Raw genomic sequence first — 54991 nt, 5'->3', positions numbered from 1 at the left:
GGGCCGTCACGTAGGTCCGCTCGCGGAGGAAGTCGTTGACGCGGTCGTACTGCGCGCCGTCGACCTTCTTGAACCGGGCGTACTTCTGTACGTCCTCGGGAACCGCGTCGTCGGCGTCGGCTCCGGCGTCTGGACCGGCGTCGCCGGCCTCGGATTCAGTCGCAGTTTCGGCGTCGGCATCGGCTCCGGCGTCGTCTCTCGGTTCCGCGCCCGCAGTCTCCGAGTCGGTGGCCGGGTCTGCTGGCTCCGTGTCTCCCGCCGCTTCGTCCGCCGCCGCTCGCGGGTCCGCGTCGGGGCGAGCCGTCTCCTCGGCGTCGCTCGCGCCCGTCTCGAACTCGTCGGACTCGTCTGTCATACCGCGGGCTACCGCGGCACGGCCGAAAAGGGTTCCGCGACGCGCGGTCCCCCGCCGGCGGGGATGTCGCCCCCCGTTTCCGGGTAAGGGTTTTCTATCGCGCCCGCGAGATTGGGAATCATGAAGGTACTGCTCGGAATCGGTGGCAGCGACGATTCCATGCGGGCGCTCGAAACGACGGTCGAACGGACGGCCGAGGTCGGCGACGACCTCACGGTCGCCATCGTCGACAACCCGTCCGGCGAGCGCTCGCGCGAGGAGATGGAAACGCGGGTGACGGAACTGCTCGACGAGCGCGGCGTCGACGCGACCGTCCGCGCGCTCGACGGCGACCCGGGGAGCGCCCTCGTGGACCTCGCCGAGAACGAGGGGTTCGACCAACTGGTGCTCGGCGGCGGCGAGACGAGCCCGATGGGGAAGATACAGATCGGCAACATCGCGGAGTTCGTCCTGTTGAACTCCCACGTGACCGTCACCCTAGTACGATGAGCGACCGAACGTTCTCCGACGCCGTCGCCGACCCGTACGACGCGCCGCCGCTGTCGTTCACCGACGGGGAAGACCGCACCATCGAGGTGCGCGCGCACGACGGCTCCGACGAGGAGTTGGAGGCGCTCGTCGAGATGTACGACGCGTTCGACCCCTCGGACCGCGCGCAGGGCATCCCGCCGGGGCGCGAGGACCGCATCCGCGACTGGCTGGAGAACATCCTCGACGAGGACTGCCTGAACGTCATCGCGTGGGACGGCGACGAGGTGGCCGGCCACGCGACGCTCGTCCCCGACGGCGACGCCTACGAACTCGCCATCTTCGTCCACCAGACGTACCAGCGCGCCGGCATCGGGACGCGGCTCATCAAGGCGCTGCTCGGCCACGGCCGGGAGGCCGGCGTGGAGAAGGTGTGGCTCACGGTCGAGCGGTGGAACCGCGCGGCGGTCGGCCTCTACCAGACCGTCGGCTTCGAGACGAGCGACGCCGAGAGCTTCGAGTTGGAGATGACTATCCGACTCGCCGAACCGCCGGACGACGAGGGCGGCTGAGGGCGGCGGCGAGCCGCGACAACGACCAACGATTCAGGATTCAGACAGGATTCAGACCGAAAGCACGGGCTGGCTGGCGTACAGGAGGACGTACTCGGCGGCCTTGGCGAGCACCTCGCCGGGGTCGCCCGAGACGGGCTCTCGGGGCACGACGATGAAGTCCGCGTCGAGTTCTTCTGCGGTGTCGAGGACGACGCTGCCGGGGTGGCGGAGCTTGCTCGTCCGCGAGAAGCCGTAGGCGACCGACGTGGTGACGGGCACGTCGGCGGTCTCTGCGAGCGCCGACACCGTGTCGGTGACGGCCTTGCTGTCCTCGGCGACGGCGTCCTCGTCGACGACGCCCTGCTCTATGGCGCGGACGACGTCCTCGCCGAGGACGTGGACGGCGTGGACCGCGGCGTCGTACTCGGCCGCGACGGCGGCGGCGTACTCCGCCGCGCGCGTCGCCTCCTCGCTTTGGTCGACCGGCACGAGAACGAGGTCGATAGAGAGCGGGCGCGGTGACATGTCCCCACCTGCGTCGGGGGACGACAAAAAACTCACCCCACGGTCCCGCCGGCCGACCGCCCCAGACTGGTTTTATGCCGCCGCGCCGTGAACCCGAAGCCATGTTCGACACCATCGTCATCGCCACCGACGGCTCGGCGAGCGTCCGCCGGGCGGTCAGCGTCGCCGTCGACCTCGCAGAGCGGTTCGACGCGTCGGTCCACGCGCTGTACGTCATCGACGCCGGCGACGTGGAGACCGCGCCGGACCGACTCCGCGACGAGATGCGCGACGCGCTCACCGAACGCGGCGAGGAGGCGCTCGCCGAGGTCGAGGCCGCGACCGACCGCGAGGTGACCGTCGCGGTGCGAGAGGGCCGCCCCGCCGCCGAGATTTCGAACTACGCCCGCGAGGTCGACGCCGACGCCGTCGCCATGGGAACACGGGGGCGCCACGGCGAGAACCGCTTTCTCATCGGCAGCGTCGCCGAGCGCGTCGTCCGGACCTGTCCGGTGCCGGTGCTGACGGTCCGCCAGCTGGAGGAGGGGACGACGGACTCCCTGCTGAGCGACGAGGCGGCCTGAGCGGGCCGCGTGGCTCGGTTCGGTCTCGGCCCGCGGGACGTTCGGCGCGGTCTCCGCCGACGGAATCGGGAGGAGTTTTCCCCGTCGCGCCCGAGTTCGGCGTATGGAAGACGAGCTCATCGACAGTTCTCAGCTCTCGCTCCCCCGCAAGTCCGTGCTCCCCGGAGCCGGCTTCTTCTACCCCGAGTCGTTCGACGAGGAACGCGCCGAAGAGCGCGCCAAGGCGAAACTCGAAGACGCGTCGGTCGCGGTCGTCACCGACACCGACGCCGACGGCCTCGGCTGCGTCGCCCTCCTCCGGGAGGCGTACGACGCCGCACTCGACGTGGCCGACTTCGAGGAACGCATCGAGGAGAAACTCGCAGACGACGAAGGCGACGAGGACGAGGACGACGAGGACGAATCGCCCCTCAACGAGGAAGCGGAAGAAGAGCGCCCGAAATCGCCGGTCGCGCTGATGGGGTCGAGTCCGTACTCGTTGGAAGACGACCTCCAGCGCGTGGCCGACTACGCTCCCGAGGGCGTCGAGGTGTACGTCTGCGACCTCTGTCCGGACAAGTTCGAGTACGTCGAGGAGGAACTCGCCGCGCTCGTCGAGACGGCGGGCGAGATTCACTGGTACGACCACCACCAGTGGAAGCCCGAGGTGGCCGAGGCGGTCCGCGAGGCCGGCGTCGACCTCGTCGTCGGCGAGTCCGACGAGGAGTGTTCGACCGACGTGACGCTCCGCGAACTCGACTACGAGTTCGACGAGCGGTTTTCCGAACTCGCGGCCGTCACCCGCGACCACGACCTCTGGCTGAACGAAGACGAGCGGAGCCAGGACCTCGCGGACTACGCCTACTGGACCTCGAAAGAGGAGTACGTCGCCGTCGTCGGCGCGTACGGCGCGGACCTCCCGCCGGTCGTCGAAGAGTACATCGCCCACCGCCGCGTCGAAAAGGAGAACCTCATCCAAGCCGCCGTTGACCGCGCCGACCTGAAGACCGTCGGCGACTGGACGGTCGGCGTCACCTACGGCCGCTGCTCGCAGAACGAGGTCGCCGACGCCCTCCGCGAGGCGGGCGCGGACGCGGCGGTCGTCGTCAAGCCCGCCGGAAGCGCCTCCATTCGCGGCTCCGACGACTTCGAGCGCTGTCACGAGGTCGCGGACCTCGTCAACGGCGGCGGCCACCCGAAGGCCGCCGGCTGTAAGCCCGACATCTACGACGACATGCTCGACTACGCTCACCACTGGACGACGCAGGGCGCGACGACGAAGCGCGTCATCCTCCGGGCGTTCGAGCAGGTCGCAGACGCGGTCGCGGAGGCGGAAGCGGAAGCGGAAGCGGAAGCGGAAGCCGCGGCCGACGCGGAAGCCGACGATGACGCCGAAGACGACGAAGGCGTCGAAACCGAGCGCTAACGGCGAAACTAAACTCGAAACGCGGCGTCGAAAAACGGGGGTCGATTACGCGTCGTCGACGACCCAGCGGTCGGAGTACGTCGTGCCGCAGGTACACTTGGCGTAGGCGTGGACCACGTCGCCCTCCTCGTAGATGCCGCCGACCTCCTCGTTTTGCGCCTCGGCGAACGAGAAGATGAACTTCACCTCGTGGTTCTCCTCGGCGGCCGCCTCGGGGCAGGTGCCGCCGCTCAGGTCGTCGTCGATGTCGCCGTCGTTGCCCATGGCGGTCTGGGCGAACTCCATGGCGTCCATGCCCGTGCCGGCCGCGAAGGCGCGGCGGCCGTCGTCACCGGGGACGACGAGGACGTAGCCGTTGTCGACTTCGACGCCCATGTTCGGGAGTTTGCCCTGACTGTCGAGGTACTCGTGGGTGAGATAGAGCGCCACGTCGTCAAGGCGCTCGCCTGCGAGATACTCCGTTACCTTGCTCATACCCCGCCTAGGGCGGTCGGCGCGTAAAAGCGGCGTGTCTCGGAGTCCGACCGGTCACTCGTCGGACGGGCCGAACTGCTCCGCGATGCTCGAAAGCGAGTCGTTCGGCCGTTCGGTGATGCGGTACACCTGCCGGACACCCGGAACCCGGAGGCCGTACTGGTAGCCGTCGTCCAGTTCGTCAAGTTCGACGGCGTCGCCGTCGGCCCGGTCGTGTTCGCGGCACCACTCGACGAGTCGATTCTCGCCGTCGTTCGGGGTGCGAGCGAGGCGCTTGTTGTCGTACGCGCCGCGAATCACGAGTCCCGAGGCGTCGGCCGAGAGACGGGCGTGGTAGGCGGTGCCGCCGAGGTGGAGGCGGACGAAATCGCCGTCGGCGGCGAGCACGTCGTCGGGGACGCGCAGGCAGGGGCGGCGAGTGCCGCCGCTTCGGGCGATGTTCGCGCGGAACGTCTGGACCGACGGATGGTCGGAGGGCAGTTGCTCTGACACGGGGAAGAGAGGAGTGAGACGGCGTTATTCGTCGGCTTCTTCGTCGTCGCCCTCACCGAAGGCGGCGGCGACGTCGCCCTCGCCGGCGACGACCTTCGCGTTGATCTGGACGGTCTCGTCGGAGACCTCGCGGCCGCGGACGGTGATGCGCTTGCGCTCGCCGTCGCGGGACGGCTTGTAGCCGATGCCGTCTTCGGCGAGGATTTCCTTGAGCGCGCCGCCGGGCACGTCGGGGTGCATCGGTCGGCCGGCCTTGTCCGAACCGCCCGTCAGTTCGAGCGTGAAGCCGTCGAGACCGACGGCCGCGCCGTCGACCTCGTCACCGAGGTCGCGGCCGAGGAATCGGTTTGCGTCCTGTCCTTCGACGTCGACTTGGTAGGTCGCACCGGAGTCGGGGTCGGCGACGACGACCATGAATTCTGCCATGCGCGGATGAAAACGGTCGCGGATAAAAAGTACGTCGAAAGCGCGTCTCGGGACCGCACCCACCGAATCGGGGTGAAACGGCCGAATTCGGCGTCGTCAGGGAGAACGGAGAACCCAGGTAAGAGTTAACATTCAACATATCGTACACCGTAACATGAGCAAGGATATCGACACGCGTGGGGTCGTAGCCCTCGTCAAAGCCAAATCGAGGGCGCTGGTCGGCCCCGAGCCGACGGACCTCGTCGAACGACGCCCGGCGGAGTTGGTCGAGCGCCGGACGGAGGCGTTGGTCGAGGCGGAGCCGACGACGCTCGTCGAACCCCGGCCGACAACGCTCGTAAAACAGCGACGCCACGAATGTCCCACCTGCGGCTACAAGTCCGAAGAGGCCGTTCACGAACGAGTCTGCCCGGAGTGCGGCGGGACGCTTCGCAACGCCGGCACGGGTCGGGACTGAGTCGCAAGCGGCGGAGTCCAGGAGGAGGCACAGACACGACGTTCGCGGTGGTTCGTGCTCGCCGCACCGAGAAGACAGAGACGGCGCTGCGGCGGGTTAAAACCCGTCTTCCCACCGGAACGTGCCGTTCCGCTGGACGACCTCGCCGTCGACCTCGATGCGCGAGTCCTCGCTCATGTCGGTTATCATGTCCGTGTGGACCGCGGACTGGTTGCCGTCTTCGCCCTCCGGGAGACACGCGCCGTAGGCTCGACCGACCGCGAGGTGGACGGTGTCGCCCATCTTCTCGTCGAAGAGGATGCTGTCGGTGAAGCGGTCGATGCCGCGGTTCATGCCGATGCCGAGTTCACCGAGTCGGCGCGCGCCCTCGTCGGTGTCGAGGATGCCGGCCAGCGCGTCCTCGCCCGCGCCCGCGGAGAAGTCCACGACCTCGCCGCCCTCGAACGTCAGGTGGACGTTCTCGACGCGCTGACCCTCAAGCGTCATCGGCACGTCGAAGAACACCTCGCCCTCGACGGCGTCCTCGACGGGCGCGGTGAACACCTCGCCCGACGGGAGGTTGTGGGAGTCGTAGGCGACCGACGCCGCGGAGTTGACGGCGGTCCGCCCCTCGATGGACATCGTGAGGTCGGTGTCGGCCTTGACGATGCGGACCTCCGACCCGGCGTCGAGCACGTCTTTCATGTTCGCCATCTCCTCGGCGAGTTCCGACCAGTCGCGGAGAATCGCGTCGTAAACGAAGTCGGCGTACGCCTCGAAGGACATGCCCGCCTGCTGGGCCGCCGCGCGGGTGGGGTGGACCGTCGAGACCCAATCGGTGTCCATGCGCGCCTCTTTGACCTCGCTCGTGGCGCGGCCGTAGGCCTGCCGCGTCTCGGTCGGTACGTCGGCGGTCGCCGCCGTGTTGCGGGTGCCGCCGAGAAAGAGCACCGAGTCGGCGGCCTCGTAGAGGGCGAGTTCGTGTTCGGGAAGTTCGAAGTCGCCGTCGTGCGCGCGGAGGTACGCCCGCTGGACCTCCTCGGAGGCGTACGTCGTGACGACGTTCGCGCCGCGCTCGCCGAGTGCGTCGGCGACGGCGACCGCGAGGTCGTGAGCCCCCTCGCCGACGGAGACGACCACGTCGTCGCCGGCCTCGATTCGCGCGCTCCAGTCGACGAGCACCGCGGCGTGCTCGTGGATGCGTTCGTCCATACGCGACCCTCGCGCGCGGCGGTAAAAACGTCGGCGTCCGCGAACGCGCCAAACCACAACCACTACCACCCCCCGCGGACGATGCCGACGCATGCAACTAGGCGTCATCGGCCTCGGCCGGATGGGACGCATCGTAGTCGACCGAGTGCTCGATGCCGGGCACGAGGTCGTGGCCTTCGACCTCTCGGCGGAAGCCGTCGCGGCGGCCGCCGACGCGGGTGCCGAACCCGCGGACAGCGTCGCCGACCTCGTCGACCGACTCGGCGACGACAAGCGAATCTGGCTCATGGTCCCCGCGGGCGACGCGGTGGACGCGACCCTCGACGACCTCGACCCGCACCTCGACGGGGACGACGTGGTCGTCGACGGCGGCAACTCCCACTTCGAGGAGTCCGTGCGGCGCGCCGAGGCGTGCTCGGCGGCCTACCTCGACTGCGGGACCTCCGGCGGCCCCGCCGGTGCCGAACTCGGCTTTTCGCTCATGGTCGGCGGCCCGCAGTGGGCCTACGACGAGCTGACCCCCGTCTTCGACGCCGTGGCGACCGGCCCCGACGGCCACGGCCACATGGGCGACTCCGGCTCCGGCCACTACGTGAAGATGGTCCACAACGGCGTCGAGTACGCGCTGATGCAGGCGTACGGCGAGGGCTTCGAACTGCTCGCCGAGGGTCGCTACGACCTCGACCTCGAATCGGTCGCCAAGACGTGGAACAACGGCGCGGTCATCCGCTCGTGGCTCCTCGAACTCTGCGAGGAGGCGTTCCGCGAGGAGGGCAGCGACCTCGGTGACGTGGACGACCACGTCGCGGGCGGCTCGACCGGCACGTGGACGGTCCAAGAGGCGCTCGAACAGGAGGTCCCGGTCCCGCTCATCTACCAGTCGCTCGCCGAGCGGTTCGGCTCCCGCGCCGACGACCGCTTCTCCCGCCGCCTCGCCAACCGGCTCCGGTACGGCTTCGGCCGGCACGAGGTCGCTCGGAAAGACGACTGACGCGGCCGCGAACTACCGGCCGTGCCCGGCGACGCTCTCGGCGCGCCCGAGACGGACGCCGTTCTCGCCCCCGATATTGTGGGAACCCCGGTGAAACCCTCGTCTCGGCGGCGAAATCGACCGCCCGCGGGTGCCGCCACAATCACAATTTCCTTAACCCCTCCCTCCATATCCGCCGGTATGGCAGTCATCAGTCTGGTGGGTGTCGGGGCCGGATTGGTCCTGGTACTCCTCGCCGTCGCCCTGCACTACTCGAAGGGCACCGGCTGGGAGCCGACCGCCGACATCACACAGGAGGTCCTCGAACGCCGCGCGGCGACCGTCGCAGAGACCGACTTCCCCGAGCCGATGAACCGCTCTATCGGGGGCGGCGGCGGCGTCGCCGCGGTCGGTGGCGGCGAAGAGGGCGCCGAACTCGAAGGCGAGGAAGCGGAAGAAGAGCCGAGCCCCGCCGACATGCCCGAAGACGAAGTCGAGTACTTCGAAGTCGAGTTCGTCAAGCAGGGCGAGACCATCGAGCTGGCGAGCAACGAGACGGTGCTCGACCAGGGCGAAGACGCCGGGATGGACCTCCCCTACGCGTGCCGACAGGGTTCCTGTGTCTCCTGTGCCGCGAAGATTACCGACGGCCCGGCCGAAGAGTACATCACGCACCACACCCAGGAGACGCTCTCCGACGAGGAGATGGACAACGGCTACACGCTCACCTGCGTCGCCTACCCGAAAGCCGACTTCGCCATCGAGACCGGCGAAGCGCCGTAACGCGACGACCGCAGCCACCCACCTTTTCTCGCGACGCCACCCATCCCGGTGAGCCGCGGTCGCCGCTCGTGCGGCCGACCGCCCCGCCACGACTCGCCCAGTCGCACTCGTTCGGTGCCGGGACGTTCCAGCGTTCGAAGACGCCTATCGACGCTTTCAAACGGTCTCCGCGTGTCTCACCTGTTCAGTGTCCCTCCCCGAAGGAGGTTCCCTCACCGAAGGCGACCTCAAACGGCCGATGTTCGAACTGGCGTGGCCGATTATCGTCACCGAACTCCTCCAGGTGGCGTACAACCTCGCGGACACCGTCTGGCTCGGCCGGCTCTCGACCGACGCCGTCGCCGCCATCAGCCTCGCGTTTCCGCTCATCTTCCTTCTCATCTCCGTCGGCGGCGGCTTCACCGTCGCCGGCAGCACGCTCGTCGCGCAGTACACCGGCGCGAAAAGCGAGGGCTCCGCCGGGACCGTCGCCGGACAGACGCTCACGTTCATCACCGTCATCGCCGTCGTCGTCGGCGTCATCGGCTTTTTCGCCACCGACGCGATGCTCGGCGTCCTCCCGAGTTCGGAGGCGACCGCCGGGCAGGTCATCCCCCTCGCCGGCGACTACATGCGCGTGTTCTTCCTCGGCCTGCCGTTCCTCTTCGGCTTCTTCGTCTTCTCCGCGCTCATGCGCGGCTACGGCAACACCCGCGCCCCGATGGTCGTGATGTTCATCAGCGTCGTCATCAACATCGTCATCGACCCGGTGTTCATCTTCGGCTTCGACGCCAACCCGCTGTTTTCGATGCTCGGAGTAGAGGGCTTCCAGGCGAGCCTCTTCGCCGCCACGGGTTTCGACGGCTTCAAAGTCGCCGGCGCGGCGTACGCGACGGTCCTCTCGCGCGCCGTCGCCACCGTCATCGGCATCTACGTCATCTTCGGCACGAGCGCCGGCCCCGACGTGCAACTCGCCGACTTCCGCCCGCAGTTCGAGTACATCAAGCAAATCGTCGATATCGGCGTCCCGAGCGCTATCGAGCAGTCCGCCACGGCCCTCGGCTTTATCACCCTCACCGCGATGGTCGTCACCTTTAAGCCCGAAGTCGTCGCGGCGTTCGGCCTCGGCAACCGCCTCACGTCGCTCGTGTTCCTTCCGGCGCTCGGCCTCGGTCGGGCGACAAACACCATCGTCGGCCAGAACCTCGGCGCGGGGAAACCCGACCGTGCCGAAAGCGCCGTCTGGCTCGCCGCCAAAGTGGGCGCGAGCGTCATGCTCGCCACCGGCGTCCTCGCGTACGTCTTCGCCGAACCCGTCGTCGCGTTCTTCCTCCAAACCGGGACCACCTCGGCCGCCCAAACCATCGACCTCGGGGTCGAGTACATCCGTATCCGCGCGGTCGAGTTCGGCTTCATCGGCGTCCTCCAGGTCGTCCTCGGCGCGTACCGCGGCGCGGGGAATACGAAGACCGCCCTCGGTTTCTCGCTTTTCGCGCTCTGGTTGGGCCGAGTGCCCATCGTCTACCTGCTTTCGTTCCAGTTCGGCTTCGCCGAGACCGGCATCTGGCTCGGAATGGCCGTCGGACAGATTCTCGGCGCGATTGCGGCCACGGCGTGGTTCACCCGCGGGACGTGGAAACACAGCGTCGTCGACGCCGACGCGGCCGGAACGTAATCGGCCGCCGGCGCGGGTTCCACAACGGTTTTACGTCGGTGCCGTGTAGCTCTCTCCGCTGAGGGCCCGTAGCTCAGTGGACAGAGTGCTTGGTTCCGGACCAAGATGTCGCGGGTTCAAATCCCGTCGGGTCCGTTCTACCCTTAGACGCTCCGCATTGACCATACAGAGGCGTCCTTGGTCCTAAACCAACCACTCTGTCCACTGAGATTTGAACACTCTGCGTGACGCGCCTTACCGCCGTCGTGGATTCCACTAGATTCGAACACAGTATTCTACAAGTAGATTTCTCAGTAGAACCAGAACATACGTATCATATACAATTCCCAACCGCCCCAAGCGACGAGACCCAACACACCCACACCACAGAAGCCACTCAGAATTTGGGACTATACACGACAAAATGAGTTATCGGAGGGTGCTGGAGAGACTACCCGACTACTGGCCACCGTACCCCTTCGAGATTGCGAGAGTCACGAAGATCAGGAACAGCGCGAGCACGATGATCGTGTCAAGGATACCCCAGAGACTCGAAGCTCCCGAAGACCAATTGGTGGTACTCACACCCACAACCTCACTAATTGCGATGGGGAAAAGGAACGATGCGACCAACGCCCCGACGGTGAGACCTACGACTGTCGTGATGATCTTGTTCATTTGGGCTTGCCCACGATCCTCACCAGAGACGTATGCCTCAGCAAGAGACCGTGCAAGCCGAATCTTATCTGAAATCATTACATCTAAACCGCAGATATCGGAGTGTAAAAGGCTGTTTAGAGGCCCATTACTCCCCGATTATGGGACTTTAGACCCTACTCGATATGTCCCGTCGGCTTTCCCCGAATCCACCGCCTTTCTTTGCACAGGGAGAACCTAAGATAACCATAGGACTTTCGCACAGGACTGTGCGGGAACACTTGAAACTGCACATGGGGGATAGGCTACCACGGGGTACACAGAGGGGAGTATCCATACAGCGGGGGACGTACTGAGAGACACACTATACCTGAAAACACGTACACTACGTACAGATTTAGAGCCTCCACGGTAGAACGAGACCGATACCACTCTCGAAGGGACTACTTGCTTAGTTATTCATGCAGAGGCACATAACTAACTAACAGAATAGAATAGGAAATCTCAGGCTGGATTCACCAACGAGACCTATCGTGCGTATAGCGAGGCTGAAGGAGAGAATTTGCTACTATATCTGGAGAATTGAGAGTTATCTACGGGTTCTGAAGGAGTGGTAGGGGTGAAAAGTAGTCCCGGTACAGGACAACCGAGACTGAGACCCTACCTGAAAGAGAGAACAACCGAGATCACACGCAATGCGAACGCAATGCGAAGTCTCGTGGTAGTTCCTGTCTTCTGTGGAACCGTGATTTCTCACGGCAAGTGATACTCGGAGATTAGAACTAGTAAACCCTTCCCCCGATTCTATACGCGCTTCCGTCCACTCACTCCGTTCGTTGGGTCCGGGTCGCTACCGCAACCGCAACAGCTTCTCGAACAGGATCGTGGGGTGTTTCTGATCTCTCCAGCAAGAGGGAAGGACTAGGATGGGAGTTTAGATCTAAGACTCTAAAATTCTAAAACTCTAAATCTATATTCTATATTCTATATTCTATATCACCGCAGTATATTCACCGAGACCCTCTGGTTGGGGTTCCTCCGACACTTCGTGAATACGTCCATCCTTCGTGAACTCAGTCTTGGGTCCGTTTCTCTCTCAGTTCGTCTCGGGACTCCTTCGAGAGTCGGACCGGGAGAACGTCCCGTTAATGCCCTCTGTCTTGTCCACCTATCCCGAATCCCAACGAGGGTAGCCCAGAAGTACTGGGTTGGTGCATACGCAGTCGGACCCCAATCACGGTGATTCCTGATACGGGTTTAGCGGACGGGCAACGACGTTAAGCCAATAGAACGAGTAGAGCCAACTGGTCTCAGTTGGGGTTCTACCCATCCCATTTTCTTAGTTCGCTACTGGTTAGTCAGATAGTGGACTGTAAAAGGGTAACGTGACTCCCCCCGTCACACATTTACTTTAGGTTAGTGTGACCGAACCCATCACACACCCAATTCGATACGTATAGTACCAAAATAGAGTCTTCCTCCGGGGAGAGACCAATTACACTCGGGGAAGAAAGGAGTACCCAAAAGATAGACTATACTCACAGTAGTCCCAATTCAGATGTTACTCAGGTATCCCCTCCGTTGCTCAACTTTCTGTTCTTCAGATCGCTGATCGTAATGCTTCGAGAGAACCTGAGAACCCACATTCATCCGATCACTCACAACCTTCTCAGGAATATCCCGAGAGAGAAAATGCGTGATACTCCCCCGTCTCACATCGTGCGGAGAGACTGAGGAAGGGCACTTACTTGCACTTTTTCGGTGATCATCCGTCGCCTCACACGTTTCGATCTCCCGACCGTGTGGACACTCTCCTGTGTACTCACACGGCCTTGTGAGACGGTACACGTTCTCCCGTATAGCTGTTCGAGATACACGTCCCTGAGAAGTACTGAATAGTGGTTCACGACCGTAGTCGTCGCGCTTGTCGGGTCTCCTGTGTTCTATCCAGTCTGTAAGTACCTCACACGTATCTGGTCGGAGAGCAACCAATCTCTCCCCCTCAGATCCATTCTTGAGTGGAGTATCCTGTGTTGGTCTATGTCGTAGTCTAATCCGTGACTGTGATTCATCGTAGTCCTGTAAATCAAGCCCACGCGCGGCACCGAGACGGATTCCGGTTCTCCAGAGTAAGAGTACAAGCGTGTGTCGGAAAGAGGCGTACTCGAACCGATCTAAGTACTCTAAGATTGACGTAGCTTCCTCGTTCGTGAGGATCGTTTCCTTGTGGTCCTCGTTAGGCGAGAGAGACGGAGAGACAACAGACTCACTCAGGTTGTTCCTTACGGCGTCAATCCTCTCACAGAAGCGAATAAACACACGTATAGTATCCATCTGAGTCTTCAGACTCACGTTAGATAGATTTCCCACCTCACGTCTCCAGAGTCGGTACTGATGCATCATACGTCCACTCAGGACATTCAGATTCTCTATGTCTTCTTGGTCACACCACCGCTGAAAGTAATCCAAGCGGTATCCGTAGGCCTTCAGCGTCGCCTTCGATACCTCTGTTTCTCGTTCTTGTAGGTACATCTCGACCGCTGTTGATGGGTCGATAGGTTCCAAGTCGTGTTGATCTAGCATGGTCCTGTTTTGCGGAACCACTCGAACGACAAGACACAGGATAGAGCATTTCTAACCCATACATACGGGTTTATTTCACTCTATGTCGCGGGTTCAAATCCCGTCTGGTCCGTCCAAATTTTTGGCGTTTTCTATATGTAGAAAACGTCCGACTCACGTCTTCTACCGGCGGGTCTCATCGCGGGTATATATACTCGCGAGCGGGGGCCGAAAAAGAGTCCACCACGAAACGGAACGCGGGTCGCCGCTGTCTTGCGGTCTGGCCGGGCCAACGGGGTGGTCGGCATGATGCTGCTCGACTCGGAGAGCCGAAAGAGCAGCTGTCTCAACTGCGGGTCACACGTCACCCGCGACTTCCGCCGCGTCTACGGTGACCGCGAGGACCGCGCACACCGCTGTCACGAGTGCGACACGCTGGTTCGACTACAGCGCGGTTCCGCGGGCGGTCTCGACGTTCCGATTCCGGACCCGTGGGACGGTGCCCCCGGTCGGCACGGCGGTAACCCGGAGCGGTGGCAATGACGGTCCGCTGTCCGTCCTGCAGCCGCGACAGCGACTGCATCTTCCGCTGTGAGTACTGCGGCCGCGATCTCGCGGAGGAGGACCGGCGGTGAGTTCCGTCGCGAGCGCGCCCCACGAGACGCGCGGTGATCTCCTCTACGGCGAATACGGTTCGTCGCCGTACTGGGCGGTTCGCCAGCTGTACAACCACATCGACGGCGGTATCTCGAAAGTCGAAGTGGAGGTTCCCCGCCTCGAGGAGGACGGAACCGAGACGTGGGAAGTCTCGATGGGGTTCCACCAGTCGGGACTCTCCCCGCGCGAGGCAGACACGGTAAACTCGCTTCTCGAGTACGACATCAACGCGTACGGCGAGGGAGAGCGGAAGCTTCCGGTCTGTGTACAGCCGCGTCTCGCGTGGTCCGACGAGAACCGACCTGACAGCGTCCCTTCGACGCTCGGGCCTGCCACGAACGTGAAACTGCAGAACGTCGTCAACCTCGAGTTAGACGAGATACCGCACGTGTTCAAGTGGGTGATGCGCCGAGTCTGCGAGAAAGTCGGCTTCGACTGGTCGCGCAAGTACTTCGCTGAAGAGCCACACAAGTTCTCGACGATAACCCAGCACGAGCGGTACCTGCGGATCGACCGCGATCAAGCGAAGAAGTTGGTCAGGCGCGACGGCGTCTTCATGCGGTTGTTCATGCTCTCGGCCGACATCGAGGGCTCGCACGTCGTCTACGATTCGAACAACGAGGACGTGGTTGGCTACAACCACCAGCTCCGGCTCGATCGGTCGGCTATTGCTGATCTCTTCCCGAACAGCCAGCACCGTCCTCGAGGGCTTCAGCTGAAGCACTACCACCCGCAGTACGTCCGTGAAAGTTCGGACGGTGACCCGCTGTACCACCCGAAACTCGGGGCGCTGTACAAGAAGAACCTGAACCGCGATCAGGCGGTCGCGTGGGACGACCGGCACGATCTGGTTGGCGACCTGGAAGAGAAATTGCTGAACGTCCTTTCGTGGGCGGACATCCCAACTCAGCCTGGTATGTGGTTCGTCGCTGACGACCACTTCAGCGCGGTCGCGTCCGACCGGACGATTGCGCTGTGGGATGACCCGACCCCACAGATCGAAGCGTCCCAAGAGTCGGTCATCATGCGCACGCTCTCGCGGCTCACCGACGCGGACCACGACGTGCTTGAGCACTTGGCGCTCACCGACGGCGGCACGAGAGTCGGTGAACTCGAAGACGGAACCGGTTGGTCTTCCACGACGATCTACCGTGTTCTCCAGCGTCTCTCAGGTCTACTCGAAAACGACGGCGGTGTCGTGAAGTGGGTCTCCTCGAAGATCGCGCAGGAAGTGCGCGAGCTGGTGAGCATCGCGGACGACGTGGTAGACTCAGTCGCCGGTCGAATCGAGAACGTGCTGAACGTCGACCCGCGCGACCTGGAGCGGTCTGGCCGAGCGCTGCAGAACTGGCTGAACCGCTACGGCGCTGAGGTTGTCGCCGGGATGGATGACCGTGACGACCGCGTTCGGATTCGCATCCGAACGGTGCTCACTCAGTCGAAGAACTCCACGGCGACCGGCGAGTACCTTCCCGACGTGCTCGAGGAGGGATACAGCGCGTGGTGTGACGCAGGTCTCGACTCGCGGCGGTTCCTCAACGCGATCATCACCTACGACCGGGCGTACGGTCCCGTGCAGAACACGGTCGCTCGGAAGCACCTGTAGCCGGTGGCCTCCTGAGTGGCAACACTCTCGGTCAGTTCCTTCTTTTATATACTACTCTCCGATTTTAGGCCGAACCTTGTTTTCGGGTGGAGTCTCGATTCCCCGTGAGCGGCCGCGCTCGAGGAGATCGAGCGGGTGCTCTCCCGCTGGATGGGAAAGCCCCCTTAGGGAGTGTGACTAACGTCACAACTGTGGAAAAATAACCCTCCGCCCCCGCAACTCCAGTTGATCCACGCGAAGGGGGGCTCGGAACGTCGCGCCTATTCGGGCGACGCGTAGCGCCCCATTTATGTTCAATTACTGTAGACTCGGAGTAGTGAGCGACGAACTCCCCACCGCCAAAGAGATCTTAGCGACTCACGAGCTTGTGGAAGAGCATTGGGATCTCAAGTATCGTGGGACGCGCGTCGCTGCCCCGAGGTTGAAATTCAAACGACTACTCAGAAGGGTCTCGGAGTCTGAGCCGGTATACCCCCGCGCCGCTGCACTTCTGCGCGAAATCGCAACGGAGCACTACTTCGAAGACGGAAACAAGCGAACTGCATGGCTGACGATGCGCGACTACTTGGACCGCCACGGGGAGAAGCCAGCAGACACAGGAGAGACTGCGGTACAGGTGATGAAGCGAATTCGCCGTTTCGACACCGAAGAACTCGCTATCTGGCTGGAATCAGGAGATCTCGATCACCATAAACTCGAGCCGTAAACCACGGAAAGACTCAAGCCGGTCTACTTCATTGATTTATTCAATCAATGAGTCTCTCTCACCCCGACGAGGAATCCGACGACCACGAAGAGCGGATTGCTCGGTTCATCGAAGAGGACTTCGAGCTGCTCGACGCGCTTCACGAGTAACTCCCGAACGAATTTCCTCACCTGTTTTGACGGCAGTAGAAGACTGAGCGACAGCCGTTTCCAGAACCAGTCGCGTCTCTCAGAGTGACCTTTGACCCACGTCGATCTCGCAGCTCCTCGAGCATCCCGACATCCGAAATCGAGTCACTACCGGGGACCGATCACCACCGGAACCCCGCCAAATCGAACCATACTGTAAGTAATTATACGCCGCCACGGGGGTGTGTGGTGGTGGCCGTTGCTCGAAGTGTACGCGGTCTAGTAATTTTACGTTTGACACCGACCACGGCCTGTATTCGTGATTGGTGACTTTGGAGATAGAACTAAGTAGAATTGGGTGGCCGGTGAGGTGTCAGCAATGGTATTCCGAAAGCTCCGAAACCACGACGGCACCCCGCTTGTTGCACTCGACCGTGACGATCTCGTCCTCGACGGCGTCATCGTTGCCGATGAAGACGAACGCGAAGAACAGAGTATGCACGTCCAACGACTCGGCAAAGGCGTCTACGTCGTCCGTCCGGTGCCGGAGGATGGACCGATCCAGCCGCTCCATGAGACCGAGCTGCTGCAGGGGCTTGTCAAATAAAGTTGCCACTCACGAAATGATCGGCGGTAGAAGGGTTTGTGGGAGCTGGGATTTCACCAGATTGACGGCCTTCTTGCCCCACTCGACCGCAGTTGATTCGATGCTGTACTTCTCGTCCAATATCTTCCAGATTTTCTTAGCCATAGTTTTTATTACGAAAGTTATCACCTCGTCAATACCGCCCGTGACTGCCACCTTGCTCAGTTTCAATATTGCCGTTCCCACCGATTGAGCGTTACACTCAGACCCTTCTGGGGATTCGAACCCCTATTGATCCCTTGCTCCGTGGCGTCACGAGTTTCTCGACGTGGACTATTCGAATTCGAGACACTTTGCTTTTTGCGCTAAGGGTTTGGTCGTCTGACTGCAAAGAGACTGGACTGACCGGACTTTCGATCCGACTCCCAGGGGTCAGGCGTGAATGTATACAGTATCCTCGATGTATGCACCTTCACCGACGTTGACGGAGGTTACCGTGCATAGATTCGAGCTAATTCGACCGAGTGGTCGGCGCGGTTTCGGTCATGGTTTACTGAGGTATAAGAGGAACCAACCGTCGCTCACTCGAGATTCACGCAAACCGACCCCCGGTGCATACATATCTATTTAAACACAGGATTGTGCGCCTCATGTATTCTCCAACAGGCCGAGCAAATCATTACCAAGCTGGAATAGTCCGAGCGCAAAAGCAATCATTCCAATCGCAAAGAGCATTATTGAAACAAAGAATACACTCTCTGGAGAACGGCGAAGAACATTGACCACGAATGCGACTGTAACCAACAAGAAACTCAGGGATCCGCTGAGAAGGATCATCCCATAGATACCCATCTCTGCAGAGCCTGCTTTGTTTCTCCGCGCTAAACCAATAGCAATGACAACTACTGTTGCTATGATCAGGCCCCACGATATTTGCTGATTTCTTGACATCCAAATGATGAACGTCTCAACCTGATCTGGTGTTGACGAGAGTGCAATGAACACAGAGATGATTGCAGCACTAGGGAACAATACCGCCACACCACCCATTAGTGTTCTAAAGTTTCGCTCGAGGTCAACCTCAGATGTGTCAAGTTGGGAACTCACACTACTCAGGTTCTCTGAGTCCAAGAACAAACGTAGGACTGCCTGTGAGATGTATATGAACGCAGTAAAAGTGAGAATGATAACCTCAAGAAGACTGATCAGGTCAGATGTTTCAATCGACATCTTAGATTAACTATCCAACGACTCGGTGACCATCTCAACCCCTTCATTGGAAAGCCACCAAACGGGTACCTTTCCACCCGATTTTGACTCTAAAAGCCCAGAGTTGGCTAATTTCTTCAGTCGCGGGAGAGTTCCTTGATTTGAGAAGTCGATTGCTTCTGCAACCTCTCCGGTGAATAGAACAGGATCATCAGAGCGATAAAAAACAAGGAGAATCTCAAGGTCATCAACTGTCTCTTCTCTTCCTCCAGCCATTGCAGACAATTTGCTTCTCCTTGTACATATTCTCACCTGTTATCAGGTTGTTTGGCTAAGGAGTAGCTTCGAGAAAAAAGCTAGTTTAATGCAAACAACTAAGTTGACTCCATTATGACTATCTGCAACGGAAGCACCTTCGCGGACCTATCGCTCTCCGATAGGTTTCGCAGAAGCGGACCTCGCTGCTAGAGACAGCAGGTCCGCGCGGGCTTCCGTGCACATACCACGAAAGCCATGTTCGACTCAACTCTGTGGGGCCTTGAACCCCGTGCACGAGCGCACGCACAGCCGCCGAAGAACCGTTTAGTTTCACTCGCAGAAACGCCCGATTTCGGGGGTACGTCCGGCCAATTCGTTCACTTTCACTTTCAGCCTGCGTACGAGCAAGCGTATTATTACAAAGCGGGTGGCCGCCCAATTGTGATGACGACTACGCAGGTCATTTGCGATGAGAACCGGACGGACCGCTGGCAGTTCACGTGTCCTCGAGGACACCGTACGTGGGAAGCGGCGCAGAACCACTTCTGGTGCCAACGGTGCGCGTCCACCAAGGACGTTGACGGCCGGTTCCATCAACTCCGGGATAAGGTGAGCGGTGAGCGACTTTCTCGCGAGGAAGTCGTACTCCAGAGTAACTGCGACGACGACCTCGAGCTGGAGGCCGACGCATGAGCGACGATCTGCAACCACTCTCTCCCGAGGAAGGCGTGGAGATGTACCTCGATCTCCGCGAGGGCGACGTGTCCGAAACGACGCTCATGAACCACGGCTACCGGCTGAACCCGTTCCTCGATTTCTGCGAGGAGCACGATATCGACAATCTGAACGACGTGACCGGCCGGACGCTGTACAAGTACTACAGCTACAAGAAGGGCGCAATCAAGCCGGTCACGCTGGACAACTACCTCACAACACTCCGGGTGGCCCTCGATCTGTGGGCCGATATCGACGCCGTCGAAGAGGGACTTCGCGAGAAGGTGCCGCTTCCGAACCTGAAACCGCAGGACGACGTGCGCGACCGCGTGCTCCGCGGCGACCGCGCGAAGGATATCCTGAACGGGCTGGACACGTTCAACTACGCCTCTCGGGACCACGTTATCATGCTCATCCTGTGGCACACCGGGATACGCACCGGCTCGATCTACTCGCTCGACGTGGAGGACTATGACCCCGAAGAACCGTGTCTGAAACTCCGACACCGTCCCGAGGAGGGAACGCCGCTGAAGAACGAGGAGAACGGGGAGCGCGACGTATCTCTCAGCCCACCCGTGGCCGCGGTCATCGACGATTACCTCCTGAAGAACCACTACGACGTGACCGACGAGTACGGACGCGAGCCGCTTATCTCGTCGTCACAGGGTCGGCTCTCGAAGGGTGCGTACAGAACGACTATCTATGCCGTGACGCGCCCGTGCGAGTGGGGGACGTGTCCGCACGCGGAAGTGGACCCGGACGACTGCAGACCTGCTGCTAGGCGCGATAAGGCGTCTCGCTGTCCTTCGACGGTCTCGCCGCACGACATTCGGCGCGGTGCGATCACCGAGTCGCTGAACGACGGCGTCCCGGTCGAGATCGTGAGCGAGCGGATGAACGTGTCTGTGGACGTGCTCGACAAGCACTACGACAAGCGCACGCACCGTGAGCGGATGGAGGTTCGTCGTCGTGTTCTTCGGGAGGTTCGACAGTAGAATGTCTCTGGAATGTGGTATGCTGTCGGTATATACCAATAACATCCCGTCGGGTCCGTTTTGTGCCGTTTCGTGTGAACGAGAGGGTTCACCGTGTACCGAACCACCCAACTTCGGTCGGATGCTCACTGCACGCTACCCCCGCCGATAGCCATCAAACGACAGGTTCCGTCGACCACACGAGAACGTGTTGAAAATTAAATAACTGGCTGTCGAAATTCTACAAAACACCACGATATATCGGTTTTGGAGGGGAAATCTCCCGGGAGCAGAATCAACGTTGATAAACGAGCGGCAATTCATTTCACCCCGAAGTCGAAGGGGAGGGGTATGGGAACGCCGACAGCGGACACGCAGAACCGTCGACGCGGTGTGGGGCGGTGGCGACAGCGGCTCCGAGACGCAGTGAGATACGTCCCGCAGGGGGACTCGATTCCGAGCGAGTCGTGGCGGGCGCGTCACCGAAACATCCTCGTCTTCCTCGTGGCGCACGCGCCGCTTTTGTACTTTCTCGGGAACTTCACCGGGTCGGAGCCGTACGTCACGGGTGCGACGCTCACCGCCGCGCCCGCCGAACACGTCTTGCTCGGCGTCGGAGCGGTCGCGGGGTTGGCACTGTTCGCGTGGCTCCCGTGGCTCCCGCGCCGGATGCGGAGCGGCTTCGCATCAATCGGGTTGCTGACGTGTTCGGCTCTGCTCGTCTACTTCTCGGGCGGCTACATCGAGGCGCACTTCCACTTTTTCGTCATCGTGGCCGTCCTCGCGGTCTATGAGGACTGGCTCCCGTTCGTCGTCGGCATCCTGTACGTCGCCATCCAGCACGGCGTCTTCGGCATGGACCACCCGGAAGCGGTGTACAACCACCCCGACGCAATCGCGAACCCGATGGGCTGGGGGCTCGTCCACGCGGTGTTCATCCTCATGCTCGCGTCGGCGTTAGTCACGAACTGGTTCTCTGTCGAGCGCTCCCGCGAGGAGACCAGACAGAAGATGCAGAGCCTCGAAGACAGCGAGGAGGCGAAAGCCGAAGTCGAGCGCCTGAACGAGCAGTTGATGGTGCAGGCCGACGAACTCGCCGCGGCCATGGACGCCGTCTCGGAGGGGGATTTCACCGCGAACCCGCCAGAAGGGTCGGATATCGAGGCCATCGAAGCCATCAGCGACGCGTTCACGGCGATGAAGCGCGACCTCTCGTCGACTATCGTCGATCTCCGAGCGTTCGCGGCGACCGTCGAGCGAACGACGCAGTCGGTCCACGACGACGCCGAAACGCTCGAACGGACGCAACGACAGCTCGCGGCCGACGTGGGGGCGTTCGCCACGGACGTGCGCGAGCAGGCTCACGACCTCGAATCCACGACGGACGAACTGAGCAGTCTGTCGGCGACAATCGAGGAAATCGCCGCGAACGCCGACCAAGTCTCCGGCGAGGCGAGCGACGCCGCGGAGGCCGCCGAGGCGGGGACGGGGACTGCGACGACGGCCATCGAGGCCATCGAAAACGTCGAACAGAGCGTCGACGAACTCGCGTCGCTGGTCGAGTCGCTCGACGACCGGATGGACGACGTCTCGAAGAGCACCGACCTCATCGAGTCGATCGCCGAACAGACGAACACGCTCGCGCTCAACGCCAACATCGAGGCCGCCCGCGCCTCGGACGGCAGCGAGGGGTTCGCGGTCGTCGCAGAGGAAGTGAAGTCCCTCGCCGACGAGACCCAAGACCACTCGGCGGCCATCGAGCGGACGATAACCGAGACAATCGAAGACGTGGCGCGCGTACAGACGGAGATGAAACGGACGAAGGCGCAGCTCGAAACGGGACGGTCGACGACGACCGACGCCGCAGAAGCGTTCGCGGCGGTCTCGGACATCGTCGAAAGCGTCGATATGTCGGTCGACGAGGTCGCTACGGCGACCGACGACGGCGCGCGCACGACCGAGGAGGTGGTCGACGCGATTATCGGCGTCGCCGACCGCTCGCGGGATATCGCGGAACAGAGCGACGCGCTGGCGAGCCAAGCCGAGTCCAGAGCGGCGACGATTTCGGGGGTTCGGGAACAACTCGACGACCTCAGAGGCCAGACCGGCAGCCTGCAAGCACGGCTCGAAACGTTCGACTGCGAGGTTCCGGCCGACGACTGACTTGCCGGCAGTCGCTCGGGGAACGAGTGAGAGCGAAAAAAGCGAGCGGAAAAGTCAGCCGTCAGCCGGCGTCGGTGACCGCGACCGCAGACGCCGCGGCGGTGACCGACTTTGCGCGCCGCAACCGCGACCGAACGCGGCGGGGAGCGCGGTTATTCGAGGTCGAAGCGGTCGTGGCTCATAATCTTGTGCCACGTCGCGACGAAGTCCTCGACGAACTCTGCTTCGCCGTCGTCGCCGCCGTACACTTCCGCGATGGCGCGAAGCCGGGAGTTCGAGCCGAAGACGAGGTCGAAGCGGGTGGCCTCCCACTCGACATCGCCCGTCTCGCGGTCGCGCACTTCGTACAGGTACTGGTCGTCTGAGACCGGCTCCCACTCGTAGTCCATGTCGAGCAGGTTCTCGAAGAAGTCGTTCGTGAGCGTCTCGGGCTCGTCGGTGAGGACGCCGAGGTCGGAGTCCTGGTAGTTCGCGCCCAGCGCGCGCATGCCGCCGACGAGGACGGTCATCTCGTGCGCCGAGAGGTCGAGCAGGTCCGCCTTGTCGACGAGCAGGTCCTCGGGGCGCTCGTCGACGTCGTCCGCGATGTAGTTGCGGAAGCCGTCGGCGTCGGGCTTGAGCATCTCGAAGGACTCGACGTCGGTCTGTTCCTGCGACGCGTCGGTCCGTCCGGGCTCGAACGGCACTTCGACGTCGTAGCCGGCGTCGGCCGCCGCCTCCTCGATGGCCGCAGCGCCGCCCAGCACGATGAGGTCCGCGAGCGAGACGCGGGTGTCGTCGGACCGCGCGCCGTTGAACGACTCCTGAATCTCTTCGAGGGTGCCGAGCACGTCGTCGAGCTGGTCGGGCTCGTTGACTTCCCAGCTACGCTGGGGTTCGAGGCGGATGCGCGCGCCGTTCGCGCCGCCGCGCTTGTCGCTGTCGCGGTACGTGGACGCCGCGGCCCACGCCGTCTTGACCAACTGAGAGACAGAGAGCTCCGAGTCGAGAAGCTCTGCTTTGAGCTCCTCGGCGTCCTCGTCGTCGATGAGGTCGTAGTCGGCGTCCGGGATGGGGTCCTGCCACAGCATCACTTCGTCCGGAACCTCGGGGCCGTGGAGCCGGGCCGGCGGACCCATGTCGCGGTGGAGGAGCTTGTACCACGCCTTGGCGAACGACTCTTGGAACTCCGCGGGGTCCTCTCGGAACTCCTCGAGCACCGCGCGGAAGTCGGGGTCCTTCTTCAGCGCGATGTCGGTGGTGAGCATCATCGGGTCGACGAACTGGTCGGGGAGGTGCGCGTCCGGAGCCGCGTCCGGAATCTTGTCCGCCGGCGACTCGTCGGCCGGCCGCCACTGCCACGCACCGCCGGGGCCCTTGTGCGCCTCCCACTCGTAGTCGAGGAGGTTGGCGACGTAGCCCATGTCCCACTGGGTCGGCGCGCTGGTCCACGGGCCCTCGATGCCGCTGGTGATGGTGTCGGGGCCCTTTCCGGAGCCGTGGTTGTTCTTCCAGCCGAGGCCCTGTTCCTCGATGGGAGCCGCCTCGGGTTCGGCTTCGAGGTTGTCGCCGGAGTCCGCGCCGTGAACCTTCCCGAAGGTGTGGCCGCCGGCGATGAGCGCGACGGTCTCCTTGTCGTTCATCGCCATGCCGCTGAACGTCTCGCGGATGTTCTTCGCGGAGCCTTCGAGGTCGGGTTCGCCGTTGGGACCTTCGGGGTTGACGTAGATGAGGCCCATGACGGTGTTGCCGAGCGGCTCTTTGAGATTACCGTCCTCGTCGAAGCGGTCGGGGGAGGTCGTCTCCCACTCGTCTTCGGGACCCCAGCTGGGGGCCTTGTCGCCGACGTAGTCGTCGGCGCGGCCGCCCGCGAAGCCGAACGTCTCGAAGCCCATCGATTCGAGGGCCACGTTGCCGGCGAGGACGATGAGGTCGCCCCACGAGAGCTGATTCCCGTACTTCTTCTTGACGGGCCAGAGGAGGCGTCGCGCCTTGTCGAGGTTCACGTTGTCCGGCCAACTGCTAATCGGCGGGAGACGCTGGTGTCCGCCGGACGCGCCGCCGCGGCCGTCGTGGGCGCGGTACGTCCCGGCGCTGTGCCACGCCATCCGGATAAAGAGGGGACCGTAGTGGCCGTAGTCCGCCGGCCACCAGTCCTGCGAGTCGGTCATCAGCTCTTCGAGGTCGGCTTTCACCTGCTCGTAGTCGAGCTGCTGGAACTCCTCGGCGTAGTCGAACTCCTCGCCCATCGGGTCGGTCTGTTGTGCGTTCTGGTCGAGGATTTCGAGGTCTAACTGGTTTGGCCACCAGTTATGGTCAGAGCCACTCATACACCAACGGTTACCGCTTTTGAGTGATAAAATTGACTGATTTTGAATTAACTCTTGGTTATAGCCAAAGCAATCTTTTTACTTTATGAATAATTCTCAGTCGGGGAGCTCTTGACGGGGACGTATTCGCGATTATATCGAAATAGTGACTGGTTGTGGACCGTCGATGAGCGACCCGTCGAGTGTTGTTTGTCTGTTGACTGGTCGAGGATGCCGGCCCGCAACCGAGCACGACGAAATGGGTAGCTCGCGCGTGTGACCCCGAGCGCGGCGCGAGCGGCGCGGAATGCCATCGGGGTGGTCCGGCAACCTACTGCCGTGGTGGACGCGGCGGCGCGACCGCGGTCGTCGCCACCGCGCCCATCGCCACGACAGGGTCGACGATGGGTATCGGAGCGTCGGCCCGCGCGTCGGGAATCGCGCCCGACGAGGAGATGCCGGTACAACTCGGCGCGACGACGTCACAGCCGGCGTCGACGAGGCGGTCGACCGCCGCGCGAATCGCCGCTCGCCCGTCGTCGGTCGTGAGGAAGTTCGTCGTCGCCGCGCCCTCCACGACCGCCTCGGCCGCGAGTCGGTCGCCGAGCAGGTCACGAATGGCCGACCCGGCCCCGTTTTCGAGACCGAGCGTCCCGACGCGCTCGCCGCGGGCGGACGCGACGGCCGCCACGCTCGCGCCCGCGCCGACGACCGGGATGTCGAGCGCTTCGCCGAGCGCCTCCACGCCGGGGTCGAGCGCGCAACTGATACAGAGCGCATCGACTTCGGTCGCCATCTCGCGACCGAGCGCCTCGATGTACGGGAGCGCGTCGACCTCGGCGGCCGCGTTCGGAATCCCGTCGGGGTGGTCGGGGATGCACCGCGACAGCGTCGAGACGTGCGGGTAGTGCCGCTCGACGAGTCGCCCGTGGCGGGCGACCTCCTCCGGGTCGTCCAGCGTGAGCACGCGGAGGACGCCGAGTTCGACCATCAGTCGGAACCCCCGCCGTTCCGCTCGGCGTCCGGGTCCGGGTCCGGGTCTGGCGAGTCCGAGTCCGAGTCCGCGTCCGCCGGCTCGTCGATGCCGCGGGCCGCGAAGAAGCCCTGCTGGCGGAGCGCGGCGAGCAGTTCGCCCTCGCGGCGATTCATGAAGCCGTTCGGCCCCCAGTAGCGTTCGAGCGTCTCCTGCCACTCGCGGCGGTCGTCGCCGTAGACGCTGTCGCCGTACATCTCGTTCATCGCGTCGTAGCAGGCGTCGAGTTGCGCCTCGGTGGGGTCGCGGTAGCCGCCTTCGTGGAGCACCGTGTCGAGCGGGACCCGCGGGGCGTTCTCGGTCGCCTCGCCGTGACGCGGGACGCCGAGACAGAGCCCGAAAATCGGCAGGACGCCCGACGGAAGGTCGGCCGTCGCGGCGACCTCGGTGAGATTGTTCAGGATGTTACCGATAGGGCAGACGCCGTAGCCGCGGCTCTCGGCGGCCAGCATGACGCCCATCGCGGCCAGCGAAGCGTCTATCGACCCCTCCAACAGCCCCATCGCGGGCGTCATGCGGAACTCGCGGTCGCGGTGCTTCAACAGCAGTCGAATCCGGCGGACGTCGATACAGACGAGGAGGAAGTGGCTCGCCTCCTCGACCTGCACGGTGCCGCGGCTACACAGTTCGTGAATCCGCTCGCGGCGGTCGGGGTCGCGCACCCAGACGAAACTGTACATCTGGGTCGTCCCGCTGGTCGGGGCCTTCCGTCCGGCGTCGACCATCGCGCGAACCTCGTCGTCGGGAATCTCGGCGTCGGCGTCGAACTGGCGGACCGTGGCGCGGCGCGCCAACCACGGGGCGAGGTCCGGAACCTCGGCGGCCGCCGCGGCGAGTGCGGGGCGGTCCGTGCGGTCCGGGTGGTCCGGGTGGCCCGGGTGGTCTGCTTGCTCCGAGCGGTCCGTGCCCGCGCGGTCACCGACCGAGGGCGAAGGCGTGCGGTCGCTCACACGCGCACCTCGCCGTCGGCGACGACGACGTCGCCGTCGAGCGAGACCGTCGGTTCGAGGATGACGCCGTCGAGGTGCGAGTCGCAGTCGATGGTCCCGCCGAAGCCGAGGTTGTCCCCGAAGGCGACGTGGCAGGTGCCGTACACCTTCTCGTCTTCGAGGACGGTCCCGATGATGCTCGCCGCGGGGTTCGTCCCGAGGCCGAGTTCGCACACCCGTCGGGCGCAGTCGTCGCCGCTCGTCGCGTCGAGGAACTCGTCGGCGGCCGCGCCCTCGACGGACGTGATGTGCCCCGCGTCGAGTTCGACCGTCAGCGGGTCGTCGAGGACGCCGACGCCCGCGAGGCCGCCGTCGAAGACGAGCGTGCCGGTGGCCGTCCCCTCGACCGGCGCGACGTAGCTCTCGCCGGACGGGAGGTTGCCGGAGTCGCCGGGGTCGGCGATGATGCCGTCGCTCGGGATGCCGTCGCGGCCCGAAAGCGACATCGTCGCCGACGCGCCGCCGGCCTCGATGCGGGCCTCGTCGGCCGCGGTGAGCTTCTCCGTGAGCGCCGCCGTCAGGCGTTCGACCTCCTCGTAGTCGGCCGTAATCGCGCCCGCGCTGAACATCTGGTCCGTGATGCCGGGCATCGTGGCGACGCGAGCGCCGGCCTCGGTCGCGGCCTCTCGCGCTCGCGTGTGGGTCAGCGACGCGCTGGTCGGACAGACCACGACATCGGCCGATTCCATGGCGCGGGCGACCGATTCCGGCGGTTCCATCCCGTTTCGCTCCATCGGCGGAATCTCGAACAGCCCGGAGTCCAAGCCGAGGTCGACCCCCGCCTCGAACAGCGCCCGGCCGATGTGGTTCGTGTCGGTATCGGTCACGACGAGGAGCGTCTCACCGGGGGAGGCGTTCATGTTCTCGGTGAGGAGCCGCGTCGCCACCTCGCGATAGTCGGCCATTCAGAGCACCTCCTCGGCGGTCTTCGCCAGCACCGACCGCCCGAGCAGGACGCCCGTACCCGTTAGCTCGCGGACGGTCGCTTTCATCTCGGGCGTGTAGCCCATGCAGTCCATCACGATGAGGTCGGCGTCGGTGCCGATGTCGGCCGCCGCGGCCGACACCTCGTCTTCGTCGGCGTACGGCGACCCGGCGGCCGTGACGAGGTCGTAATCGGCCCACTTCTCGAACGTCATGGCCTCCTGTTCCTCCTTGGGCATGATGACGCCGAGGGTCCCCCCGTCGAGGATGGCCGAGACCCACGCCGAAAGCAGGTCGCTCGGCTCGAAGACGGGGACGCTGACGTCGAACGACGGGAAGTGACCCGTACAGAGGACGCCGATGGCCGTCACCTCGGATTCGAGGTCGCGGATGCGCGCTCCGAGGAGTTCGACGACCGACTCGCGGTCGACGGTGACGGCCGTGCCGTCGGCCAGCCGCGAGACGTACACCGGCTGTCCCTCGCGCGGGCCGACCGCGGCCTCGACCTCGGCCGCCGAGTCGAACCGGTCGAGCGCGCCGACCTCGACGATGTCCACCTCGGGCGGGAGCGCCGCCGCGATGTCGGGCGTCACGTCGGTCCGGGGGGCCTGCCCGATGGTCACGAGTCCGAGCGTCGACATCTCAGACGCCCTCGCCCAACGTCTGGAGGCGACCCATCGAACCGTACAGCGACGTGAGGCGGTCGTACTCGGCCTCGTCGTAGAACGACGCGCGGCCGCGGGTGAAGTCCTTGGCCGTCTCGACGACGAACCCGGTCGCGTCGAGCAGGTCGGTGAGGTAGTTCGCGCCGGTCCCGCAGCCGGGGACGGGCGAGACGCTCGTCGTCGCCACGCCCACGACGGGCGCGTCGGTCGCCGTCGCCGGCTGGAGGATGCTGTTGATGTGGTGGACGTCGTTGCCGTAGGGGGTGATGTCCTGCATCGTGAGCGTGAGCGTGCTCGGCGGGCGGCCGGTCGCCCGCTCTTGGATGTCGAGGAGGCTGTCGCTCACCTTCAGCACCCAGCCCTCCTTGACCGTGGGCGTGATGGCGAAGCCGCGCTCGCAGTGGACGCGGTTGCCCTTCGTGGCGTCGACGGAGACGACCGCGTCCATCTCCTCGTCCACCTCGTGTTCGTTCATAGTACGCGTATCGACCGGACTGCCCATGAAGGGCACCGGGTCGTGCGGGGAGGTCGGCGCGTCGGGACAGACGTGCGTGGCGATGCGAACGTCGCCGGCGAGCACGTCGCCGCGCTCGCGCATCTCGCCGAGGTGGAGCGCGACCGCGAGGGCGACGATTGCCCCGTCGGCGTCGGAGACCGGGCCGAGTTCGGCCGGCCGCGCGGCGACCCCGCCGAGGCGACCGACGACGCCGAGGGTCGGCGCGTCCGGGTCGCGGCCGGGGACGACCGTCTTGACGAAGTCGGTCGACCCCTCGTCGGTCGAGATGGTCGTCACCTCGGTGTCGAGGCCGTACGTTTCGAGCGCGTCGCGTACCAGTTCGCCGTCCGCGTCGGGACGGCTGAGGATGTCGTAGGCTTGCTGAATCTTGTCGAACATGAGTGTCGTTAGTTGAATACGTGTGATTTGACCGCTTTTCCGACCGCCTGTTCCACCGGGTCGAAGAGCGCCGGGTCGGCCATCCCCGCGCCCAGAGAGAGGTTCGCCGCGGGCGCGACGACGACCGCCACGGACCGCCCCTCCGCGAGTTCCGCCGTCGAGACGGGCATCCCCGTCTCGGCGTCGAGCGTCGTGATGAGGTCCGGGAACGTCGCGAGGCGCTCGCCGTCGAGGTCGAGCGTCATGTACTCGTTCCAGAAGGTGAGTTCGCTCCCCTCGATTTCGACCTCGCCCACGTCGAAGCCGCCGGTCGTTTCGAGCGCGAACGACTCGACGGGACCGACGAGCGAAACTTCGCCGCCGAGCACGTCGGCGACGCGTTCCGCGGCGTCGCGGCCGTCGTCCGCGAACCTGACCGCGCGACCGACCGCCTCGGCCTGGTCGTAGGTGTCGAGCGCCGCGTTGGCCTCGGCGTAGCTTGCCGAGACCGGGTTGCGGGCGACGGCGACGAGGCCGCCGGCGTCTTCGGCCGCGTGTCGCACGAGCGACGCCGCCGTGCCGAGTTCCGCTTCGACGACCGTCTCCAGTCGGCTGGCGGTGCCCGGCACGCCGCCGACCGCCGCCTGCACCGACTCGGCGTCCTGCGACAGCCCGATAGAGCCCATCGGCCCGGTCGGGTGCGCCCGCCCGTTGCAGGCGGCGTCGACGAGCGGGAGGCCCGTGACGGCCGACTGGAGCAGGCCGTTGACGGTGGCGAACCCGCCCATCTCGTTCGTCATCAGCGCGCCGACGGTCGTCCCGTCGGCCGCGAGTCTGTCCACCAACAGTTCGACCGCGCGCACGTAGTCCGCGGGGTCGACGTGGCTCTCGGTCGCGGCGGGCGCGCCCACGCCGCTGACGGTCAACACCACGTCCGTCGGGTCGAGGTCCGCGACCGAGACGATAGTCGGTCGGCCGTACTCGACGGCGAGTTCACCGAACTCGATACCTTTCGAAAGCGAGCCGCCGCCCCCGCCGCCGAGGACCGCGCCGCCGACCGCGATATCTTCGACCCAGTCGGTCGTTATCGTCCGCTCGCCGTCTGTCGGCGCGGGACGTGTGTCGTCCGACTGCGGGCTCTGTGCGTCGTCTGTCGGCGCGGGCTGCGCGCCGTCCGTCTGCGTGTCGTCTGTCGTCATTGGGGTGCCTCGGGGGAGTCTCCGTCGGCGGCCGTCACGCTGAGAAAGGCGTTCGGCCGCTGTCTGTCGGCGTCGCGAAGCGTCGCGGTCCCCCGCGCCCGGAGTCGCTTCATGCCCGCCGCGAGCAGGTGATACGTCTGGTCGCGGCCCATCGATTCGAACAGCCCGTCGGATTTGGCCACCGCCGTGGCGCAGACCTCGTCGTCGCGGCACGGCCGGTCGCAGGCCGAACACGCCGGCTGGGCGGCTTTGAACGCCGCCGGGTCGGACGCGCACGACCGGAGCAGGTCGTCGGTCCACGGGCGGTTTTGCCGCGCCCGCCGGAGGGCGGCGAGGCGGTCCGTGCGCTCTGCGGTCATTCCCACTCCGCGCCCTCCTCGAACCGGTCGTCGTGGAGGAAACACCGCGCGACCTGGTCCGCCCCGCGCTCGTACAGTTCGGGCTCCTCGACCGCGCAGGCGTCGAACTCGTGGGCGCAGCGCGACCGGAACGCACAGCCGCTCGGCTTTTCTCTCGGGTCCGGCACCTCGCCGTCGAGCGTGATTCGGTCGGGTTTCGCCAGTTCGTCCTCCTCGCTGATGGTCGAGATGGCGGAGAGGAGCGCCCGGCTGTACGGGTGTTGCGGCGACCCGAACACCGAGTCCACGTCGCCGACCTCCACGAGCCGTCCGAGGTACATGACGCCGATTCGGTCGGCGACGTTCTTCAGGAGCGAGAGGTCGTGGGTGATGAACAGGTAGGTGATGCCGAACTCCTCCTGTATCTCTTCGAGGATGTTGATGATGCGGGCCTGCACGCTCACGTCGAGCGCGCTCGTCGGTTCGTCGAGGACGACGAACTTCGGGTTGAGCGCCACGGCGCGGGCGATGCCGACGCGCTGTTTCTGCCCGCCCGAGAGCTGGCCGGGGTAGCGGTACATGAACTCCCGGGGGAGGTCCACCATGTCCAGGAGTTCCTCGACCCGTTCGAGCCGCGCCTCGGAGTCGCCGTAGTCGTGAATCTTCAGGGGTGCCTCGATAATCGACTTGACGCGGTGGCGAGGGTTGAGGCTCGACGACGGGTCTTGGTGGACGATTTGCATGTTCCGACGGAACCGCTTGAGCTCGCCGTCGGAGAGGTCGACGACGTTCTGGCCGTCGATTTCGACCCGCCCGCTCGTCGGCTCCGTCAGGCGGAGCATCGACCGGCCGGTGGTCGTCTTGCCGGACCCCGACTCGCCGACGAGGCCGAACGTCTCGCCCTCCGCGATGGAGAAGCTCACGCCGTCGACGGCGCGGACCTCGCCCGCCTTCTTCTGGAGGATGCCCTCGAACAGCGGGAAGTGTTTCTTGAGGTTCTCGACCGTGACCATCGGGTCGTCGAGGTCGCGGTCGCGCTGTACCCCTGCGGTCGGGTCGGTCGTGTACGCTGAGTCGTTCATTGGTCCGTCCCTCCGTCGGCGGAAATATCGCCGGGCGCGTCGCCGCTCGGGGCGTCGCCACCAGCGGCCAACCACGGCGCGGTGCCGATATCGACCCGTTCTGCGGCGAGCGACTCGTGACGCTCGCGGGCCGGGAGCCCGTCGAACAGGTGGCACGCGGTCGCGTGGTCGGGACCGGTCTGCCGCGGGTACGGGTACGCCTCGTGGCAGGCCGGTTCCGCGTGGGGACAGCGGTCAGCGAACCGACAGCCGGCCGGCGGGTCCGTGTAGTCGGGCAGGTGCCCTTCGATGCCGTCTCCGATGCCGGTCGAGAGCGTCGGGATGCTCTCCAACAGCCCGCGGGTGTAGGGGTGCTGCGGGTTCGCGAACAGGTCGGCGGTCGGCGCTTGCTCGACGATTTCGCCCGCGTACATCACGTTGATGCGGTCGCTGACCTCGCGGGCGACGCCGAGGTCGTGGGTGATGTAGAGGACGCTCGTGTCGCGCTCTTCGACGAGTTCGTCGAGGAGGTCGAGCACCTTCGCCTCGGTCGTCACGTCGAGGGCGGTGCCCGGTTCGTCGGCGATGAGCAGGTCCGGCTCCGACAGGAGCGCGATGGCGATGAGGACGCGCTGGCGCATCCCGCCGGAGAGTTCGACCGGGTAGCTCTCGAAGACGCGCTCGGGGGCCGAGATTTCGACCTCGCCGAGCATCTCGATGGCCCGCTTCCGGTGGTCGGCTTTCGCGCCGGTGGACAGCGCGTCGCGGACGAGTTTCGACAGCGACAGGCGCGGTCGCCCCTGCCACTTCAGCACGTCCATCATCTGCTCGCCGACCGTCAGGACGGGGTTGAGACTCGTCATCGGGTCCTGCATGATCATGCTCATCTCCTTGCCGCGCCGCGAGTGGCGCTCGGCGTCGGAGAGCGAGAGCACGTCCTCGCCCTTGTAGCGAATCTCGCCCTCGGGGATGGTCGCCGCGGGGAGCAGGCCCATGATAGATTTCACGGTGACGCTCTTGCCGCAGCCCGTCTCGCCGACGAGCGCCGCGGTCTCGCCGCGGTCGATGGTGAAATCGATGCCGTTTATCACTTCGGCCGTCCCGTCGTGGGTCTCGAAGTGGACGTGGAGGTTCTTCACCTCCAAGATGGGGTCCGCCATCTCAGTCCACCTCCACGTCGAGCACGTCGCGCAGGCCGTCGCCGATGAAGTTGAACCCGAGGACGGCGAAGGAAATCGCCAACCCGGGGAACACGGCGATCCACCAGAAGCTCGTGACGTAGTTGCGACCCTGTGCAATCATCGCGCCCCACGTCGGCGTCGGCGGCTGCGCGCCGAGGCCGAGGAACGACAGGCCCGCACCGACGAGGATGACGAAGCCCATGTCGAGGGTCGCCTTGACCGTGATGGGGCTGACGACGTTCGGGAGAATCTCCCTGAACGTCGTCCGCATCCACCCCGACCCGAGCGCCCGGCTCGACTCGATGAACTCGTCTTCCTTTATCGAGAGCACCTCGCCCTGCACGAGGCGGGCGTACCACGACCACCACGAGAAGGCGATGGCGACCATGACGTTGAACAGCGACGCGCCGGTCGCGGCGACCACCGCCATGGCGAGGAGCGTGGGCGGGATGGCGAGGAAGATGTCCGTCACCCGCATGATGACGGTGTTCGTCGTCCCGCCGAGGTAGCCCGCGATGAGCCCGAGCGTCACGCCGATGGAGATGGCGATAGAGAGGACGATGCCGCTCATCAGGAGCGACAGGCGCGCGCCGAACAGGACGCGGCTGAAGATGTCGCGACCGGTCGTGTCGGTACCCATCAGATGCGTCGCGCTCGGCGGCTCGCTCGCCTGGTCGAAGTAGACGCCCGCGCCGGCGTGTTCGGGGAACGGCGCGATGTACGGCGCGAGGAGCGCCGCGGCGACGAGCGTCAGAATCATCGCCAAGCCGACGAGCGAGAGCTTGTTGCCCGCGAAGGTCCGAAAGCCGCGTTTGAGCTGTCGAAGCCGCTCTTTTCGGGCGGCGCTCTCGGTGTCGAGAAACGGGATGGAGGTCTTCGTGGACACGGCTATCCCTCCTCCAGCCGCACCCGCGGGTCGAGGTAGCCGTACAGCAGGTCGACCACGAAGTTGGCGGTCACGAAGCCGATACCGACCACGATGGTGACGCCGACGATGGCGTTGAAGTCCTGATAGAGGATGGCCTGCACGCCGTAGCGCGCCATCCCCGGCCACGCGAAGACGATTTCCACGAGAAACGCGTTCCCGAGGAGGAACCCGAACGCGAGGCCGACCACCGTGAGTGAACTCGTAAAGGCGTTTTGCAGCATGTACTTGTATTCGATGAGGGTGTTCGGAAGGCCGTAGGCCCGCGCGGCGAGGACGTAGTCCTTGCGCTGCTCGTCGATCATGTCCGAGCGGATGAGCCGCATCACCTGCGCCAGCGTGGCGAGGCCGAGCGCGACCGTCGGCAACAGGAGGTGCGTGGCCGCGTCGAGGAACGTCCCGAACTGGCCGGCGATGAGGCTGTCGACCAGATACAGCCCCGTGACCGCCGGCGGGGGAGCCACGCCGTCGCTGAGCCGCCCCGAGAGGGGCAACAGCCCGAGGCTGACGACGAAGACGATTTGGAGGACGATAGCGACCCAGAACCGCGGCATCGACACGCCGAACAGGGCGGTGATGCGCGAGAGGTGGTCCTGCCAGCGGTCCTTGTTGGTGCCGGCGACGACGCCGAACGGAATCGCCAGCAGGACGGCGCAAAACAGCGTGACGACGGTGAGTTCGAGCGTCGCGGGCAGGCGGGCGACGATGTCGGAAAAGACGTTGTTGTTCGTCCGCAGCGACATCCCCCAGTCGCCCTGCACGACGCCGACGAGCCAGTCGACGTACTGCATCGGCAGGGGCTGGTCGAGCCCCATCTCGGCCCGCAGCGCCGCGACTTGCTGTTGCGTTGCTTCCGGTCCGAGCGCCAACCGAACGGGGTCGCCCGGAATCACGCGGGATATCAGGAAGATGAGCACTGATAGCCCGAAGATGACGGGGACCGAGTGGATGGCGCGCCGAACGAGGTAATCTACGTATGACATTGGTGAGTTAGGTCGACGCCCCGATTCGGGGCGTCGGAAACCGCCTGGAGACGGTTACTCCGCGCGACCCTCGCCGCTGCGAGTCATCGAGTGAACGTCCCAGTCGAACGACATCACGCCGCGGTACTGCCAGCCCTCGACGTTCTCGTTGATGCCGATGCGGTACGGCGGGTTGGCGATGTAGACGCTGGGCATGCCCTCGACGATGAGCGCCTGCGCCTCCTCGTACTTCTCCAGCCGCGACTGGAGGTCGGTAGACTTACGCGCTTCTTCGAGCGTGGCCGCGATTTCGTCGGTGGAGTACCACGACTGGGAGATGTACGACCCGAACGAGGAGGGGTGGTACATCAGGTAGGTGTGGCTGTCCGGCGACGGCATCTTCGCCGTGTGGAAGATGTTCGTCATGTGGGCGGTCGACTCGGCGCTCGTCGCGCGGTCGGTGAGGCGGGCCCACTGAAGCGGGTTGATTTCGAGGTCGATGCCGAGTTCGTTCAGCCCGGCCTGGTTGAGAAGCCCCATCTGGCGCTGGAGTTCGGTCCCGGCGACGACGACGTGTTCGAGGCCGATTTCGTTGATTTCGTCGACGGAGTAGTCCGCCTTGTCGAGGAACTCCTTGGCCTTGTCGAGGTCCTGTTCCATCGGGGCGAGGTCGTCGTTGTGGCCCGCCATCTCGCGGGGGACCGGCCCGGCCGCGACGCCGCCGCCGCCGATGATGTCGTTGACGGCGCTGTCGTAGTCGAAGGCGTAGGCGATGGCCTTCCGGACGTTGATGTCGTCGGTGGGTGCCTTCTGGCAGTTCAGCGGGAAGTGGAACAGCTGCAACTGCGGCACCTCGGGGACGCGGACGTTGTCGTACGAGTCCATCTCGGCGTACGCCTGCGTGCCCATGTACTGGTCGGTCATGTCGCCTTCGCCCTGCTGCATCGTCGTCTTGATGGTGGACTCCTCGGTGATGACCGTCGAGCGGAACGTGTCGAAGCTGTCCTCGCTCCAGCCCTTCCAGTAGTCCTCGTAGGCCGACGCCTCGATGGAGTTGCCCTGCTCCCAGTTGTCGAGGACGTACGCGCCCGACCCGGCGGAGTTGCTCTGGAGGTAGGCGTTCCCGTAGTCGCCGTCCTGCTCGTTCTCCTGAACGACAGCGCTGTTGACGATGTAGAACTGGACGAACGTCGCCAGCGCCGGCCCGTACGCCTGATTGAACTCGAAGGCGACGGTCTGTTCGTCGCGGACGGTGATGTTCGAGGGGTCGAGGTAGTCGAGCCAGAACGACGAGTAGCCGCGCTGGAGTTCCAGCATCCGGGTGAGCGAGTACGCCACGTCGTCGGCGGTCAGCGGCGTGCCGTCGGAGAACGTCACGTCGTCGCGAATCGTGAACACCCAGGTCTGCCCCTCGTCTTCGGTGTCCCAACTCTCCGCGATGTGGGCGGTCGGCTGGAGCGTCTCGGCGTCGACCGTGATGAGTTCGTCGTAGAGGTTCTGCGCCGCGAGCCCCTGCGTGTAGTCGACCTGCTCTGCGGGGTCGAGCGTCCCGAACACCTGCCCGGCGATGAAGTGGAAGTCGTTGCCGCCGCTCCCACCGCTTCCGCCGTCGCTCGTCTGTTCGGTCGCGGTCGAGTCGCTCCCGGAACTCCCGTCGGTCGTCTCGGTCTGCTGTGCCCCCTGACAGCCAGCGAGGGCGACGCTCGTCGCTCCCGCGCCGATGAGCTTCAGCAGTTTTCTGCGTTCTATGTTGCCGGTTGGCATGGAGGGTTGTGGATAGCCCATTCGTATAAACCTTTCCTAGTGAGTAAACATATCGTTGATAGATTAAGTTGATTCATCTAATTATATATTCGTAATAATTGTGGAGAGGGCCGAGAACACGGGCACATAGACGAATGGGCATATCAGAAAGCGATAGATACTGATTTCGTCTATTCTCGCTCAATAGAGCACAGAGATACACAGCTAACTGTGAGATTTGTGGACAGGACTCGGCGTGCCAATCGCGAGAACGTCGCGGCGAGCGCGGTCGAGACCGGGGCGGAATCAGCGACCCCGCGGGCAGTTACTGCGGGAGAAACAGGTCGGGTTCGGGGTGTCGGAACGAACAGTGGCGACTGTTTCCGAGATCGCTCACCGTCGTTCGAATCTCGGATTCGGTCCGGAGCGTTTCGACGAACGAAGAGTCAGTATCAGCGTCGTAAAACACGGGATAGAGGACCGCTTCCATCGTTTTCTCGGATTTCACGACGACGACGAAGATGCGAACGTTCGTGTCGCGGGCGCGGTAGACCTCGAACTGGTCGAACTCCGTATCAGCCCCCGAAACGGTCGATTCGAGCGCTTCGAGTTCGGAATCCGGAACGAGGAGCCGGAATCCGGAATCGGCGGCCGCCGCCGCGTCCGTCGTGGAAACATCCCCCGGGTGAAGGACGAGCGTCTCCCAGCCGGACTCTTCGAGCCCCGCCGAGACCTCGTCGATTTCAGTGAGGACGTCGGCCCAATCCGCGAGAGCCTTGTTCGTTCGATTGATTTTTCCGCGAACCATGTCGTCACCCTCCGTGAACGCGGAGTAAAAGTGTTTGGGGGCCGAAACGCGCGTTCTCTCGACGGCCTGCGATTTCAGTCGTCCGCCGGTCCGAATCGAATAAACGATTCGTTCACCTATTGCATCCAATTCGGAGATTTCGAAGAAACATTCATATATATGAAGCTAAGCGGTATAACCGTGAGACTAGCAATGCCCGATTCGCAGGAGTGGATGGAGGACCCGCGCGTTGTCGAGCTTCTCGAAGACCGGATGGACAAAAAGGACGTTCTCATCTTCCGCGAGCTAAACAAAGACGGGCGAATCTCGGACACGGAGCTAGCCGACCGCGTCGGGCTCTCGCGGACGGCCGCGCGGCGGCGGCGCAAGATGCTCCAAGAAGACGGCATTCTCGAAATCTTCGCGCTGTTGGTCTTTCGGGCGGCCAACTACCCCTACGCGGAAGTCCACATCTCCTACGATAACCACGCCACGAACGACGAAATCACGGCGTTCATCGAACGACTCCTCGACGAGGGGCTGGTGTACGAGGTCGCCGAATGTATCGGTGAGTACGACCTGCTGATTCGCGTCTGGCAGTCTTCTTTGAGCAGCATCAACAGCTACGTCCGCGAACTCCTCCAAGACAGCGACGTTGCCGACAGCTACACCGTCGTCCCCATCACCGACTCGTACAAGATGTTCCACCGGACGTTCTACCGGCCGGGCGAAGAGGCACCCGACGCGTCGTGACCGAGTCGCGGGACACCGCGTTCGAGAATTGGGTGTAATCCGAACGGAGTTCGGCCGGAGTTCGGTCGGTGTTGTCCCGAAATTCGGACAAGCGCTATGTCACCGTTAGCTCATGCAATAGACGGGGAACAGAACTCCCCGCCCTGTGACGGACCCCGTCGCCGGCGCGCCGCGTCCGCCGAGCACTGCCCCCTCGGTCGCTCGGCCGGTCGTCGGCCGCCGCGTTCCCCGTCTCCCCTACCGGCCCGGACCTCCGCACCGCCTCGGACCCGGTTGCCCTGCCACACCGGACCGGAATCCCACCAATATTCTTTTGCGCCGCCGCCAGTCAAGCGCCTCGCAACTCAGTCGGCGGGCTCGACGTACCACGAGGTGCTGCGGGCGTACCCCCACCGCGAGATGTGGAGACCCTCCGCCTCACGCTGGAGCAACTCGACGAGCGACCCGATTTCCTTCGAAGACAGTCCGACCTCGTCGGTGATGTGTCTGCTCTTGAAGTAGAACGCGCCCTCCGAGGCGCGCGCCGAGAGGTACTGTTCGAGTCGGTCCCGCTTGGAGGGGGCACTATCAGAACTCATAGTTCGGGGTGCGGGCCGTGAGGTGAAATTCGGTTTCCGAACTTACGGCCAATTCGGGACCAGATGAGGCACAACTCTCACCGACTTTGCGCTGCGAGGGCGCCTGCGACGGGAGACGGGTTCAGGCGTCTTCGTCTCCGAGTTCGGTCTGCTCTGCGATGTCGTCCAAGAGGTCGAGATTGTCGTCCATCGCCGGCGTCAGAAAGAACAGCTTACCGTACTCCTCGCCGCTGGTGGTGAGAACCTCGTTTTCCGTGAGCATCTCCAGGTGGTGCTGGACGGTCTTGTAGTTCAGGTCGAGTTCGTTCGAGAGCTGGTTCGTGTTCATCGGACGCTCGTGCAGCGCGCGGATGATTCTGAGGCGGTTTCTCCCGCCGCGAGTCCCGCCGACGAGCCACCACAGCAGCTGCCTCATCTGCGTTCCCGCCTTGCTCCGCCGGTGTTCGTGACGTGCATCTGTCGTCGTCTGCTGGAGCGCCTGCGTTCTCGTGGCGTGGTTCGTCATGTCCGTGCGACCGGCGCGGTCGTCCCGCGGCCGACCATCGAGGGCGTGTTCGTCCCGCAGTTCGTCGAGTGCGTCATCTATCGAAGCTACTCTCGGAGCGGCGGATAATGGTTCCCCGAACTCGACGCAGAGTTGCCCCCGAGAGAGGCACAAATTAGACCCAAATTCGGGGGTGACAGCGAGCGTCACGACCGCCGTCGAACGGGAGACACCGACAGAGACCGCGCCACGGGAACGGACCGGCGGGAGGCGAGACGGTTCGCAGAACGGAGCCGGACGCGGCGGCGGGCGACGCGACTCGCCGCTCCGCGGACCGCCCGAACCAATACGTTTTAGGTCTACCTAAACAATGTGTCGAGCAAGCGACGAACGGACCGCGGGACGGCGACGGCCCGCGAACCAACGCACTGAGACATCATGGTCGGCACGACACTCACCCAGATTCGGACCCACATCGAATCGCTCGCGAGCGACGACGGGACGTACGAGCTCGTCTGCGGACGGACCGGAGAGCGACCCGTTCCGGTCGACGGCCTCCGGTTCGAGGACCGCGAGACCGCCGAGGCCGCCGCACGCGCGGCGAGGAAGTATCGCTCCGCGCTCCGGCGGTACGACCCGAACGTCCCGTACTACGACCTCATCGTCTCGGAGCACGACAGCCGCTCCGGCTTCGGCGGCGCGACGGCGACCGCGGAGGGCTGGGCGACCGCCGGGGCGACGCCCGGGCTCCCCGAGCCACCCTGCGACCTCGGAACCGACGCGGGCGGCCGAACGGAGTGCGCGGCCGACGGAGACCGCTCCGAACGGGTCGAGTTCTGTCACCGGGTCGCGGCGGCGGTGTTCGAGGCGCTCGTGGACGCCGACCACCGGGCGGTCGAGACCGCGGTGATGGACGCGTACTTCGACCTCGCGGAGACGATGTCCAGCGCGGACGACCTCTGTCTGCGCCTGTTGGAGAGCATGGCGACCGCGCTCCACGTCCACCTCGCGTCGGCCGAACAGGCGGACGTGCTGGAGCGCGCCGCCTCGAACCTCGCGTCGCGGCCCGACGCGACGAAGACGCTGGCGGCGACGCTGGCGGAGATGGAACGGCTCGACCTCGTCGAATCGTACACCTGTTCTGCGTGGCGGTCCGGCCCGGACGCGACGACGAGGGCCGCGGAACTGACCCTCGAAGGCTACGCGCTCTCGGCGCGCGAGGGGCGGCTTCCGGTGCTCCCGGTCGTCCTCGAACTCTACCGGCGGACGTCGTCGTGGAGGCCCGTCTCCCTGCACGTCACGTCAACCGAGGGCGGCTGGCACGCGACGCTGTCGGTGTCCTCCGCGTCGAGCGCGGTCGGGCTGGCGAGCGTCCCCATCCACGAACACGCCGCCGACTGACTCGTTTTTCTCTCCTCACCTCTCCTCTCGTCTCACGCCGCCGCGACGGGGGGCCGGGGGGTGGTCAGTGCGCCTCAGGCCCGGACGCCGCGGAGGAACCCGGTTGCGACGCCGCCGCAGCCGAGCGAGACGAGGAGTTCGAACGTCCGCACGACGAGCACCGCCGCGGTCGCCCCCGCGGCCGGCGCGCCCGTCGTGAGGCTGAGCGCGCCCGCGAGGAGCACGTCGTAGGCGCCGAGACTCCCGGGAACGGGGACGACGCTCGCCGCCTGCGGGAGCGGGATGACGGCGACGATGGGGATGAGCGCCACCGTCGTGCCGGTGCCGGCGAGCGCGACCCAGAGCGCGAGCGACGTGAGCAGTTGCTCGAAGACGCCGCTGAGCGCGATGACGCCGAGGAGTTCCGGCGCGTCTCGGAACTGGACGACGCGCTCCCAGAAGCGTTCGACCGCGCCGGCGACGGCGTCGCGGCCGAGCGGGGTTCGGCGGGTGACGCCCGTGACGACGCGAACGACCGGCGTCAGAGCCGCGACGACGACCATCGACAGCGCGCCCCGCGCCCAGACGAGCGCCGCGCCGACGACCACCAGCGCGGCGACCGCGCCAGCGAGCGTCACGAGGACGAACCGGGACGCCGGCGCGTCGAGAAAGAGGACGCCGACGAGCGCGACCGACAGGAAAAGCTGCGCCGCGGATTTGACGTACTTGGCGACGCCGCGGACGCCGAGGGCCTCGCTGTAACTCGTCTCGGTCGCGACGCCGAAGAACTGCGCCATGATAGGCTCCGAACTCACCGGCCCGGCGGGGCTGAGCACGTCGAAGAAGTCGCCGGCGAACGCGAACTGGACGCTCGCCCGCGCCGAGAGCCCGCCTCGGAGGGGCCGCACCGACGCCCAGACGCCGAGGCCGTCGACGGTCGCCTCGGCGAGCATCAGAACGCAGACGGCGGCGACGGCCCACGGGGCGACGGCCGCGACGCGCGAGCCGACTTCCTCCGGGCCGACGTACCAGAGGTACGCCGCGAGCGCTCCGATGCCGAGTCCCGCGCCGACGACGAACCGAACCCCGCGTCTCACACCCGAAGCAAGCGAGGCCCGCTACAAAACCGCCGCGGCTCGCGGCCGCGCTCGGTCGTCCCCGTCACGCGCCGATTCGAGGACTAAACCACGACGAGACGGCCGGTGGCCGTGGATTTATGCTCGCGAGTTCCTACTAGCCCCGATGTGGACTCCCCGTTCGAGACGCTCGGCATCGACCCGGACGCAGACGAGGACGAACTCGTCGACGCGTACCGTCGGCGGGTGAAGTCGGCCCACCCGGACCACGGCGGGTCGGCGGAGGAATTTCAGGCGGTTCGGACGGCATACGAGGCGATTCGGGGCGGCTACGAACCCGGCGACGAACTCGAACCCGTCGACACGGACGGCCGCCGACCGACCGACGAGGAGGCGACCCGAAATGGACAGCACGACGCCGATGCCGCTCGGAACGGCCACGCCGGAAGCGGGGCCGAAACCGGCGGCGAGGGCGCTGGCGGCGACGCCGGCTCGGAGCCAGAACCCGAACGGCGTGGGGCGCGAGTCGAGTTCCTCGATTACGACGTGGTCACCGAGCGCGGCTGGTCGCTCACCGACGACGACCTCTTCGAGAAAGCCGCCGAAAGCGGCCTCGACGGCGACGCCTACGGCGAGGTGTTCGTCGAGCCGCGGACCAACCTCCTGAAGGCCGCCGAGGACGCCGGCCACAGTTGGCCGTTCGCCTGCCGCGGCGGGGCGTGTGCGAACTGCGCGGTGGCGGTCGTCGCAGGCGAGGTGAAGATGCCCTCGAACCACATCCTCTCCGAGGAGATGCTGGACCAAGGCGTCCGGCTGTCGTGTATCAGCCTCCCGGTGACCGACGACCTGCAAGTCGTCTACAACATCGAACACCTCCCCGGCCTCGACGAGCTTCGGCTCCCCCCGCAGCACGCCCGGAAGATGAGTACGGGGCGGTGACGCGAACCCCCGATGGGATGCCTCGATGACGACTTTTATGCGCGTCCTCCGCCGACCCCCGCTATGGCAATCGAGTCGGGAGACCGCGTCGCGCTCGCGTACGTCGGACGCTTCGAAGACGGGACCGTCTTCAACACCTCGCGGTACGAGGTGGCGGTCGAACACGGCCTGTTCGAGGCCCAAGAGAAGGACCGCGACGACTACGCCCCCCAGACGTTCGTCGTCGGCGCGGGCCAGATTATTCCGGGGCTGAACGAGGCCGTCGTCGGGATGTCGGCCGGCGAGGAAGCGACCGTGACCGTCCCGCCGGAAGACGCCTACGGCGAGTTCGACCCCGACCGAATCCGAACCTACGACGCCGAGACGTTCGAGGGGATGGTCGGTGAGACGCCCGAGGTCGGCCTGCACGTCCACGCCGAAAACGGGCTTCACGGCGACGTGACCGCCGTCCGCGACGACGAGGTCGAAGTCGACTTCAACCACGAACTCGCGGGGAAGACGCTCGTCTTCGACATCGAAATCGTCGCCGTCCAGTAGGCGCACCGGGCGGTCGGGGTAGTCGTGACGAGGCGATAGAACTGAACGGAACTGAACTGAGCGGCGAGAAAGAGCGTCGAACCGTTACAGCGAGCGCTTCGGGACGATTTCCGGGTCGGGCGAGTAGTTGACCGCGGCCTCGACGCGGAACACGTCGGCGAGGAGTTCCTCGGTGACGACCTCGCGCGGCGGCCCCCAGTCGTACAGTTCGCCGTCCTGCATGGCGACGAGGTAGTCCGCGAACCGCGCGGCCTGCGCGATGTCGTGGAGGACGACCGCGACCGTCACGTCGCGTTCCTCGTTGAGTTGGCGGACCGTCTCCAGCACGCGGAGCTGGTGGTGTAAGTCGAGGTACGTCGTCGGCTCGTCGAGGAGGAGCACGTCGGTGTCCTGTGCGAGCACCATCGCAATCCACGCGAGTTGGCTCTGGCCGCCCGAAAGGTTGCCAATCTGCTTGTCGCGGATGTGCTCGACGCCCGCGAGGTCGATGGCGCGCTCGACCGCCTCGTGGTCGTCGTCGCTGACCTGCTCGAAGAAGCTCCGGTGGGGGTACCGGCCATGGTAGACGAGGTCCTCGACGGTGAGCGACGTGGGCGAGTCGTGCTGTTGGGAGAGCATCCCCAACTCGCGGGCGAACGCCTTGTCGTCGTACTCGCTGATGGATTTCCCGTCGAGGTAGACGCTGCCGCTGTCGGGCGAGAGCTGTTTGGCGAGCGACTTCAGAAGCGTGCTCTTGCCGGAGCCGTTCGGCCCGACGAGCGCCGTGATTTCGCCGCGCGGGATGTCGATGCGGTCGCACTCGACGACCGGCTCCTCGCTCGTCGGATACGAGAGTTCGAGGGCGTCGCCGGCGAGCGCGCTCTCGCGGTCGGAGTCGCTTTCGACGCGCTCGTTTCCGCTCGTATTCGCGTCTGTTTCGCCGTGTTGTGCCATCTGTTTGGGGTTCTCTGGTTGCTGGTTCGACATCACACTTCACCGATGTTCTGCTGTTTGCGCATGAGGTAGAGGAAGTACGGCCCGCCGACGAGGCCCGTGACGACGCCGACCGGGAGCTGAATCGGGTTGAGCGCGAGGCGCGCGCCCACGTCGGCGGCGACCATCAGCGCCGGGCCGGCGAACAGACAGCCGACGACGAGGCGCTTGTAGTCGCTGCCGACCACGTTCCGCACGAGGTGCGGGACGACGAGGCCGACGAAGCCGACGATGCCGGCGACGGCGATGCTCGCCGCGGCCGCGAGGACCGCGACGCCCGAGAGGGCGAATCTGACCTTCTCGATGGACATCCCGAGCGAGCGGGCGGTCTGCTCGCCCAGAAGCAGGACGTTGAGCTGGCGGGAGCTTCCGAGCGCGAGGCCGACGGCGATGATGGACCACGGGAGGGCCATGCGGACCTGCTCCCAGTCGGTGCCGGTGAGCGACCCGGTCGTCCACGCGATAGCGGACTGGACGACGCCGATATCGTCGACGAAGAAGAACAGCCCCGTCTGGAGGCTCTGGAAGACGGTGCCGACGATGACGCCCGCGAGGACGAGCCTGACCGGCGAGGTGCCGTTCTTCCACGCGATGAGGTAGACGAGGACGAACGCGAACATCCCGCCGAGCGCCGCCAGAAGCGGGAGGTACGCCGCGAGCCCCGAGAAGACGACGAGCGTGAGGAGAATGAGCAGCCCGGCCCCCGACGAGACGCCGAGGATGAACGGACTCGCCAGTTCGTTCCGGGTGACCGCCTGGAAAATCGCGCCGGAAATCGCGAGGTTCGCGCCGACGAGAATGGCGACGAACACCCGCGGGAGCCGGATGTTCCAGACGATGAGCGTCCGGCGACCGAGTTCGGGAAGTTCGCCGCCGAGGAGGAACACCTGCCAGACCTGCGGGTCGAAGATGACCGCCGGGTCGAAGACGGCGCGCCACGCCTCGCCGATGGTCATCGAGAACGCGCCGAAGCTGACCTGCACGAGGCCGCCGGCCACGACGACGACGAGGCTGGCGAGACAAAGCGACACGAGCGAGCCGTCAATCCACCCGAACAGCCGGGTCAGCACCGACCCGGAAGACTGTTCGGTCGGCGTCGTCCCGCTCACTGCTCGACACCTCCGAGTTCGCACCCGTCGAGGTAGTCAGCGAGCGCCTCGTCGGGAAGCGCGTCGAGGACGCGCTCGGTGCCGATGGTCTCGACGAGTCGCCGGATGCCGCGGGGCTCCGCGGCCTCGACCTCGTGGTCGGTCCGGCGGGTGTCGAACGCCCGGTCGATGTAGGACTCGCGGAGTTCCGCGAGGCGCTCGTCGTCGAGGTCGGCGTCGTCCGGGACCTCGCCGTCGAACCACTCGCGCCAGCGGTCGCGGTCGCCCCACTCGCCGTGGAACTCGGTGTCGGCGCGGAGCCAGTCGTAGTGGGCCGCGAGGTCGCCGAGGAAGCCGCGCTCGCGCCGGCGGTCCTCGATGAGACACCGGGCGACGTGACCGCCCTGTCCGGCGGCGATGCCGACCTGCGCGTTCCGGTCGCCCGAGGGCGCGGCGACGTACAGTCCGTCGACGGGAGTCCGCCCGTCGTCGGCGGCGTAGTCGGAATCGAACTGCTCGTGGACCTCGCCGTGGTGGTCGTGCTCCTCGAACATCGCGTCGTCGTCGTCGAGGCCGCGGAGGTAGTCGCCGTCGTACCACGCGGCAGCGACGACGTGGTCGGCCTCGACCCGGCGACCCTCCTGCGTGCGGACGACGAAGCGCCGAGCGTCGGCGTCGAACGCGCCCGACTCGCCCTCGCTCGCGGCCGCGACTTCACTCTCGTCGCCCGGTCGCTCGACCGAGACGACCATGTCGGCGACGTAGTCCGCGCCGACCTCGGCGAGGTGTTCGTGCATGAGCGCGGTGAACGTGTCCACGCCGATGCCGGCGGGGAAGCCGAGGTAGTTTTCGAGGTACGCACACCGACGCAAGGCGGCGTTCCCCCGGTCGAACACGACGGTGTCGAGGCCGTACCGCGCGGTGAAGACGGCCGCGGCGCATCCCGAGGGACCGCCGCCGACGACGACCACGTCCGCCGAGTCGAGTTCAGTGCCTTGGTCGGTCACGGCGCAGACCGCCCCCGTGAGAACAACCCGCGAGCGACGTGGTCGAAGTCGGCTCCGTCTTCGTTCATACGTTTTAGGCGTCCCTAATACAATAAACCACTTTCGGATTTTAGGGACTCCTAAATCCACCGACACGCGAAAACCGGTTCGAAGAGGCCTGAGACGCGGGAATCTTCGGAAACACTGTCCGAGAGAAACGGTAGCCGAGCGCGGCCGGAACGCCCCCTCAGCCGAGGAGGTACCGGAGCTTCGGTCGCTGGCGGACGAACTCCGTCTCTTCGAGGTACGCGTCGAGGCCGAGGATGCGGCCCGTCGCGAGCGCGCCGACCACGAGGAACATCACGAGCCCCAGCAGGTCGCCGTTGACGAGGCCGTGGCCCCACTCGGCGTTGCCGAGGTAGAAGAACGTCATGAGGAACGCGCCCCCGGCGGCGGCGAGGCGGACCGCGGCCCCGACGACGAGCCCGAGGCCGATGAGCGTCTCGCCCAACGGGACCATGAGGTTCGTGAATTCGAGCAGCACCGGCGTCTGGCCGACCCACGCGAGGAACGCGTGGACAGGGCCGGGCGCGCCCGCGGTGCCGTTGACGAGCCAGCCGGCCGCGTTAAACGGCTCGGCGCCGAGGTACTTCGTCACCCCCGCGTGGAGGAACCAGTACCCCGTGACGAGGCGGGCGAACACGAGCACGTAGCCGGTGACGCCCTCGGCGTAGTCGAACTCCATCCGGTTCCCCAGCATCTCGATTTCGCCGGTTGCGGCCATTGTCCGTCACCTCACATGTGAAGCGTGGACCGCCGGGACGTTATAAATCCGGACCGGTTTTCGAATCCTCGGAAACTGGGAATCGGCGGCCGCCCTCAAGGGTCGCGCTCGCGCCGTTCCCGTATGGGAGAGACGGACGTTGACCGGCCGAACGGCGCGAGTGGGTCCGACGGCTTCTGGGACGCGAGTCGGTGCGTCGGGACGCCGCAGTGTCCCCCTCGGTGCCCGCGGTTCGTCAGCAAAGACGGTCGTGGCCTCGTCGTCCGCCCGTACGACGACGCCGACCGAGACGCCCTCGCTGAGATGTACCGCGACTACGACCCCGACGCCCGGTCGATGGGGCTGCCGCCGACGGACGAGGCGCACATCACCGAGTGGCTCTCGAACCTCGTCGACCGCGGCCGCAACTTCGTCGCCGTCGCCGACCGAGGTATCGTCGGCCACGCCGCGTACGTGGCGAGCGACGACCCGGAGCCGGAGCTCGCGGTGTTCGTCCATCAGGACAGCCACGACCGCGGCATCGGGACCGAACTGTGTCGCCACGTCGTCGCGGACGCCGCCGACGCCGGGCGCGAGGCGCTCGTCCTCCACGTCGCTCCCGATAATCAGCGGGCCGTCCACGTCTACCGCGAACTCGGGTTCGAGACGGTCAACTCGGACGGCGCGGACACGAAGATGCGTCTCGACCTGACGCCGCCGGTCCCGCCGGCCGCACGGCCGACGACCGGCACCGAAAGCCGAGGGTGACCGGACTCCCGGCGAACCTCACTCGGGCGCGATGACGACGCCGTCCTCGTCGGCGTGGTCCATCGACACCTCGTGTCGCGTGTGTCGGGCGTGCGTGCGGGCCCACCGGCGGGCGCTGGCCTCGGAGAGGAACTGTTCGCCGTCGGGACACTGTCGACAGCTGACGACCCACGGCGAAACGTCGTCCGGGAAGTGTCCGGTGTGGCGGCGGTGGTCGAGCGCGAACTGCTCGACCGACTGGTTTCCCAGTTGTAGCTCGTCGAGTTCGTAGGAGAGGTCCCACTCCTCGCCGCACCGCGAACACGAGACGGTGGGCGTGTCGTCTATCGGGTCCGTCGGGGAGTGCGTGCGAAAGTCGTCGTCGCTCGGTGGAGACACAGGCGGGGTTAGAACCGCGGCCTCTTGTAACCGTCTGCACCCGAAGCGAGAGACAACGGACTGATATGTTTCGGAACCGACGCGGACGGGGGTCGCCGTCCGAGGCGCTCAGTCCGCGTTCGTCTCCCAGTCTCTGACCAGCGCGACGGCGAAGACGGTTAGCAGGGCGGCGATACCGGCGTTCCGCGCGAAGTCGCCGGTGTCGCCGGCGGCGAGTCGAACGACGCCGAGCGCGAGGAGGAGTCCGATGACGAGCGCGAACAGGACAGTCGCCCACGACCGCGCGTGCATGGTCGAGCAGTAGCGGGTCGCCGGCTAAAACGGTTCAGGTCGGCGCGTCGAACCGACGCGTCGGTCGCGCCGTCCGGTCGTTCGGGTCTTCCGCTCGCGCGGACCGGCCCAACTCGTCCGAGTTCAGGCGCTCGCGTCGTAGCCCGCGTCTTCGACGGCCGCGACGAGGGCGTCGGTGTCGGCGTCGCCCTCGACGGTCGCGCGCTCCGCCTCGCGGTCGGCGGTCGCGTCTTCGACGCCATCGACGCCGGCGAGGGCGTCGGCGACGCGCTGTTCGCAGTGTTCGCAGGTCATTCCGGTGACGGTGAGCGTAGTCGACATACGGTTCGACGTAGGGGCTTCTCGATTTAGTGGATTGTCCTTTCGGGAGTTCGATTACCGCCCAGATTCGACTTTCGAATCGAAAGCCGAGCGCGAGGAACACCTATGACATCGTGGTCCCTATCGGGATGCATGCGCGCGCTCGACGAAACCGACCTCCACATCCTCGAACTCCTCGCCGAAGACGCCCGTCGCCCGTTCAGCGACATCTCCGCCGAAGTCGGTCTCTCCGCGCCGGCGGTCTCCGACCGCATCGACCGCCTCCGCGAGGAGGGCATCATCCGCCGCTTCACCGTCGACCTCGACCAATCGACGCTGTCGGGCGGGACGCCCGTCCTCGTCAGACTCTCCGTCCGCCCGGAGTTCGTCGACGAGGTCCGCGACGCCCTCCGCGCGGCCGACCCGGTCCAACACCTGTTCGTCGCAGCGGACGGGGAGGTGACCACCCACGCCCGACTCGACGGGGGGTCCGTCCGCGCCCAGTTAGACGAACTGGTCGACCTCTCGCGGGTCCGCGACTACGAGGTGAGCCTCGTGGAGTCCGCCGAGTGGACGCCGACGGTCAACGGAACCGGTTTCGCCCTCGAATGCGCCGAGTGCGGCAACACGGTGACCAGCGAGGGCGAGAGCGCCCGCATCGGCGGGTCGCTCTACCACTTCTGCTGTTCGTCCTGTCTCGGCCGGTTCGAAGACCGATACGACCGCCTCGAAGCCGGCGCGAACGACGACTGACCGGGCGGGCGGCGGTCGGGTGACGCTGGCGGCGACTGAGTGTCGGAATCGGCGCTTTCGAATCCAAAGTTCCGCCCCGCTCTGACGTTCGGTTCTGAAGGGGAAATCGAGGTAAGCGAGGGGCACGTACGTCTAGGTGAGATGAGTAGCCGAACGGCCCACTTAGACATCCGCGGAATGAGTTGCGCGAACTGCTCGCGCACCGTCGGCGAGGCGTTGGAGGCGCTCGACGGCGTGACGAGCGCCAGCGTCAACTTCGCCACCGACGAGGGGTCGGTGGAGTACGACCCCGAGGAAGTATCGCTCCGCGAGCTATACGACGCCATCGAGGACGCCGGCTACGAGGCGCTCTCGGAGACCCGAACCATCGGCATCACCGGGATGAGCTGTGCGAACTGCGCCGACGCCAACCAAAAGTCGCTGGAGTCGGTCCCGGGCGTCGTCGCCGCCGAGGTCAACTTCGCCACCGACGAGGCGCACGTCACCTACAACCCCGCCGACGCGAGCCTCGACGACATGTACCGGGCGGTCGAAGACGCCGGCTACACGCCCATCCGCGAGGACGACGACGACGAGGAATCCGCCGAGGACGCCCGCGACACCGCCCGAAACGAGGAGATTCGCCGGCAGAAGCGCCTGACGCTGTTCGGCGCGGCGCTGTCGCTCCCGCTCCTCGCGATGCTCGCGGTCGAACTGTTCGGCGGCGGCCTTCCCGAGACGATTCCCGGCACGGGCGTCCCCGTCGGCTGGGTCGGCTTCGCGTTCGCCACGCCGGTGCAGGTCTTCCTCGGCCGCGAGTTCTACGAGAACTCCTACACGGCGCTCGTGCGGAACCGCACCGCCAACATGGACGTGCTCATCGCCATGGGGTCGTCCACCGCGTACGTCTACTCCGTCGCCGTCCTCGTGGGACTGCTCGCCGGCAGTCTCTACTTCGACACCGCCGCGCTCATCTTGGTGTTCATCACGCTCGGGAACTACCTCGAAGCGCGCTCGAAGGGACAGGCCTCCGAGGCGCTCCGGACGCTCCTCGAACTCGAAGCCGACACCGCGACGCTCGTCGACGACGACGGGACCGAACGCGAAGTCCCCCTCGACGAGGTCGAAGTCGGCGACCGCATGAAGGTCCGCCCCGGCGAGAAGATTCCGACCGACGGCGTCGTCGTCGACGGCGACTCCGCGGTCGACGAATCCATGGTCACGGGCGAGTCCGTCCCCGTCTCGAAGGCCGACGGCGACGAGGTCGTCGGTTCGACGGTGAACCAAAACGGCGTCCTCGTGGTCGAAGCGACCAAGGTCGGCTCCGAGACCGCAATCCAGCAGATAGTCTCGCTCGTCAAGGAGGCCCAAGGCCGCCAGCCCGAGATTCAGAACCTCGCGGACCGCATCTCGGCGTACTTCGTTCCCGCGGTCATCGCCAACGCCCTCCTGTGGGGCGTCGTCTGGTTCCTCTTCCCCGAGGCGCTCGCGGGCTTCATCCGGTCGCTCCCGCTGTGGGGGCTCGTCGCTGGCGGCCCCGTCGCCGCCGGCGGCGCGGTCTCGACGTTCGAGTTCGCCGTCGTCGTTTTCGCGTCGGCCGTGCTCATCGCCTGCCCCTGCGCGCTCGGCCTCGCGACCCCGGCCGCGACGATGGTCGGGACGGCAATCGGCGCGCAAAACGGCGTCCTGTTCAAGGGCGGCGACGTGCTCGAACGCGTCAAAGACGTGGAGACCGTCGTCTTCGACAAGACCGGCACGCTCACCAAAGGCGAGATGACGCTGACCGACGTGGTCGCGGTCGGCCCCGCCGCCGACGGCTCCGGCGTCGTCACCGCCGACGACGAGACGCTCGACGAAGACGCCGTGCTCCGGTACGCCGCCTCGGCCGAGCGCAACAGCGAACACCCGCTTGCCCGCGCCATCGTCGCCGGCGCGGCAGACCGCGGCCTCGACCTCGCGGAGCCGGACGACTTCGAGAACGTCCCCGGCCACGGGATTCGCGCGACCGTCGACGGGAAACCCGTCCTCGTCGGCAACCGCAAACTCCTCTCGGACGCGGGCGTCGACCCCGCGCCGGCCGAGGACGCGCTCCGCGACCTCGAAGGAGAGGGCAAGACCGCGATGCTCGTCGCGGTCGACGGCGACCTCGCGGGCGTCGTCGCCGACGCGGACGAAATCAAGGAGTCGGCCGCCGAGGCTGTCGCCGCGCTCCGCGGCCGCGGCGCGACCGTCCACATGATTACCGGCGACAACGAGCGCACCGCCCGCGCCGTCGCCGAGCAGGTCGGCATCGACCCCGACAACGTCAGCGCCGGCGTCCTCCCCGAGGACAAGGCCGACGCCGTCGAGTCCCTGCAAGCCGACGGCACGAGAGTCATGATGGTCGGTGACGGCGTCAACGACGCGCCCGCGCTCGCCGCCGCGTACGTCGGCACGGCGCTCGGCTCCGGCACCGACGTGGCTATCGAGGCCGCCGACGTGACGCTCATGCGCGACGACCCGCTCGACGTGGTGAAAGCCATCCGCATCTCCGCGGGGACGCTCGCCAAAATCAAGCAGAACCTGTTCTGGGCGCTCGGCTACAACACCGCGATGATTCCGCTCGCGTCGCTCGGCCTCCTCCAGCCGGTGTTCGCCGCGGGCGCGATGGCGCTGTCGTCGGTGTCCGTCCTCACGAACAGCCTCCTGTTCCGGAGCTACACGCCGGACCACGACTACCGCTTCCTCGACTTCCTGCGGCGGTAGGACAGGGCTCGTTCGACGCGTACGAGTCCCAACACCGTCCGCCTCGCCCCACAGTTCCGAACCGTTCCGCCGCCTCATTCCGTGCCGCCGGTTCGCCGTCTGGCTTTTCCCCTCGCGCACCGAGTCTCTCGGATGATGAGTCGTCGACCCCTCGCGTGGACGGCGTCGTGGCTCCCGCTGGCCGTCGGCGCGTTCCTCGCCCTCGTCGGTGTCGGAACGCTCGTGGGAGCCCCGTGGCTCGAAGCGAGCGGGGCGCGCGAAAAACGGTGACGGACGTGGCGTTCAGTACCGCGACGGGAGGAACGCCATCCCGGTGAGGAGAACCACCGTGGTGAACGAGACGATAGTGACGCCCCAGAGGCCGTTTTCGGTCTCGTGGAAGCGGTCGATTTCTGACAGCTGCGTCTGGTAGCTGTCGTAGTTCTGCGTCAGGACGAGCGTCTCGCCGTCCGGGAAGTACGCGAGGTACTGCTGGTCCGAAATCGTCACGTTCGCCTCGTTGTCGACGGCGACCGTGTTCTCCTCGGGGGCGAACCACTCGATGGTCACGCCGGAGGTCTCGACGGCGGCGACGGTGACAGACTGGTTGTTGTAGTCGAAGGAGTCACCCTCGGCGACGGTGCGCGTCTCGTTGGCCGGGAAGTACTCGTCGACCGAGACGAGCGTCGAGTCGTTGACGACGACGTAGCGCTCGCCGTTACGGGTGACGGTCTCGTTGTCGGCGTTCGAGTCCGCCTGGAGGATTGCAGTCTCGTTGTACAGTTCGACCAGCGTCGCCTCGCTGGGGTCCGAGACGTTGGCGATTTCGACACGGTAGTCCGTGCCGTCGAGCGTGACGGTGCTCTCGTTGTCCCACGTCTCCGTGTACCGGGCCGAATCGTTCACGTACGTGAGTTCACCGGAGCGGACCAGCGTGGTCCCACCACCGTGGCCGCCCGACTCCTCCTCTTCGGTTATCGACGACACTGTGTACGTCTGGTCGCTACCGGGGACGGAGAACTCGTCTCCCTGTGCCAGCGAGTACTCTGGGTTCTCGAAACTGACCGACGGCGTCGATGCAGTCGCGATGAGCGAGTATGCACCGGCACCGATGACCAGGAAGAACACGACGGAGATGACCGCGGCGCGTCGTTGCATGGTTTCGGCATGGGCCACGCGGCGTATAACGATTACTTTTCCTCGGAGCGTGTCACCGCGTCGCGCGACCGTCGGCGGCGACTCTCACCCTCAATACAGTGGGCCGGCGGGCACTCGCAGTCGCGGATTGACGCGACATTTTGAATCTGTCGGCCGAACGGGCGTGTCACGAGTTACGGACCAGCCGTCCGGCGACGCCGAACCGGGCGGAGACCGTGACGCGCGAGGAGACTACGCGATAGAGCGGTGGGAGCTCGCCTCCGGTTCGACTTCCTTGACGCGCTCGACGGCGCGTGTTCCGACACCGTGACCTGACCGCCGCGACCCTCGTCCTCGATGGCTGCGACTACACCACGCGGCTGACGGGCCGACGGTTCGTCTCCCCGTTTCGCGCTGCCCGCGACGCTGCCGCCGACGTGCTCAAGAGATGTTCGACGACCCGCGAACGAGCGGCGACACGGTGATGAGCAGAAGGGACTCACGAAGATGACTCTCAGAGACGTGTGCAGTCGGAAAAACCGACGGCGGACGCTCGTATCTCACGACGGCAGCCGAGTCCGTATCGACGGCGGTGCTCGAAGGTCGATGTCACCGACAGCGCGCCGGGTCACTCCGCGGAGTCGAGAACGCAACCGAGGCGCTCGCCTAACTCCGGCGCGCTACTACGTGTGTTTCGTCCGTCGAACCAAGGGTTCGAGCGGGGAAAACGCCACTCGACGCCCTTGAGGTCGTACGCGAACTGGGCGACGATGACGCGGTCGACGCCCTCGAAACACGACTCGTGCGATAGCATCGCCACTCACTGATTCGATGCCGGGACGCGTCGCTCCGGGGCGTAACGTCCGAAAGGAAAAGCCAAGGGCCGGATTTGAACCGGCGGGGGTTCCGCTCTGCAGGCGGATGCGTTGGGCCGAACTCTGCCACCTTGGCGCAGTTACTGGTATCCCGGTCTTGTGCTTAAGCCTGACGGTGTGCGACCTGAGTCGGGCGTTTTCGAGACTCTGCCCGACGCAGTCGCTCTGTGTATGCGTGTGCGAGCGGCCGTGCGTGCCGCTCTGCATAAAATGAACAAAGCCCACTGGACATCGCGTCCAGTGGGCTTTGTGAAGTATGAATGGCCGTGCGTGCCGCTCTGCATAAAATGAACAAAGCCCACTGGACATCGCGTCCAGTGGGCTTTGTGAAGTATGAATGGGGGCGGCGAACTGGATTTCCCAGAGGATCGCTCACTCCAGTACTGACCAGAACGCAGGTGAGCTTAACTTCCGTGTTCGGGATGGGTACGGGTGGAACCTCACCGCTCTGGCCGCCTTAATGCCGACCAACGGAATCGAACCGTTGTCATACCAATATCGGTCGGGCCGTCTTACCAATGTGTCCGTGCAATCCAGTTTGCGCCTGGACCCGTTCTCGGGTCTCAGTGCGTATGAATGTGGCTTGGACTGTTAGTGCTCGCGGGCTTAACAACTCGTTGCCTCGTTGCGTACACCCCGAGTCTATCGAACTCGTCTTCTACGAGTGTCCTCAGTGGAACTTCTTTTCCGTGTGGGTTTCGAGCTTAGATGCGTTCAGCTCTTACCCCGTGGTGCGTAGCTGCCC

59 protein-coding genes, 2 tRNA genes, 1 rRNA gene and 1 other annotated feature (2 of these 63 only partly in view) are annotated in these 54991 nt (G+C 65.2%); of the genes, 23 read left to right on the top strand and 39 right to left on the bottom strand.

Annotated elements, in window-relative coordinates; genetic code table 11:
• Positions 1-355, bottom strand: partial view of a DUF5806 family protein gene (locus E4P24_RS09245; RefSeq protein ID WP_004063073.1) — the beginning only. 398 nt of this gene lie to the left of the window's left edge; only the first 355 of its 753 coding nucleotides appear in the window; the start codon lies at positions 353-355; its stop codon lies off the left edge, out of view.
• 120 nt (positions 356-475) lie between these two features.
• Here E4P24_RS09245 and E4P24_RS09240 point away from each other — a divergent pair, with 120 nt between their 5' ends.
• The gene (locus tag E4P24_RS09240) at positions 476-844 is read left to right on the top strand and encodes a universal stress protein (protein ID WP_004041703.1); all 369 of its coding nucleotides are present in this window, start codon (positions 476-478) and stop codon (positions 842-844) included.
• A complete protein-coding gene (locus E4P24_RS09235) occupies positions 841-1395 on the top strand; it encodes a GNAT family N-acetyltransferase (RefSeq protein ID WP_008574696.1) in 555 nt (184 codons plus the stop codon). The genes E4P24_RS09240 and E4P24_RS09235 overlap by 4 nt, the downstream gene beginning before the upstream one ends.
• A 51-nt stretch (positions 1396-1446) precedes the next feature.
• On the opposite strand, the gene E4P24_RS09230 is transcribed toward E4P24_RS09235, so the two are convergent.
• On the bottom strand, positions 1447-1902 hold the full coding sequence (locus E4P24_RS09230; RefSeq protein ID WP_004041708.1) for a universal stress protein: 456 nt from the start codon (positions 1900-1902) through the stop codon (positions 1447-1449).
• Positions 1903-2003: 101 nt separating this feature from the next.
• On the opposite strand from E4P24_RS09230, the gene E4P24_RS09225 reads away from it, so the two are divergent.
• Both E4P24_RS09225 and E4P24_RS09220 read left to right on the top strand, forming a co-directional pair.
• Positions 2004-2465, top strand: coding sequence for a universal stress protein (locus tag E4P24_RS09225; RefSeq protein WP_186328097.1), 462 nt, complete (start codon positions 2004-2006; stop codon positions 2463-2465).
• A gap of 103 nt (positions 2466-2568) precedes the next feature.
• On the top strand, positions 2569-3870 hold the full coding sequence (locus E4P24_RS09220) for a DHH family phosphoesterase (RefSeq protein WP_188148397.1): 1302 nt from the start codon (positions 2569-2571) through the stop codon (positions 3868-3870).
• Between the two features lie 45 nt (positions 3871-3915).
• Here E4P24_RS09220 and E4P24_RS09215 read toward each other — a convergent pair whose 3' ends face one another.
• From E4P24_RS09215 to E4P24_RS09205, 3 genes are read right to left on the bottom strand one after another with little or no spacing between them, the layout of a single operon-like run.
• Positions 3916-4344 (bottom strand): DUF5807 family protein, encoded by a 429-nt coding sequence (locus E4P24_RS09215; protein ID WP_004041714.1) that lies wholly within the window; start codon positions 4342-4344, stop codon positions 3916-3918.
• Between the two features lie 54 nt (positions 4345-4398).
• A complete protein-coding gene (locus tag E4P24_RS09210; RefSeq protein ID WP_188148396.1) occupies positions 4399-4836 on the bottom strand; it encodes a hypothetical protein in 438 nt (145 codons plus the stop codon).
• Positions 4837-4860: 24 nt separating this feature from the next.
• Positions 4861-5262 carry a 30S ribosomal protein S6e gene (locus E4P24_RS09205; RefSeq protein WP_188148395.1) on the bottom strand — a complete coding sequence of 134 codons (402 nt, stop codon included), beginning with the start codon at positions 5260-5262 and terminating at the stop codon, positions 4861-4863.
• A 154-nt stretch (positions 5263-5416) separates the two neighbouring features.
• Here E4P24_RS09205 and E4P24_RS09200 point away from each other — a divergent pair, with 154 nt between their 5' ends.
• Positions 5417-5719 (top strand): rubrerythrin-like domain-containing protein, encoded by a 303-nt coding sequence (locus tag E4P24_RS09200; RefSeq protein ID WP_004041718.1) that lies wholly within the window; start codon positions 5417-5419, stop codon positions 5717-5719.
• A 96-nt stretch (positions 5720-5815) separates the two neighbouring features.
• Here the strand turns inward: E4P24_RS09200 and E4P24_RS09195 are convergent, their stop codons facing one another.
• The gene (locus E4P24_RS09195; protein WP_115803300.1) at positions 5816-6910 is read right to left on the bottom strand and encodes an aminopeptidase; all 1095 of its coding nucleotides are present in this window, start codon (positions 6908-6910) and stop codon (positions 5816-5818) included.
• A gap of 91 nt (positions 6911-7001) precedes the next feature.
• Between E4P24_RS09195 and gnd the strand changes: the two genes are divergently transcribed.
• The 4 genes from gnd to E4P24_RS09175 all read left to right on the top strand — a co-directional run bounded on the left by gnd (position 7002) and on the right by E4P24_RS09175 (position 10452).
• Positions 7002-7901 carry a phosphogluconate dehydrogenase (NAD(+)-dependent, decarboxylating) gene (gene gnd, locus E4P24_RS09190; protein WP_004041720.1) on the top strand — a complete coding sequence of 300 codons (900 nt, stop codon included), beginning with the start codon at positions 7002-7004 and terminating at the stop codon, positions 7899-7901.
• A 180-nt stretch (positions 7902-8081) separates the two neighbouring features.
• Positions 8082-8663: a 2Fe-2S iron-sulfur cluster-binding protein gene (locus E4P24_RS09185; protein ID WP_049896652.1), complete on the top strand. Its 582-nt coding sequence runs from the start codon at positions 8082-8084 to the stop codon at positions 8661-8663.
• Positions 8664-8850: 187 nt separating this feature from the next.
• Positions 8851-10317, top strand: coding sequence for an MATE family efflux transporter (locus E4P24_RS09180; protein WP_304466017.1), 1467 nt, complete (start codon positions 8851-8853; stop codon positions 10315-10317).
• A 62-nt stretch (positions 10318-10379) separates the two neighbouring features.
• Positions 10380-10452 (top strand) — tRNA-Arg (locus E4P24_RS09175).
• A gap of 303 nt (positions 10453-10755) precedes the next feature.
• Here the strand turns inward: E4P24_RS09175 and E4P24_RS09170 are convergent.
• Positions 10756-11052, bottom strand: a complete 297-nt coding sequence (locus E4P24_RS09170; protein WP_188148394.1) for a hypothetical protein — start codon at positions 11050-11052, stop codon at positions 10756-10758.
• Positions 11053-12507: 1455 nt separating this feature from the next.
• Positions 12508-13485 carry a site-specific integrase gene (locus tag E4P24_RS09165; protein ID WP_345776372.1) on the bottom strand — a complete coding sequence of 326 codons (978 nt, stop codon included), beginning with the start codon at positions 13483-13485 and terminating at the stop codon, positions 12508-12510.
• A gap of 336 nt (positions 13486-13821) precedes the next feature.
• Between E4P24_RS09165 and E4P24_RS09160 the strand changes: the two genes are divergently transcribed.
• From E4P24_RS09160 to E4P24_RS09145, 4 genes are all read left to right on the top strand, one after another.
• Positions 13822-14058: a hypothetical protein gene (locus E4P24_RS09160; protein ID WP_008610516.1), complete on the top strand. Its 237-nt coding sequence runs from the start codon at positions 13822-13824 to the stop codon at positions 14056-14058.
• A gap of 88 nt (positions 14059-14146) precedes the next feature.
• Positions 14147-15778: a MarR family transcriptional regulator gene (locus E4P24_RS09155; RefSeq protein WP_188148392.1), complete on the top strand. Its 1632-nt coding sequence runs from the start codon at positions 14147-14149 to the stop codon at positions 15776-15778.
• Positions 15779-16094: 316 nt separating this feature from the next.
• The gene (locus tag E4P24_RS09150; protein ID WP_188148391.1) at positions 16095-16484 is read left to right on the top strand and encodes a type II toxin-antitoxin system death-on-curing family toxin; all 390 of its coding nucleotides are present in this window, start codon (positions 16095-16097) and stop codon (positions 16482-16484) included.
• A 507-nt stretch (positions 16485-16991) separates the two neighbouring features.
• Positions 16992-17219 carry a hypothetical protein gene (locus E4P24_RS09145; RefSeq protein WP_049967636.1) on the top strand — a complete coding sequence of 76 codons (228 nt, stop codon included), beginning with the start codon at positions 16992-16994 and terminating at the stop codon, positions 17217-17219.
• A gap of 9 nt (positions 17220-17228) precedes the next feature.
• On the opposite strand, the gene E4P24_RS09140 is transcribed toward E4P24_RS09145, so the two are convergent.
• From E4P24_RS09140 to E4P24_RS09130, 3 genes are all read right to left on the bottom strand, one after another.
• On the bottom strand, positions 17229-17444 hold the full coding sequence (locus E4P24_RS09140; protein WP_188148390.1) for a hypothetical protein: 216 nt from the start codon (positions 17442-17444) through the stop codon (positions 17229-17231).
• Between the two features lie 402 nt (positions 17445-17846).
• Complete coding sequence (locus E4P24_RS09135; RefSeq protein ID WP_147298726.1) at positions 17847-18305, bottom strand: hypothetical protein; 459 nt, start codon at positions 18303-18305, stop codon at positions 17847-17849.
• Between the two features lie 129 nt (positions 18306-18434).
• Complete coding sequence (locus tag E4P24_RS09130) at positions 18435-18683, bottom strand: hypothetical protein (protein ID WP_115861279.1); 249 nt, start codon at positions 18681-18683, stop codon at positions 18435-18437.
• A 671-nt stretch (positions 18684-19354) separates the two neighbouring features.
• Between E4P24_RS09130 and E4P24_RS09125 the strand changes: the two genes are divergently transcribed.
• Together E4P24_RS09125 and E4P24_RS09120 are read left to right on the top strand one after the other, a co-directional pair.
• Positions 19355-20374, top strand: coding sequence for a site-specific integrase (locus E4P24_RS09125; RefSeq protein WP_188148389.1), 1020 nt, complete (start codon positions 19355-19357; stop codon positions 20372-20374).
• A 405-nt stretch (positions 20375-20779) separates the two neighbouring features.
• Positions 20780-22516: a methyl-accepting chemotaxis protein gene (locus E4P24_RS09120; RefSeq protein WP_115861313.1), complete on the top strand. Its 1737-nt coding sequence runs from the start codon at positions 20780-20782 to the stop codon at positions 22514-22516.
• A gap of 152 nt (positions 22517-22668) precedes the next feature.
• Here E4P24_RS09120 and katG read toward each other — a convergent pair whose 3' ends face one another.
• The 14 genes from katG to E4P24_RS09050 all read right to left on the bottom strand — a co-directional run bounded on the left by katG (position 22669) and on the right by E4P24_RS09050 (position 37506).
• Positions 22669-24825, bottom strand: a complete 2157-nt coding sequence (gene katG, locus E4P24_RS09115) for a catalase/peroxidase HPI (RefSeq protein ID WP_188148388.1) — start codon at positions 24823-24825, stop codon at positions 22669-22671.
• 310 nt (positions 24826-25135) lie between these two features.
• Positions 25136-25795: an aspartate/glutamate racemase family protein gene (locus E4P24_RS09110; protein ID WP_115804000.1), complete on the bottom strand. Its 660-nt coding sequence runs from the start codon at positions 25793-25795 to the stop codon at positions 25136-25138.
• Positions 25795-26787, bottom strand: coding sequence for a nitroreductase family protein (locus E4P24_RS09105; RefSeq protein WP_188148387.1), 993 nt, complete (start codon positions 26785-26787; stop codon positions 25795-25797). Before E4P24_RS09105 ends, E4P24_RS09110 begins: the two co-directional genes overlap by 1 nt.
• Positions 26784-27731, bottom strand: a complete 948-nt coding sequence (locus E4P24_RS09100) for an aminopeptidase (protein ID WP_188148386.1) — start codon at positions 27729-27731, stop codon at positions 26784-26786. The genes E4P24_RS09105 and E4P24_RS09100 overlap by 4 nt, the downstream gene beginning before the upstream one ends.
• Entirely contained in the window at positions 27732-28391 is a 660-nt protein-coding gene (locus tag E4P24_RS09095) for an AroM family protein (RefSeq protein WP_115803998.1), read from the bottom strand. It abuts the gene before it with no gap.
• Position 28392: 1 nt separating this feature from the next.
• A complete protein-coding gene (locus tag E4P24_RS09090) occupies positions 28393-29310 on the bottom strand; it encodes a DUF1177 domain-containing protein (protein ID WP_004063088.1) in 918 nt (305 codons plus the stop codon).
• An 8-nt stretch (positions 29311-29318) separates the two neighbouring features.
• The gene (locus tag E4P24_RS09085; protein ID WP_163489201.1) at positions 29319-30488 is read right to left on the bottom strand and encodes a DUF917 family protein; all 1170 of its coding nucleotides are present in this window, start codon (positions 30486-30488) and stop codon (positions 29319-29321) included.
• Positions 30485-30847 (bottom strand): hypothetical protein, encoded by a 363-nt coding sequence (locus E4P24_RS09080; protein ID WP_004063090.1) that lies wholly within the window; start codon positions 30845-30847, stop codon positions 30485-30487. The genes E4P24_RS09085 and E4P24_RS09080 overlap by 4 nt, the downstream gene beginning before the upstream one ends.
• The gene (locus E4P24_RS09075; protein WP_004063091.1) at positions 30844-31908 is read right to left on the bottom strand and encodes an ABC transporter ATP-binding protein; all 1065 of its coding nucleotides are present in this window, start codon (positions 31906-31908) and stop codon (positions 30844-30846) included. The genes E4P24_RS09080 and E4P24_RS09075 overlap by 4 nt, the downstream gene beginning before the upstream one ends.
• Positions 31905-33047 carry an ABC transporter ATP-binding protein gene (locus E4P24_RS09070; protein WP_188148385.1) on the bottom strand — a complete coding sequence of 381 codons (1143 nt, stop codon included), beginning with the start codon at positions 33045-33047 and terminating at the stop codon, positions 31905-31907. The genes E4P24_RS09075 and E4P24_RS09070 overlap by 4 nt, the downstream gene beginning before the upstream one ends.
• 1 nt (position 33048) lies before the next feature.
• Positions 33049-33954 carry an ABC transporter permease gene (locus tag E4P24_RS09065; protein ID WP_115803995.1) on the bottom strand — a complete coding sequence of 302 codons (906 nt, stop codon included), beginning with the start codon at positions 33952-33954 and terminating at the stop codon, positions 33049-33051.
• A gap of 2 nt (positions 33955-33956) precedes the next feature.
• Positions 33957-34976, bottom strand: coding sequence for an ABC transporter permease (locus E4P24_RS09060; protein ID WP_004063094.1), 1020 nt, complete (start codon positions 34974-34976; stop codon positions 33957-33959).
• Between the two features lie 54 nt (positions 34977-35030).
• The gene (locus tag E4P24_RS09055; RefSeq protein ID WP_188148384.1) at positions 35031-36719 is read right to left on the bottom strand and encodes an ABC transporter substrate-binding protein; all 1689 of its coding nucleotides are present in this window, start codon (positions 36717-36719) and stop codon (positions 35031-35033) included.
• Positions 36720-37023: 304 nt separating this feature from the next.
• Positions 37024-37506 carry a hypothetical protein gene (locus E4P24_RS09050; RefSeq protein WP_049916532.1) on the bottom strand — a complete coding sequence of 161 codons (483 nt, stop codon included), beginning with the start codon at positions 37504-37506 and terminating at the stop codon, positions 37024-37026.
• Positions 37507-37698: 192 nt separating this feature from the next.
• On the opposite strand from E4P24_RS09050, the gene E4P24_RS09045 reads away from it, so the two are divergent.
• Complete coding sequence (locus tag E4P24_RS09045) at positions 37699-38238, top strand: Lrp/AsnC family transcriptional regulator (protein WP_008577827.1); 540 nt, start codon at positions 37699-37701, stop codon at positions 38236-38238.
• Positions 38239-38582: 344 nt separating this feature from the next.
• Here the strand turns inward: E4P24_RS09045 and E4P24_RS09040 are convergent, their stop codons facing one another.
• Positions 38583-38816 carry a hypothetical protein gene (locus E4P24_RS09040; RefSeq protein ID WP_004063098.1) on the bottom strand — a complete coding sequence of 78 codons (234 nt, stop codon included), beginning with the start codon at positions 38814-38816 and terminating at the stop codon, positions 38583-38585.
• 121 nt (positions 38817-38937) lie between these two features.
• A complete protein-coding gene (locus E4P24_RS09035; RefSeq protein ID WP_013035243.1) occupies positions 38938-39231 on the bottom strand; it encodes a winged helix-turn-helix domain-containing protein in 294 nt (97 codons plus the stop codon).
• 507 nt (positions 39232-39738) lie between these two features.
• Between E4P24_RS09035 and E4P24_RS09030 the strand changes: the two genes are divergently transcribed.
• Positions 39739-40701: a hypothetical protein gene (locus tag E4P24_RS09030; protein ID WP_004063100.1), complete on the top strand. Its 963-nt coding sequence runs from the start codon at positions 39739-39741 to the stop codon at positions 40699-40701.
• A gap of 74 nt (positions 40702-40775) precedes the next feature.
• Here the strand turns inward: E4P24_RS09030 and E4P24_RS09025 are convergent, their stop codons facing one another.
• Entirely contained in the window at positions 40776-41777 is a 1002-nt protein-coding gene (locus E4P24_RS09025; protein ID WP_188148383.1) for a lysylphosphatidylglycerol synthase domain-containing protein, read from the bottom strand.
• A gap of 147 nt (positions 41778-41924) precedes the next feature.
• Here E4P24_RS09025 and fer point away from each other — a divergent pair, with 147 nt between their 5' ends.
• Entirely contained in the window at positions 41925-42695 is a 771-nt protein-coding gene (fer, locus tag E4P24_RS09020; protein ID WP_004063102.1) for a ferredoxin Fer, read from the top strand.
• Between the two features lie 63 nt (positions 42696-42758).
• Positions 42759-43232, top strand: a complete 474-nt coding sequence (locus tag E4P24_RS09015; protein ID WP_188148382.1) for a peptidylprolyl isomerase — start codon at positions 42759-42761, stop codon at positions 43230-43232.
• A gap of 84 nt (positions 43233-43316) precedes the next feature.
• Here the strand turns inward: E4P24_RS09015 and E4P24_RS09010 are convergent, their stop codons facing one another.
• The 4 genes from E4P24_RS09010 to E4P24_RS08995 all read right to left on the bottom strand — a co-directional run bounded on the left by E4P24_RS09010 (position 43317) and on the right by E4P24_RS08995 (position 47062).
• Positions 43317-44198, bottom strand: coding sequence for an ABC transporter ATP-binding protein (locus E4P24_RS09010; protein ID WP_004041643.1), 882 nt, complete (start codon positions 44196-44198; stop codon positions 43317-43319).
• Positions 44198-45313: an iron ABC transporter permease gene (locus E4P24_RS09005; protein WP_004063103.1), complete on the bottom strand. Its 1116-nt coding sequence runs from the start codon at positions 45311-45313 to the stop codon at positions 44198-44200. Before E4P24_RS09005 ends, E4P24_RS09010 begins: the two co-directional genes overlap by 1 nt.
• Entirely contained in the window at positions 45310-46299 is a 990-nt protein-coding gene (locus E4P24_RS09000; RefSeq protein WP_188148381.1) for an FAD-dependent oxidoreductase, read from the bottom strand. Before E4P24_RS09000 ends, E4P24_RS09005 begins: the two co-directional genes overlap by 4 nt.
• A 226-nt stretch (positions 46300-46525) precedes the next feature.
• The gene (locus E4P24_RS08995) at positions 46526-47062 is read right to left on the bottom strand and encodes a DoxX family membrane protein (RefSeq protein ID WP_004041640.1); all 537 of its coding nucleotides are present in this window, start codon (positions 47060-47062) and stop codon (positions 46526-46528) included.
• 123 nt (positions 47063-47185) lie between these two features.
• Between E4P24_RS08995 and E4P24_RS08990 the strand changes: the two genes are divergently transcribed.
• Complete coding sequence (locus E4P24_RS08990; RefSeq protein WP_188148380.1) at positions 47186-47809, top strand: GNAT family N-acetyltransferase; 624 nt, start codon at positions 47186-47188, stop codon at positions 47807-47809.
• An 18-nt stretch (positions 47810-47827) separates the two neighbouring features.
• Here the strand turns inward: E4P24_RS08990 and E4P24_RS08985 are convergent, their stop codons facing one another.
• The 3 genes from E4P24_RS08985 to E4P24_RS08975 form a co-directional block, all read right to left on the bottom strand.
• On the bottom strand, positions 47828-48187 hold the full coding sequence (locus E4P24_RS08985; protein ID WP_004041638.1) for a hypothetical protein: 360 nt from the start codon (positions 48185-48187) through the stop codon (positions 47828-47830).
• A 108-nt stretch (positions 48188-48295) separates the two neighbouring features.
• The gene (locus E4P24_RS08980) at positions 48296-48478 is read right to left on the bottom strand and encodes a hypothetical protein (protein WP_004041637.1); all 183 of its coding nucleotides are present in this window, start codon (positions 48476-48478) and stop codon (positions 48296-48298) included.
• 123 nt (positions 48479-48601) lie between these two features.
• Positions 48602-48799, bottom strand: coding sequence for a heavy-metal-associated domain-containing protein (locus E4P24_RS08975; RefSeq protein ID WP_004063107.1), 198 nt, complete (start codon positions 48797-48799; stop codon positions 48602-48604).
• Between the two features lie 132 nt (positions 48800-48931).
• Between E4P24_RS08975 and E4P24_RS08970 the strand changes: the two genes are divergently transcribed.
• The 3 genes from E4P24_RS08970 to E4P24_RS19190 all read left to right on the top strand — a co-directional run bounded on the left by E4P24_RS08970 (position 48932) and on the right by E4P24_RS19190 (position 52525).
• Entirely contained in the window at positions 48932-49531 is a 600-nt protein-coding gene (locus E4P24_RS08970) for an AsnC family transcriptional regulator (RefSeq protein WP_006601050.1), read from the top strand.
• 141 nt (positions 49532-49672) lie between these two features.
• Positions 49673-52255, top strand: a complete 2583-nt coding sequence (locus E4P24_RS08965) for a heavy metal translocating P-type ATPase (protein WP_115803986.1) — start codon at positions 49673-49675, stop codon at positions 52253-52255.
• 135 nt (positions 52256-52390) lie between these two features.
• A complete protein-coding gene (locus E4P24_RS19190; protein ID WP_255505210.1) occupies positions 52391-52525 on the top strand; it encodes a hypothetical protein in 135 nt (44 codons plus the stop codon).
• A 12-nt stretch (positions 52526-52537) separates the two neighbouring features.
• On the opposite strand, the gene E4P24_RS08960 is transcribed toward E4P24_RS19190, so the two are convergent.
• The 4 genes from E4P24_RS08960 to rrf form a co-directional block, all read right to left on the bottom strand.
• Positions 52538-53392: a hypothetical protein gene (locus tag E4P24_RS08960; protein ID WP_004063111.1), complete on the bottom strand. Its 855-nt coding sequence runs from the start codon at positions 53390-53392 to the stop codon at positions 52538-52540.
• Between the two features lie 607 nt (positions 53393-53999).
• Positions 54000-54185: a hypothetical protein gene (locus E4P24_RS08955; protein ID WP_004041631.1), complete on the bottom strand. Its 186-nt coding sequence runs from the start codon at positions 54183-54185 to the stop codon at positions 54000-54002.
• Positions 54186-54245: 60 nt separating this feature from the next.
• Positions 54246-54322, bottom strand: a tRNA-Cys gene (locus E4P24_RS08950).
• Positions 54323-54584: 262 nt separating this feature from the next.
• Positions 54585-54706: ribosomal RNA gene (gene rrf / locus E4P24_RS08945) — 5S ribosomal RNA — on the bottom strand.
• A 111-nt stretch (positions 54707-54817) separates the two neighbouring features.
• Positions 54818-54991: a sequence feature (mutual gap in cmsearch alignment for this rRNA model is longer than 100), on the bottom strand (it continues 2918 nt past the right edge of the window).

Source organism: Haloferax sp. AS1, assembly GCF_014530665.1.
In the GTDB taxonomy this organism is placed as follows: domain Archaea; phylum Halobacteriota; class Halobacteria; order Halobacteriales; family Haloferacaceae; genus Haloferax; species Haloferax volcanii.
Note: the sequence above shows the minus strand (reverse complement) of the source record. Positions and strands in the feature narration are given on the sequence as shown.

Coding starts and splice junctions, on each gene's coding strand:
- E4P24_RS09240 (WP_004041703.1), top strand. CDS start 476: ATGAAGGTACTGCTCGGAATCGGTGGCAGCGACGATTCCATGCGGGCG.
- E4P24_RS09235 (WP_008574696.1), top strand. CDS start 841: ATGAGCGACCGAACGTTCTCCGACGCCGTCGCCGACCCGTACGACGCG.
- E4P24_RS09230 (WP_004041708.1), bottom strand. CDS start 1,902: ATGTCACCGCGCCCGCTCTCTATCGACCTCGTTCTCGTGCCGGTCGAC.
- E4P24_RS09225 (WP_186328097.1), top strand. CDS start 2,004: ATGTTCGACACCATCGTCATCGCCACCGACGGCTCGGCGAGCGTCCGC.
- E4P24_RS09220 (WP_188148397.1), top strand. CDS start 2,569: ATGGAAGACGAGCTCATCGACAGTTCTCAGCTCTCGCTCCCCCGCAAG.
- E4P24_RS09215 (WP_004041714.1), bottom strand. CDS start 4,344: ATGAGCAAGGTAACGGAGTATCTCGCAGGCGAGCGCCTTGACGACGTG.
- E4P24_RS09205 (WP_188148395.1), bottom strand. CDS start 5,262: ATGGCAGAATTCATGGTCGTCGTCGCCGACCCCGACTCCGGTGCGACC.
- E4P24_RS09200 (WP_004041718.1), top strand. CDS start 5,417: ATGAGCAAGGATATCGACACGCGTGGGGTCGTAGCCCTCGTCAAAGCC.
- E4P24_RS09195 (WP_115803300.1), bottom strand. CDS start 6,910: ATGGACGAACGCATCCACGAGCACGCCGCGGTGCTCGTCGACTGGAGC.
- gnd (WP_004041720.1), top strand. CDS start 7,002: ATGCAACTAGGCGTCATCGGCCTCGGCCGGATGGGACGCATCGTAGTC.
- E4P24_RS09185 (WP_049896652.1), top strand. CDS start 8,082: ATGGCAGTCATCAGTCTGGTGGGTGTCGGGGCCGGATTGGTCCTGGTA.
- E4P24_RS09170 (WP_188148394.1), bottom strand. CDS start 11,052: ATGATTTCAGATAAGATTCGGCTTGCACGGTCTCTTGCTGAGGCATAC.
- E4P24_RS09165 (WP_345776372.1), bottom strand. CDS start 13,485: ATGTACCTACAAGAACGAGAAACAGAGGTATCGAAGGCGACGCTGAAG.
- E4P24_RS09160 (WP_008610516.1), top strand. CDS start 13,822: ATGATGCTGCTCGACTCGGAGAGCCGAAAGAGCAGCTGTCTCAACTGC.
- E4P24_RS09145 (WP_049967636.1), top strand. CDS start 16,992: ATGGTATTCCGAAAGCTCCGAAACCACGACGGCACCCCGCTTGTTGCA.
- E4P24_RS09130 (WP_115861279.1), bottom strand. CDS start 18,683: ATGGCTGGAGGAAGAGAAGAGACAGTTGATGACCTTGAGATTCTCCTT.
- E4P24_RS09125 (WP_188148389.1), top strand. CDS start 19,355: ATGAGCGACGATCTGCAACCACTCTCTCCCGAGGAAGGCGTGGAGATG.
- katG (WP_188148388.1), bottom strand. CDS start 24,825: ATGAGTGGCTCTGACCATAACTGGTGGCCAAACCAGTTAGACCTCGAA.
- E4P24_RS09110 (WP_115804000.1), bottom strand. CDS start 25,795: ATGGTCGAACTCGGCGTCCTCCGCGTGCTCACGCTGGACGACCCGGAG.
- E4P24_RS09100 (WP_188148386.1), bottom strand. CDS start 27,731: ATGGCCGACTATCGCGAGGTGGCGACGCGGCTCCTCACCGAGAACATG.
- E4P24_RS09095 (WP_115803998.1), bottom strand. CDS start 28,391: ATGTCGACGCTCGGACTCGTGACCATCGGGCAGGCCCCCCGGACCGAC.
- E4P24_RS09090 (WP_004063088.1), bottom strand. CDS start 29,310: ATGTTCGACAAGATTCAGCAAGCCTACGACATCCTCAGCCGTCCCGAC.
- E4P24_RS09085 (WP_163489201.1), bottom strand. CDS start 30,488: ATGACGACAGACGACACGCAGACGGACGGCGCGCAGCCCGCGCCGACA.
- E4P24_RS09080 (WP_004063090.1), bottom strand. CDS start 30,847: ATGACCGCAGAGCGCACGGACCGCCTCGCCGCCCTCCGGCGGGCGCGG.
- E4P24_RS09075 (WP_004063091.1), bottom strand. CDS start 31,908: ATGAACGACTCAGCGTACACGACCGACCCGACCGCAGGGGTACAGCGC.
- E4P24_RS09070 (WP_188148385.1), bottom strand. CDS start 33,047: ATGGCGGACCCCATCTTGGAGGTGAAGAACCTCCACGTCCACTTCGAG.
- E4P24_RS09060 (WP_004063094.1), bottom strand. CDS start 34,976: ATGTCATACGTAGATTACCTCGTTCGGCGCGCCATCCACTCGGTCCCC.
- E4P24_RS09055 (WP_188148384.1), bottom strand. CDS start 36,719: ATGCCAACCGGCAACATAGAACGCAGAAAACTGCTGAAGCTCATCGGC.
- E4P24_RS09050 (WP_049916532.1), bottom strand. CDS start 37,506: ATGGTTCGCGGAAAAATCAATCGAACGAACAAGGCTCTCGCGGATTGG.
- E4P24_RS09045 (WP_008577827.1), top strand. CDS start 37,699: ATGCCCGATTCGCAGGAGTGGATGGAGGACCCGCGCGTTGTCGAGCTT.
- E4P24_RS09040 (WP_004063098.1), bottom strand. CDS start 38,816: ATGAGTTCTGATAGTGCCCCCTCCAAGCGGGACCGACTCGAACAGTAC.
- E4P24_RS09035 (WP_013035243.1), bottom strand. CDS start 39,231: ATGAGGCAGCTGCTGTGGTGGCTCGTCGGCGGGACTCGCGGCGGGAGA.
- E4P24_RS09030 (WP_004063100.1), top strand. CDS start 39,739: ATGGTCGGCACGACACTCACCCAGATTCGGACCCACATCGAATCGCTC.
- E4P24_RS09015 (WP_188148382.1), top strand. CDS start 42,759: ATGGCAATCGAGTCGGGAGACCGCGTCGCGCTCGCGTACGTCGGACGC.
- E4P24_RS09010 (WP_004041643.1), bottom strand. CDS start 44,198: ATGTCGAACCAGCAACCAGAGAACCCCAAACAGATGGCACAACACGGC.
- E4P24_RS08995 (WP_004041640.1), bottom strand. CDS start 47,062: ATGGCCGCAACCGGCGAAATCGAGATGCTGGGGAACCGGATGGAGTTC.
- E4P24_RS08990 (WP_188148380.1), top strand. CDS start 47,186: ATGGGAGAGACGGACGTTGACCGGCCGAACGGCGCGAGTGGGTCCGAC.
- E4P24_RS08980 (WP_004041637.1), bottom strand. CDS start 48,478: ATGCACGCGCGGTCGTGGGCGACTGTCCTGTTCGCGCTCGTCATCGGA.
- E4P24_RS08975 (WP_004063107.1), bottom strand. CDS start 48,799: ATGTCGACTACGCTCACCGTCACCGGAATGACCTGCGAACACTGCGAA.
- E4P24_RS08970 (WP_006601050.1), top strand. CDS start 48,932: ATGCGCGCGCTCGACGAAACCGACCTCCACATCCTCGAACTCCTCGCC.
- E4P24_RS08965 (WP_115803986.1), top strand. CDS start 49,673: ATGAGTAGCCGAACGGCCCACTTAGACATCCGCGGAATGAGTTGCGCG.
- E4P24_RS19190 (WP_255505210.1), top strand. CDS start 52,391: ATGAGTCGTCGACCCCTCGCGTGGACGGCGTCGTGGCTCCCGCTGGCC.
- E4P24_RS08960 (WP_004063111.1), bottom strand. CDS start 53,392: ATGCAACGACGCGCCGCGGTCATCTCCGTCGTGTTCTTCCTGGTCATC.
- E4P24_RS08955 (WP_004041631.1), bottom strand. CDS start 54,185: ATGCTATCGCACGAGTCGTGTTTCGAGGGCGTCGACCGCGTCATCGTC.